This is a genomic window from Kitasatospora sp. NPDC015121 (assembly GCF_055562955.1).
Genome location: NZ_JBVHEH010000014.1, coordinates 113,689 through 169,502, shown reverse-complemented (window position 1 = coordinate 169,502; position 55,814 = coordinate 113,689). Strand labels below are relative to the sequence as shown.

Annotated in this window: 54 protein-coding genes (1 of these 54 running past the window's edge); 30 read left to right on the top strand and 24 right to left on the bottom strand. The window is 72.6% G+C overall.

All coding sequences use genetic code 11. The annotated features are described in order from the left end of the window. Positions 1-7: 7 nt before the first annotated feature. The 10 genes from ACZ3J7_RS22300 to ACZ3J7_RS22255 all read left to right on the top strand — a co-directional run bounded on the left by ACZ3J7_RS22300 (position 8) and on the right by ACZ3J7_RS22255 (position 11,704). The gene (locus ACZ3J7_RS22300; RefSeq protein WP_465623817.1) at positions 8-1,645 is read left to right on the top strand and encodes a peptide ABC transporter substrate-binding protein; all 1,638 of its coding nucleotides are present in this window, start codon (positions 8-10) and stop codon (positions 1,643-1,645) included. Positions 1,646-1,785: 140 nt separating this feature from the next. Beyond that, complete coding sequence (locus ACZ3J7_RS22295; RefSeq protein ID WP_465623813.1) at positions 1,786-2,712, top strand: ABC transporter permease; 927 nt, start codon at positions 1,786-1,788, stop codon at positions 2,710-2,712. Next, positions 2,705-3,643 carry an ABC transporter permease gene (locus tag ACZ3J7_RS22290; RefSeq protein WP_465623810.1) on the top strand — a complete coding sequence of 313 codons (939 nt, stop codon included), beginning with the start codon at positions 2,705-2,707 and terminating at the stop codon, positions 3,641-3,643. Before ACZ3J7_RS22295 ends, ACZ3J7_RS22290 begins: the two co-directional genes overlap by 8 nt. 17 nt (positions 3,644-3,660) lie before the next feature. Next, positions 3,661-4,716, top strand: a complete 1,056-nt coding sequence (locus tag ACZ3J7_RS22285) for an ABC transporter ATP-binding protein (protein WP_465623807.1) — start codon at positions 3,661-3,663, stop codon at positions 4,714-4,716. Next, complete coding sequence (locus tag ACZ3J7_RS22280) at positions 4,709-5,728, top strand: ABC transporter ATP-binding protein (protein ID WP_465623803.1); 1,020 nt, start codon at positions 4,709-4,711, stop codon at positions 5,726-5,728. Before ACZ3J7_RS22285 ends, ACZ3J7_RS22280 begins: the two co-directional genes overlap by 8 nt. A gap of 188 nt (positions 5,729-5,916) precedes the next feature. Further along, complete coding sequence (locus ACZ3J7_RS22275) at positions 5,917-7,545, top strand: peptide ABC transporter substrate-binding protein (RefSeq protein ID WP_465623802.1); 1,629 nt, start codon at positions 5,917-5,919, stop codon at positions 7,543-7,545. A gap of 81 nt (positions 7,546-7,626) precedes the next feature. Further along, positions 7,627-8,553 carry an ABC transporter permease gene (locus ACZ3J7_RS22270; RefSeq protein ID WP_465623798.1) on the top strand — a complete coding sequence of 309 codons (927 nt, stop codon included), beginning with the start codon at positions 7,627-7,629 and terminating at the stop codon, positions 8,551-8,553. Further along, positions 8,546-9,559 carry an ABC transporter permease gene (locus ACZ3J7_RS22265; protein ID WP_465623795.1) on the top strand — a complete coding sequence of 338 codons (1,014 nt, stop codon included), beginning with the start codon at positions 8,546-8,548 and terminating at the stop codon, positions 9,557-9,559. Before ACZ3J7_RS22270 ends, ACZ3J7_RS22265 begins: the two co-directional genes overlap by 8 nt. A 17-nt stretch (positions 9,560-9,576) precedes the next feature. Then, on the top strand, positions 9,577-10,629 hold the full coding sequence (locus ACZ3J7_RS22260; protein ID WP_465623792.1) for an ABC transporter ATP-binding protein: 1,053 nt from the start codon (positions 9,577-9,579) through the stop codon (positions 10,627-10,629). Further along, positions 10,619-11,704: an ABC transporter ATP-binding protein gene (locus tag ACZ3J7_RS22255; RefSeq protein ID WP_465623789.1), complete on the top strand. Its 1,086-nt coding sequence runs from the start codon at positions 10,619-10,621 to the stop codon at positions 11,702-11,704. Before ACZ3J7_RS22260 ends, ACZ3J7_RS22255 begins: the two co-directional genes overlap by 11 nt. Before the next feature lie 73 nt (positions 11,705-11,777). Here ACZ3J7_RS22255 and ACZ3J7_RS22250 read toward each other — a convergent pair whose 3' ends face one another. The 10 genes from ACZ3J7_RS22250 to ACZ3J7_RS22205 all read right to left on the bottom strand — a co-directional run bounded on the left by ACZ3J7_RS22250 (position 11,778) and on the right by ACZ3J7_RS22205 (position 24,577). Next, the gene (locus tag ACZ3J7_RS22250; RefSeq protein WP_465623787.1) at positions 11,778-12,842 is read right to left on the bottom strand and encodes an ABC transporter ATP-binding protein; all 1,065 of its coding nucleotides are present in this window, start codon (positions 12,840-12,842) and stop codon (positions 11,778-11,780) included. An 11-nt stretch (positions 12,843-12,853) separates the two neighbouring features. Further along, positions 12,854-13,921: an ABC transporter ATP-binding protein gene (locus tag ACZ3J7_RS22245; protein ID WP_465623784.1), complete on the bottom strand. Its 1,068-nt coding sequence runs from the start codon at positions 13,919-13,921 to the stop codon at positions 12,854-12,856. A 61-nt stretch (positions 13,922-13,982) separates the two neighbouring features. Beyond that, the gene (locus ACZ3J7_RS22240; protein ID WP_465623781.1) at positions 13,983-14,960 is read right to left on the bottom strand and encodes an ABC transporter permease; all 978 of its coding nucleotides are present in this window, start codon (positions 14,958-14,960) and stop codon (positions 13,983-13,985) included. An 82-nt stretch (positions 14,961-15,042) separates the two neighbouring features. Beyond that, on the bottom strand, positions 15,043-16,809 hold the full coding sequence (locus tag ACZ3J7_RS22235) for an ABC transporter substrate-binding protein (RefSeq protein ID WP_465623779.1): 1,767 nt from the start codon (positions 16,807-16,809) through the stop codon (positions 15,043-15,045). Positions 16,810-16,898: 89 nt separating this feature from the next. Next, positions 16,899-17,942, bottom strand: a complete 1,044-nt coding sequence (locus tag ACZ3J7_RS22230) for an ABC transporter permease (protein ID WP_465623777.1) — start codon at positions 17,940-17,942, stop codon at positions 16,899-16,901. A 505-nt stretch (positions 17,943-18,447) separates the two neighbouring features. Then, positions 18,448-20,175, bottom strand: coding sequence for an ABC transporter family substrate-binding protein (locus ACZ3J7_RS22225; protein ID WP_465623774.1), 1,728 nt, complete (start codon positions 20,173-20,175; stop codon positions 18,448-18,450). Between the two features lie 193 nt (positions 20,176-20,368). Next, positions 20,369-22,675: a peptidoglycan binding domain-containing protein gene (locus ACZ3J7_RS22220; RefSeq protein WP_465623772.1), complete on the bottom strand. Its 2,307-nt coding sequence runs from the start codon at positions 22,673-22,675 to the stop codon at positions 20,369-20,371. A 298-nt stretch (positions 22,676-22,973) separates the two neighbouring features. Continuing rightward, the gene (locus ACZ3J7_RS22215; protein ID WP_465623770.1) at positions 22,974-23,429 is read right to left on the bottom strand and encodes a DUF6113 family protein; all 456 of its coding nucleotides are present in this window, start codon (positions 23,427-23,429) and stop codon (positions 22,974-22,976) included. Continuing rightward, entirely contained in the window at positions 23,426-24,313 is an 888-nt protein-coding gene (gene mshB / locus ACZ3J7_RS22210; RefSeq protein ID WP_465623768.1) for an N-acetyl-1-D-myo-inositol-2-amino-2-deoxy-alpha-D-glucopyranoside deacetylase, read from the bottom strand. Before mshB ends, ACZ3J7_RS22215 begins: the two co-directional genes overlap by 4 nt. 69 nt (positions 24,314-24,382) lie before the next feature. Further along, the gene (locus ACZ3J7_RS22205; RefSeq protein WP_030459917.1) at positions 24,383-24,577 is read right to left on the bottom strand and encodes a DUF2304 family protein; all 195 of its coding nucleotides are present in this window, start codon (positions 24,575-24,577) and stop codon (positions 24,383-24,385) included. A gap of 243 nt (positions 24,578-24,820) precedes the next feature. Between ACZ3J7_RS22205 and ACZ3J7_RS22200 the strand changes: the two genes are divergently transcribed. The 5 genes from ACZ3J7_RS22200 (at position 24,821) to ACZ3J7_RS22180 (ending at position 30,657) form a co-directional block, all read left to right on the top strand. Beyond that, positions 24,821-26,938, top strand: coding sequence for a S9 family peptidase (locus ACZ3J7_RS22200; protein ID WP_465623766.1), 2,118 nt, complete (start codon positions 24,821-24,823; stop codon positions 26,936-26,938). A gap of 132 nt (positions 26,939-27,070) precedes the next feature. Then, a complete protein-coding gene (locus ACZ3J7_RS22195) occupies positions 27,071-28,057 on the top strand; it encodes an ABC transporter ATP-binding protein (protein WP_465623763.1) in 987 nt (328 codons plus the stop codon). Next, positions 28,054-28,776 carry an ABC transporter permease gene (locus tag ACZ3J7_RS22190; protein WP_465623761.1) on the top strand — a complete coding sequence of 241 codons (723 nt, stop codon included), beginning with the start codon at positions 28,054-28,056 and terminating at the stop codon, positions 28,774-28,776. Before ACZ3J7_RS22195 ends, ACZ3J7_RS22190 begins: the two co-directional genes overlap by 4 nt. Before the next feature lie 8 nt (positions 28,777-28,784). Continuing rightward, positions 28,785-30,017: a sensor histidine kinase gene (locus ACZ3J7_RS22185; RefSeq protein WP_465623758.1), complete on the top strand. Its 1,233-nt coding sequence runs from the start codon at positions 28,785-28,787 to the stop codon at positions 30,015-30,017. Position 30,018: 1 nt separating this feature from the next. Then, positions 30,019-30,657 carry a response regulator gene (locus ACZ3J7_RS22180; RefSeq protein ID WP_465624110.1) on the top strand — a complete coding sequence of 213 codons (639 nt, stop codon included), beginning with the start codon at positions 30,019-30,021 and terminating at the stop codon, positions 30,655-30,657. A 66-nt stretch (positions 30,658-30,723) separates the two neighbouring features. Here the strand turns inward: ACZ3J7_RS22180 and ACZ3J7_RS22175 are convergent, their stop codons facing one another. Next, positions 30,724-31,593, bottom strand: coding sequence for a transglutaminase family protein (locus ACZ3J7_RS22175; protein ID WP_465623756.1), 870 nt, complete (start codon positions 31,591-31,593; stop codon positions 30,724-30,726). Positions 31,594-31,642: 49 nt separating this feature from the next. Next, positions 31,643-32,638 (bottom strand): GNAT family N-acetyltransferase, encoded by a 996-nt coding sequence (locus ACZ3J7_RS22170; RefSeq protein ID WP_465623753.1) that lies wholly within the window; start codon positions 32,636-32,638, stop codon positions 31,643-31,645. A gap of 127 nt (positions 32,639-32,765) precedes the next feature. On the opposite strand from ACZ3J7_RS22170, the gene fdxA reads away from it, so the two are divergent. Further along, positions 32,766-33,092, top strand: coding sequence for a ferredoxin (gene fdxA, locus ACZ3J7_RS22165; protein WP_030459925.1), 327 nt, complete (start codon positions 32,766-32,768; stop codon positions 33,090-33,092). Between the two features lie 22 nt (positions 33,093-33,114). Further along, positions 33,115-34,260 (top strand): succinyldiaminopimelate transaminase, encoded by a 1,146-nt coding sequence (dapC, locus tag ACZ3J7_RS22160; RefSeq protein ID WP_465623748.1) that lies wholly within the window; start codon positions 33,115-33,117, stop codon positions 34,258-34,260. Positions 34,261-34,475: 215 nt separating this feature from the next. Here dapC and ACZ3J7_RS22155 read toward each other — a convergent pair whose 3' ends face one another. Continuing rightward, positions 34,476-35,201 (bottom strand): hypothetical protein, encoded by a 726-nt coding sequence (locus tag ACZ3J7_RS22155; RefSeq protein WP_465623744.1) that lies wholly within the window; start codon positions 35,199-35,201, stop codon positions 34,476-34,478. Positions 35,202-35,601: 400 nt separating this feature from the next. Continuing rightward, positions 35,602-36,570 (bottom strand): VldE C-terminal domain-containing protein, encoded by a 969-nt coding sequence (locus ACZ3J7_RS22150; RefSeq protein ID WP_465623740.1) that lies wholly within the window; start codon positions 36,568-36,570, stop codon positions 35,602-35,604. 150 nt (positions 36,571-36,720) lie between these two features. Between ACZ3J7_RS22150 and dapE the strand changes: the two genes are divergently transcribed. Both dapE and ACZ3J7_RS22140 read left to right on the top strand, forming a co-directional pair. After that, a complete protein-coding gene (dapE, locus tag ACZ3J7_RS22145; protein ID WP_465623737.1) occupies positions 36,721-37,794 on the top strand; it encodes a succinyl-diaminopimelate desuccinylase in 1,074 nt (357 codons plus the stop codon). A gap of 102 nt (positions 37,795-37,896) precedes the next feature. Then, positions 37,897-38,679: an LOG family protein gene (locus ACZ3J7_RS22140; RefSeq protein ID WP_465623734.1), complete on the top strand. Its 783-nt coding sequence runs from the start codon at positions 37,897-37,899 to the stop codon at positions 38,677-38,679. Positions 38,680-38,703: 24 nt separating this feature from the next. On the opposite strand, the gene folP is transcribed toward ACZ3J7_RS22140, so the two are convergent. Beyond that, a complete protein-coding gene (gene folP, locus ACZ3J7_RS22135; RefSeq protein ID WP_465624108.1) occupies positions 38,704-39,516 on the bottom strand; it encodes a dihydropteroate synthase in 813 nt (270 codons plus the stop codon). A 211-nt stretch (positions 39,517-39,727) separates the two neighbouring features. On the opposite strand from folP, the gene ACZ3J7_RS22130 reads away from it, so the two are divergent. Together ACZ3J7_RS22130 and ACZ3J7_RS22125 are read left to right on the top strand one after the other, a co-directional pair. After that, the gene (locus tag ACZ3J7_RS22130) at positions 39,728-40,240 is read left to right on the top strand and encodes a DivIVA domain-containing protein (RefSeq protein ID WP_465623732.1); all 513 of its coding nucleotides are present in this window, start codon (positions 39,728-39,730) and stop codon (positions 40,238-40,240) included. Further along, on the top strand, positions 40,237-40,806 hold the full coding sequence (locus tag ACZ3J7_RS22125; RefSeq protein ID WP_465623729.1) for a DNA-3-methyladenine glycosylase I: 570 nt from the start codon (positions 40,237-40,239) through the stop codon (positions 40,804-40,806). Before ACZ3J7_RS22130 ends, ACZ3J7_RS22125 begins: the two co-directional genes overlap by 4 nt. Before the next feature lie 28 nt (positions 40,807-40,834). Here ACZ3J7_RS22125 and ACZ3J7_RS22120 read toward each other — a convergent pair whose 3' ends face one another. Continuing rightward, positions 40,835-41,635: an enoyl-CoA hydratase/isomerase family protein gene (locus tag ACZ3J7_RS22120; protein WP_465623727.1), complete on the bottom strand. Its 801-nt coding sequence runs from the start codon at positions 41,633-41,635 to the stop codon at positions 40,835-40,837. Between the two features lie 306 nt (positions 41,636-41,941). Here ACZ3J7_RS22120 and ACZ3J7_RS22115 point away from each other — a divergent pair, with 306 nt between their 5' ends. Beyond that, on the top strand, positions 41,942-42,109 hold the full coding sequence (locus tag ACZ3J7_RS22115) for a DUF3117 domain-containing protein (protein ID WP_014137929.1): 168 nt from the start codon (positions 41,942-41,944) through the stop codon (positions 42,107-42,109). A 118-nt stretch (positions 42,110-42,227) separates the two neighbouring features. Here ACZ3J7_RS22115 and ACZ3J7_RS22110 read toward each other — a convergent pair whose 3' ends face one another. After that, on the bottom strand, positions 42,228-42,902 hold the full coding sequence (locus tag ACZ3J7_RS22110) for an O-methyltransferase (RefSeq protein WP_465623724.1): 675 nt from the start codon (positions 42,900-42,902) through the stop codon (positions 42,228-42,230). Positions 42,903-43,149: 247 nt separating this feature from the next. Between ACZ3J7_RS22110 and sigE the strand changes: the two genes are divergently transcribed. From sigE to ACZ3J7_RS22080, 6 genes are all read left to right on the top strand, one after another. Next, positions 43,150-43,857, top strand: a complete 708-nt coding sequence (gene sigE, locus ACZ3J7_RS22105; protein WP_078914669.1) for an RNA polymerase sigma factor SigE — start codon at positions 43,150-43,152, stop codon at positions 43,855-43,857. Then, a complete protein-coding gene (locus ACZ3J7_RS22100; protein ID WP_465623721.1) occupies positions 43,854-44,744 on the top strand; it encodes an anti-sigma factor family protein in 891 nt (296 codons plus the stop codon). The genes sigE and ACZ3J7_RS22100 overlap by 4 nt, the downstream gene beginning before the upstream one ends. 133 nt (positions 44,745-44,877) lie before the next feature. Then, on the top strand, positions 44,878-45,297 hold the full coding sequence (locus ACZ3J7_RS22095; RefSeq protein WP_465623717.1) for a sec-independent translocase: 420 nt from the start codon (positions 44,878-44,880) through the stop codon (positions 45,295-45,297). 217 nt (positions 45,298-45,514) lie between these two features. After that, on the top strand, positions 45,515-46,165 hold the full coding sequence (locus ACZ3J7_RS22090; RefSeq protein WP_465623715.1) for a hypothetical protein: 651 nt from the start codon (positions 45,515-45,517) through the stop codon (positions 46,163-46,165). Between the two features lie 16 nt (positions 46,166-46,181). Next, on the top strand, positions 46,182-46,994 hold the full coding sequence (locus tag ACZ3J7_RS22085) for a protein phosphatase 2C domain-containing protein (RefSeq protein WP_465623711.1): 813 nt from the start codon (positions 46,182-46,184) through the stop codon (positions 46,992-46,994). 55 nt (positions 46,995-47,049) lie between these two features. Continuing rightward, the gene (locus ACZ3J7_RS22080; RefSeq protein ID WP_465623709.1) at positions 47,050-47,517 is read left to right on the top strand and encodes a hypothetical protein; all 468 of its coding nucleotides are present in this window, start codon (positions 47,050-47,052) and stop codon (positions 47,515-47,517) included. 118 nt (positions 47,518-47,635) lie between these two features. On the opposite strand, the gene ACZ3J7_RS22075 is transcribed toward ACZ3J7_RS22080, so the two are convergent. From ACZ3J7_RS22075 to ACZ3J7_RS22060, 4 genes are all read right to left on the bottom strand, one after another. Continuing rightward, positions 47,636-48,796: an Mrp/NBP35 family ATP-binding protein gene (locus ACZ3J7_RS22075; protein ID WP_465623707.1), complete on the bottom strand. Its 1,161-nt coding sequence runs from the start codon at positions 48,794-48,796 to the stop codon at positions 47,636-47,638. Positions 48,797-48,852: 56 nt separating this feature from the next. Further along, on the bottom strand, positions 48,853-49,422 hold the full coding sequence (locus ACZ3J7_RS22070; RefSeq protein ID WP_465624105.1) for a DUF1003 domain-containing protein: 570 nt from the start codon (positions 49,420-49,422) through the stop codon (positions 48,853-48,855). 46 nt (positions 49,423-49,468) lie between these two features. Then, complete coding sequence (locus ACZ3J7_RS22065; RefSeq protein ID WP_465623706.1) at positions 49,469-50,755, bottom strand: magnesium transporter MgtE N-terminal domain-containing protein; 1,287 nt, start codon at positions 50,753-50,755, stop codon at positions 49,469-49,471. Positions 50,756-50,870: 115 nt separating this feature from the next. Beyond that, positions 50,871-51,404, bottom strand: a complete 534-nt coding sequence (locus tag ACZ3J7_RS22060; RefSeq protein WP_465623704.1) for a pyridoxamine 5'-phosphate oxidase family protein — start codon at positions 51,402-51,404, stop codon at positions 50,871-50,873. A gap of 184 nt (positions 51,405-51,588) precedes the next feature. Here ACZ3J7_RS22060 and ACZ3J7_RS22055 point away from each other — a divergent pair, with 184 nt between their 5' ends. Continuing rightward, positions 51,589-52,509 carry a DMT family transporter gene (locus ACZ3J7_RS22055; RefSeq protein ID WP_465623701.1) on the top strand — a complete coding sequence of 307 codons (921 nt, stop codon included), beginning with the start codon at positions 51,589-51,591 and terminating at the stop codon, positions 52,507-52,509. Positions 52,510-52,543: 34 nt separating this feature from the next. Here the strand turns inward: ACZ3J7_RS22055 and corA are convergent, their stop codons facing one another. Beyond that, entirely contained in the window at positions 52,544-53,659 is a 1,116-nt protein-coding gene (gene corA, locus ACZ3J7_RS22050; RefSeq protein WP_465623698.1) for a magnesium/cobalt transporter CorA, read from the bottom strand. A gap of 438 nt (positions 53,660-54,097) precedes the next feature. Between corA and ACZ3J7_RS22045 the strand changes: the two genes are divergently transcribed. After that, entirely contained in the window at positions 54,098-54,742 is a 645-nt protein-coding gene (locus tag ACZ3J7_RS22045; protein ID WP_465623694.1) for a suppressor of fused domain protein, read from the top strand. Between the two features lie 39 nt (positions 54,743-54,781). Here the strand turns inward: ACZ3J7_RS22045 and ACZ3J7_RS22040 are convergent, their stop codons facing one another. Continuing rightward, complete coding sequence (locus tag ACZ3J7_RS22040) at positions 54,782-55,630, bottom strand: PHP domain-containing protein (protein WP_465623691.1); 849 nt, start codon at positions 55,628-55,630, stop codon at positions 54,782-54,784. A 38-nt stretch (positions 55,631-55,668) separates the two neighbouring features. Continuing rightward, positions 55,669-55,814, bottom strand: partial view of a DUF6758 family protein gene (locus ACZ3J7_RS22035; protein ID WP_014137947.1) — the final stretch only. 493 nt of this gene lie beyond the right edge of the window; the window shows 146 of its 639 coding nt (coding positions 494-639); its start codon lies beyond the right edge, outside the window; it ends in the stop codon at positions 55,669-55,671.

Here is a 55,814-nt window from a genome sequence, read left to right as displayed (position 1 = left end):
CACACCCATGCGCGGTGCCAGCCAGGCCAAGTGGGTTGTCGCGGCCGTCGCGGTCGCCCTCGCCGCTACCGCTTGCGGCAGCAACGGCGGCTCGTCCAGCGGCTCCAACGGTGGCGGGGCGGCCAACGCCCAGGGCACCTTCAGCTACCAGAGCACCGAGCCGCAGAACGCGCTCCAGCCGGCGAACGCCATGGAGGTCGGCGGCGGCCGTGTCATCAAGACCCTGTTCAAGGGCCTGGTGGACTACGACCCCAGCAACGGCCAGCTCCGCAACCAGGTCGCCGAGAAGATCGAGACCACGGACGCGCAGAACTACACCGTCACCCTGAAGTCCGGCTGGACCTTCCACGACGGCACCCCGGTGACCGCCAAGTCCTTCGTGGACGCCTGGAACTGGTCGGCCAACGTCAAGAACAAGCAGATCAACTCCGACTGGTTCTCCGACATCCAGGGCTTCGCGGACGTCCACCCGGACGAGGGCGACGCCACCGCCGAGACCATGTCCGGCCTCAAGGTCGTCGACGACACCCACTTCACCATCGCGCTGACCGGCCCGGTCTCGTACTTCGAGTACAAGCTCGGCTACACCGCCTTCTCGCCGCTGCCCGAGGTCTTCTACACCGACCCGGTGAAGTACGGCCAGGCGCCGATCGGCAACGGCCCCTACAAGTTCGTCTCGTGGGAGCACAACAAGGCGATCACCGTCGCCGCGAACGACAAGTACGCGGGCGTCGACAAGCCGAAGAACGGCGGCATCGTCTTCAAGAACTACTCGCAGGCCGACGCCGCGTACAAGGACCTGATCTCGGACAACCTGGACGTGCTGGACCAGGTCGACCCGAGCGACCTGGCCTCGTACAAGACCGACCTGGGCGACCGTGCCGTCGACCAGGCCCAGGGCGCCATCCAGTCGATCTCCTTCTCGCTGTACCAGGACGACTGGAAGCCGGAGAACCTGGCCAAGGTCCGCCAGGGCCTGTCGATGGCGATCGACCGCGACACCATCACCAAGACGGTCCTCAACGGCTCCCGCCAGCCCGCCAACTCCTGGGTCGCCCCGGGCGCGATGGGCTACAAGGACAACACCTGCGGCGAGGCCTGCACCTACAACCCGGAGAAGGCCAAGCAGCTGGTCACCGAGGGTGGCGGCGTTCCCGGCAACAAGATCACCGTCCTGTACAACGCCGACGGCGGCCACAAGGAGTGGGTGGACGCGGTCTGCAACTCCATCCGCCAGGCCACCGGCGTCGAGTGCGTCGGCGACGCCAAGCCGGACTTCAAGACCGCGCGTGACCTGATCAAGAACAAGAAGGTCAACGGTCTGATGCGCACCGGCTGGGTGCAGGACTACCCGCTGAACGCCAACTTCCTGCGCGACGTGTACGGCACCGGTGCCGCGGCCAACGACGGCGGCTACTCCAGCGCCGAGTTCGACCGCCTGGCCGGCGAGGCGGACAAGGCCACCTCGGTGGAGAAGACCGCCGAGCTGTACCAGCAGGCCGAGGCCCAGCTGGCCAAGGACATGCCGGCCATCCCGCTCTGGTACTACAAGACCACCGCCGGTTACTCGAAGAACGTGCAGAACGTGAAGTACGACTCCTTCGGTGACCCGGTCTTCACCCAGGTCGAGGTCAAGCAGAAGTAACCGGGCCGGCACCGCGCGGCTCGCAGAGACACGGCCGGTGCCGTGAACCGCCCCACCGGGCGGCCCGGCACCGGCCGTTGTCACGTCCAGAACTCTGACATCGGGATCACGGCCCGTCAGAGCAGTGAATTGGAGGCACGATGGGGCGCTACGTCGCGAGGCGACTGCTCCAGATGATCCCGGTGTTCCTGGGCACGGTCACGATCATCTTCTTCATGACCCGCTTGCTGCCCGGTGACCCCGCGGCGGCGATGTGGGGCGACAAGGCGGCCGACCCGGCCCAGCTCGCCGCGTTCAAGCACGACATGGGACTCGACGTCTCCAAGTGGCAGCAGTACCTCAACTACATGGGGGACCTGCTCACCGGTGACTTCGGCAGGACCATGAACGGCCGCCAGGTCATCGACGTCATCGGCGAGGCCCTCCCGGTCACCGTCCGCCTGGCGCTGCTGGCCTTCGTGTTCGAGCTGGTGCTCGGCGTCGCGATCGGCCTGTTCGCCGGCCTGCGCCGCGGCAAGGCCTTCGACAAGTCCTCCCTGGTGCTGACGCTGCTGCTGATCTCCATCCCGGTGCCGGTGCTCGGCTTCGTGTTCCAGAACGTCTTCGCGATCCAGCTCGGTTGGATCACCCCGACCGTCCAGGACTCGATGAACCTGGGCCAGCTGATCCTGCCCGCCGTGGTGCTCGGCTCGATCTCGCTCGCCTACGTGGCCCGCCTGACCCGGACCTCCATCGCGGAGAACCTGAAGGCCGACTACATGCGCACCGCGGTCGCCAAGGGCCTGCCCAGGCGCAAGGTCATCGGCACCCACCTGATGCGCAACTCGATGATCCCGGTGGTGACCTTCCTGGGCACCGACCTCGGCGCCCTGATGGGCGGCGCGATCGTCACCGAGGGCATCTTCAACGTCAAGGGCGTCGGCAACGCGCTGTACCACGCCATCAACCTCAACGAGGGCGCGACCGTCTCCGGTTTCGTCGTCGTGCTGGTGCTGGTCTACCTGGTCGCCAGCCTGCTCGTCGACCTGCTCTACGCGGTCCTGGACCCGAGGATCCGGTATGCCTGACCTGATCGAGAAGAACGCAGACATCCCCGCGCAGCGGGGGACCGCTCCGGCCGGGGCGAAGGCCGAGAAGCCGCGCAGCCTGGGCCTGGACGCCTGGCACGACCTGCGCAAGCGCCCGGTCTTCCTCATCTCCGCGGTGCTGATCCTGCTGCTGGTGATGTTCGCGATCGCCCCGAGCCTGTTCACCTCGGTGGACCCGCGCGCCGGCGACCTGCGCAACCACTACCTGACCAAGCCCAACTACCTCCACCTCTTCCAGGCGGACTGGTTCGGCTACGACGGCCAGGGCCGGTCGATCTACGCCCGGATGATCTACGGCGCCCGCGCCTCGGTGGTCGTCGGCATCTGCGTCACCGCCGGCGTCACCCTCCTCGGCGGCCTGCTCGGCATGGTGGCCGGCTACTACGGCGGCTGGGTCGACACGATCGTCTCCCGCTTCACCGACATGGTCTTCGGCATCCCGCTGCTGCTCGGCGCCCTGGTCATGCTGAACGCCTTCCAGGTCCGCACGGTCTGGTCGGTGGTCTTCGCCCTGGTGGTCCTCGGCTGGACCCAGATGACCCGCGTGATGCGCGGCTCGGTGATCACCGTCAAGCAGTCCGACTACGTGACGGCCGCGAAGGCGCTCGGCGCCGGCACCGGCCGGATCATGTTCAAGCACATCCTGCCGAACGCGATCGCCCCGGTGATCGTGGTCGCCACCATCGCGCTCGGCGGCTACATCGCCACCGAGGCCACGCTGAGCTTCCTCGGCATCGGCCTGCAGGACCCGACCATCTCCTGGGGCATCGACATCAACTCGGCCCAGAAGGTGATCCGGCAGGCGCCGTTCGCCCTGTTCTTCCCGGCAGGCATGCTCAGCGTCACCGTGCTGGCCTTCATCATGCTCGGCGACGCGGTGCGCGACGCCCTCGACCCGAAGCTGCGCTGAGAGAGGCGGCCCGCATCATGACCACCGCAGTCGAAAAGACCAACGCCACCGCCAAGGACCGTCTGGTCCCCGGCACCCCGCTGCTCGAAGTCCGCGACCTGCACGTCGAGTTCAAGACCCGGGACGGCGTCGCCAAGGCCGTCAACGGCGTCAACTACTCGGTCGCGGCCGGCGAGACGCTGGCCGTCCTGGGCGAGTCCGGTTCCGGCAAGTCCGTCACCGCGCAGACCATCATGGGCATCCTCGACATGCCCCCCGGCCGGATCACCTCCGGCGAGATCATGTTCCGCGGCCAGGACATGCTCAAGATGTCCAACGAGGAGCGGCGGCGGATCCGCGGCCGCAAGATCGCGATGATCTTCCAGGACGCGCTCTCCTCGCTCAACCCGGTGCTCACCGTCGGCTACCAGCTCGGCGAGATGTTCCGGGTGCACCAGGGCGCCTCCAAGAAGGAGGCGAAGGCCAGGGCGATCGAGCTGATGGACCGGGTGCGGATCCCGGCCGCGAAGGAGCGGGTGGGGGACTACCCGCACCAGTTCTCCGGCGGCATGCGCCAGCGCATCATGATCGCGATGGCGCTGGCCCTGGAGCCGGACCTGATCATCGCGGACGAGCCGACCACCGCGCTGGACGTGACCGTCCAGGCGCAGGTGATGGACCTGCTCGCCGAGCTGCAGGCCGAGTACCACATGGGCCTGATCCTGATCACCCACGACCTGGGCGTGGTCGCCGACGTCGCCGACAAGATCGCGGTCATGTACGCGGGCCGGATCGTCGAGACCGCCCCCGTGCACGAGCTGTACGCCCGCCCCGCCCACCCGTACACCGAGGGCCTGCTCCGGTCGATCCCGCGACTGGACCAGAAGGGCGAGGAGCTCTACGCGATCAAGGGCCTGCCGCCCAACCTCTACAAGGTCCCGGCCGGCTGCGCGTTCAACCCGCGCTGCGACGTCGCCACCGACCTGTGCCGCACCGAGGTCCCCGCCCTGCACCAGGTCACCGACCGGGACGGCGCGGAGCTCGCCGGGCGCAAGAGCGCCTGCCACCACTGGAAGGAGACCCTCCATGGCTGAGCAGCCCATCCTGGAGGTCCGCGACCTGGTCAAGCACTACCCGCTGACCCAGGGCATCCTGTTCAAGAAGCAGGTCGGCGCGGTCAAGGCCGTCGACGGCGTCTCCTTCACCCTGAACAAGGGCGAGACGCTCGGCATCGTCGGCGAGTCCGGCTGCGGCAAGTCGACCCTCGCCAAGGTCCTGATGAACCTGGAGCGGGCGACCGCCGGCCAGGTCCTCTACAAGGGCGAGGACATCTCCCGGCTGTCCGGCGCCGCGCTCAAGGCCGTCCGCCGCAACATCCAGATGGTGTTCCAGGACCCGTACACCTCGCTGAACCCGCGGATGACGGTCGGCGACATCATCGGCGAGCCGTACGAGATCCACCCCGAGGTCGCGCCGAAGGGCGACCGCCGCAAGGCGGTGCAGGACCTGCTGGACGTCGTGGGCCTCAACCCGGAGTACATCAACCGGTACCCGCACCAGTTCTCCGGCGGCCAGCGCCAGCGCATCGGCATCGCCCGCGGCCTCGCGCTCAAGCCCGAGGTCATCATCTGCGACGAGCCGGTCTCCGCGCTGGACGTGTCGGTGCAGGCGCAGGTGATCAACCTGCTGGAGCAGCTGCAGCAGGACTTCGAGCTCTCCTACATGTTCATCGCGCACGACCTGTCGATCGTCCGGCACATCTCGGACCGGGTCGGCGTGATGTACCTCGGCAAGCTGGTCGAGATCGGCACCGACCTGGAGATCTACGACCACGCCACCCACCCGTACACCCAGGCGCTGCTGTCCGCGGTGCCGGTGCCGGACCCGGCCGACCGGGAGAAGCGCGAGCGGATCATCCTCTCCGGCGACATCCCCTCGCCGGCCAACCCGCCGTCCGGCTGCCGGTTCCGCACCCGCTGCTGGAAGGCGGAGGAGCGCTGCTCCACCGAGCCGCCGCTGCTGGCCGTCCCCGAGCTGCTCGCCGGCGGCGCCCGGCACGACTCGGCCTGCCACTTCGCGGCGGAGCGGGAGACCGCGGCGGCGTAGCACCCCCGGCACGGGCTGATTCCGCGGCAGGACCGCGACGAGGGCGACGACCTGACGCCCCGTCGCGGTCCTGCCGCGTTCCCGCGCCGGGCGGCCCTCCCCCGTCCGGCCCTACTGCGGTCGCGCCGCGACAGCCCGCCCCTTCTCATGAGGTGAGATGCGTCATACACCCCTGAGGAGGAAGCTCCATGCCTGCAGGCATCCGCGTGCGCTGGGCTGTAGTCAGTGCGACGTCCGTGGCCCTGGTGGCCACGGGTTGTGGCAGTAGCGGGGACGGCGGCTCCGGTGGTGGCTCGTCCGACACCAGCAAGACCTTCACCTACCAGAGCAGCGAGCCGCAGAACCCGCTGCAACCGGCCAACGCCAACGAGGTCGGCGGTGGACGCATCGTGCAGAACCTGTTCAAGGGACTGGCCGACTACGACCCGTCCAACGGCAAGCTCCGGATGCAGGTCGCGGACAAGATCGACACCAGTGACGCGCAGAACTACACCGTCACGCTGAAGTCGGGCTGGACCTTCCACGACGGCACGCCGGTGACCGCGAAGAGCTTCGTGGACGCCTGGAACTGGGCGGCGAACACCAACAACAACCAGATCAACAGCTCCTGGTTCGCCGACATCGAGGGCTACAAGGACATCCACCCGGAGAGCGGCTCGCCGACCACCGACAAGATGTCCGGCCTGGCCGTCCAGGACGACACGCACTTCACCATCAAGCTGTACAACAAGGTCTCGTACTTCCCGTTCAAGCTGGGGTACGTGGCCTTCTCGCCGCTCCCGGAGGGGTTCTACAAGGACCCGGCGGGCTACGGGCAGAAGCCGGTCGGCAACGGGCCCTACGAGTTCGTCAGCTGGGACCACAACTCGCAGGTGGTCACCAAGACCTTCGCCAACTACCAGGGCGTGGACAAGCCGAAGAACGGCGGCGTCGTCTTCAAGATGTACACCACCTCCGAGGCCGCCTACGCGGACCTGCAGTCGAACAACCTGGACGTGATGGACCAGGTGCCGCCGTCGGCGCTGGCGAACTACAAGAACGACCTGGGCGACCGGGCGATCGACGCCCCGCAGGGCGCGATCCAGAACATCGGCTTCACCCTCTACCAGGCCGACTGGCAGGGCCAGGACAAGAACAAGGTCCGGCAGGGCCTGTCGATGGCGATCGACCGCGACACCATCACCAAGACGGTGCTGCAGAACTCGCGCAAGCCCGCCACCGCCTGGGTCGCCGAGGGTGTCGACGGCTACAAGGCCGGCACCTGCGGCGACTCCTGCACGTACAACGCCGACAAGGCGAAGCAGCTGATCCAGGAGGGCGGCGGCGTCCCCGGCAACGCCATCAAGATCACGTACAACGCGGACGGCGGCCACAAGGAGTGGGTGGACGCGGTCTGCAACTCGATCCGGCAGGCCACCGGGGTGAACTGCTCCGGTGACCCGAAGACCGACTTCAAGACCGCCCGCGCGGCGATCACCGGCCACCAGATCAACGGCCTGTTCCGCACCGGCTGGGTGCAGGACTACCCGCTGAACGCCAACTTCCTCGCCGACGTCTACCGCACCGGCGCGGCCTCGAACGACACCGGCTACTCCAGCCCCGAGTTCGACAAGCTCGCCAACGAGGCCGACCAGGCCGCGTCCGTGGAGGACACCGCGACCGGCTACCAGAAGGCCGAGGAGCAGCTGGCGATCGACATGCCGGCCATCCCGCTCTGGTACTACCGGACCAACTCCGGCTTCTCCACCAACGTGCAGAACGTCGAGTTCGACTCCTTCGGCAACCCCGCCTGGACCCAGGTCGAGGTCAAGGGCTGACCTGCCCGGAACCGGCCCCGTCCTCCCCGCACGGAGGGCGGGGCTCCGGTACTACGTCACCCCTTCGGAGGGAGGGCTCCCATGGGCCACTACGTGCTACGCCGCGTGCTCCAGATGATCCCGGTGTTCTTCGGGGCCACGCTGCTGATCTTCCTGATGGTGTACAGCCTGCCGGGCGACCCGATCGCCGCGATGTTCGGCGACAAGGCGGCCGACCCGGCGACCGTGGCCAACCTGCGGCACCAGTACTACCTCGACCAGCCGCTGTGGAAGCAGTACCTGCACTACATGAACAACATCTTCCACCTGGACTTCGGCACCAGCTTCACCGGCCGCCCGGTCTCCGAGATCATGGCGGACGCCTTCCCGGTCACCATCAGGCTCGCCCTGGTCGCCTTCTTCTTCGAGATCGTGATCGGCCTGCCGCTCGGCCTGATCGCCGGCCTCTACCGGGGCAGCGTCGCGGACACCCTGGTGCTGGTGCTGACCCTGATCGTCATCTCGATCCCGGTGTTCGTGCTCGGCTACATCGCCCAGACGATCTTCGCGATCAACCTGGGCTGGGTCACCCCGACCGTCCAGGACTCCAAGGACATCACCCAGCTGATCCTGCCGGGCCTGGTGCTCGCCTCGCTGTCGCTGGCCTACGTGGCCCGGCTCACCCGCACCTCGATCGGCGAGAACATGCGCGCCGACTACATGCGCACCGCGGTGGCCAAGGGCCTGCCGCGGCACACCATCATCGGGCGGCACCTGCTGCGCAACTCGCTGATCCCGGTGGTGACCTTCCTGGGCACCGACCTGGGCGCGCTGATGGGCGGCGCGATCGTCACCGAGGGCATCTTCAACATCGCCGGCGTCGGCAACGTCCTCTACCGGGCGATCAACCAGAAGGAAGGCCCGACGGTGGTCGGCATCGTCACCGTGCTGGTGCTGGTGTACCTGGTCGCCAGCCTGGTCGTCGACCTGCTGTACGCCGTCCTGGACCCGAGGATCCGCTATGCCTGACCGGAACGGGGACATCCCCGACGACCACGACCCGCTGCGGAACATCCAGCCGACCGACAGCGACCACCTGGACTACGTCGGCCAGCAGGGGCTGGCGGTCGAGCAGCAGACGCTGATCGAACCGGACCCGGCCAAGCGGGAGCAGGCCCGCAGCCTGTGGGGCGACGCCTGGCGGGACCTGCGCAAGCGGCCGACCTTCCTCATCTCGGCGGTGCTGATCGTCCTGCTGGTGGTCATCGCGATCTGGCCGGGCCTGTTCACCGACACCGACCCGCGCGCCGCCGACCTGACCAAGGACTACCTGCGCAAGCCCGACTACACCGACTTCTTCGGGGCCGGCTGGTTCGGCTACGACGGCCAGGGCCGGTCGATCTACGCCCGGGTGCTGTACGGGGCCCGGGCCTCGATCACGGTCGGCATCTGCGTCACCCTGGCGGTCACCCTGCTGGGCGGGCTGGCCGGGATGACGGCCGGCTTCTTCGGCGGCTGGATCGACGCGGTGATCTCCCGGGTCACCGACATCTTCTTCGGCATCCCGCTGCTGCTCGGCGCCCTGGTGCTGCTGAACGCCTTCGCCACCCGCAACGTGTGGTCCGTGGTGATCGCGCTAGCCTTCCTCGGCTGGACCCAGCTGGCCCGCGTGATGCGCGGCTCGGTGATCACCGTCAAGCAGTCCGACTACGTGATCGCCGGGCGGGCGCTGGGCGCCGGCACCGGTCGGCTGATGTTCCGGCACATCCTGCCGAACGCGATCGCCCCGGTGATCGTGGTCGCCACCATCGCGCTCGGCGGCTACATCACCGCGGAGGCCACGCTGAGCTTCCTCGGCATCGGCCTGCAGGACCCGACGATCTCCTGGGGCGTGGACATCTCCTCCGCCCAGAAGGTGATCCGGCAGGCCCCGTTCGCCCTGTTCTTCCCGGCCGCCGCGCTCTCCGTCACCGTGCTGGCCTTCATCATGCTGGGCGACGCGGTGCGCGACGCCCTCGATCCGAAGCTGCGCTGAGCGAGGGGAAAGGCACCATGACCACCGCCGCCGACCAGGCCCGCACGGCCCGCGAGGAACCCTTCACCGGGCCGCTGCTGGACGTGCGGGACCTGCACGTCGAGTTCAAGACCCGGGACGGCGTCGCCAAGGCCGTCAACGGCGTCAACTACACCGTCAGCGCCGGCGAGACGCTGGCCGTCCTGGGCGAGTCCGGGTCCGGCAAGTCCGTCACCGCGCAGGCCATCATGGGCATCCTGGACATGCCGCCGGCCAGCATCCCCAAGGGCGAGATCCTGTACCGCGGCCGGGACATGCTCACGATGCCGAAGGAGGAGCGGCGGAGGATCCGCGGGCAGAAGATCGCGATGATCTTCCAGGACGCGCTCTCCTCGCTCAACCCGGTGCTCACCGTCGGCCACCAGCTCGGCGAGATGTACCGCAAGCACCGCGGCGACAACCGCAAGGACGCCAGGGCCAAGGCGATCGAGCTGATGGACCGGGTGCGGATCCCGGCCGCCAAGGAGCGGGTGGGGGACTACCCGCACCAGTTCTCCGGCGGCATGCGCCAGCGCATCATGATCGCGATGGCGCTGGCCCTGGAGCCGGACCTGATCATCGCGGACGAGCCGACCACCGCGCTGGACGTGACCGTCCAGGCGCAGGTGATGGACCTGCTCGCCGAGCTGCAGGCCGAGTACCACATGGGCCTGATCCTGATCACCCACGACCTCGGCGTGGTCGCCGACGTCGCCGACAAGATCGCGGTCATGTACGCGGGCCGGATCGTCGAGACCGCCCCCGTGCACGAGCTGTACGCCCGCCCCGCCCACCCGTACACCCGCGGGCTGCTGGACTCCATCCCGCGGCTCGACCAGAAGGGCCAGGAGCTCTACGCGATCAAGGGCCTGCCGCCCAACCTGCTGCGGATCCCGCCCGGCTGCGCGTTCAACCCGCGCTGCTCCCGGGCCCAGGCGGTCTGCCGGCAGGAGGTGCCGCCGCTGGCGCAGGTGACCGAGGACGACGGGACGCCGCTGGCCGGACGGCGCAGCGCGTGCTTCTTCTGGAAGGAGACCCTCCGTGACGGTTAACGGTGCCACCCCGCTCGGGGCGACCACCCCCGAGGAGGCCGCGTTCGCCCAGGACGTGCCGCGCGGCGAACCCATCCTGGAGGTCCGCGACCTGGTCAAGCACTTCCCGCTGACCAAGGGCATCCTGTTCAAGAAGCAGGTCGGCGCGGTCAAGGCCGTCGACGGCGTCTCCTTCGACCTGATGCAGGGCGAGACGCTCGGCATCGTCGGCGAGTCCGGCTGCGGCAAGTCGACCCTCGCCAAGGTGCTGATGAACCTGGAGCCCGCCACCGCCGGGTCGGTGAAGTACAAGGGCGAGGAGATCTCGCACCTGTCCGGCGCCGCGCTCAAGGCCGTCCGCCGCAACATCCAGATGGTGTTCCAGGACCCGTACACCTCGCTGAACCCGCGGATGACGGTCGGCGACATCATCGGCGAGCCGTACGAGATCCACCCCGAGGTCGCTCCGAAGGGCGACCGCCGCAGGGCGGTGCAGGACCTGCTGGACGTCGTGGGCCTCAACCCGGAGTACATCAACCGGTACCCGCACCAGTTCTCCGGCGGCCAGCGCCAGCGCATCGGCATCGCCCGCGGCCTCGCGCTCAAGCCCGAGATCATCATCTGCGACGAGCCGGTCTCGGCGCTGGACGTGTCGGTGCAGGCGCAGGTGATCAACCTGCTGGAGCAGCTCCAGAGCGAGTTCAACCTGTCGTACATGTTCATCGCGCACGACCTGTCGATCGTCCGGCACATCTCGGACCGGGTCGGCGTGATGTACCTCGGACGGATGGTCGAGATCGGCACCGACCTGGAGATCTACGACCACGCCACCCACCCGTACACCCAGGCGCTGCTGTCCGCCGTGCCGGTGCCCGACCCGGCGGCGCGCGAGCACCGGGACCGGATCGTGCTGACCGGCGACGTGCCCTCGCCGGCCAACCCGCCGTCCGGCTGCCGGTTCCGCACCCGCTGCTGGAAGGCGCAGGAGAAGTGCGCCGAGGAGGACCCGGCGCTGACGGTGCGGGACTGGCTGGAGGGACGGGCCCGGCACGACTCGGCCTGCCACTTCGCCGGGGAGCGGGAGAACCTGATCTGAGGCGGGCGGCACGGACGGCGAAGGGCCCCACCGGGAACCGGTGGGGCCCTTCGCGCTGGACGCGACCGGGGGCTCAGACCTCGGCGCGCTGCGCGGGGACGGCGGCGGCCGCCTCCTCCGGGAAGTGGCAGGCCGTCAGGTGGCCGCCCGCGTTGCCGGAGAGCTGGATCAGCGGCGGCTCCTCCACCGCGCACTTCTCCTGCGCCTTCCAGCAGCGGGTCCGGAACCGGCAGCCCGACGGCGGGTTGACGGGGGAGGGGACGTCGCCGGTCAGGCGGATGCGCTCGCGGTCGTCGTCCGGGTCGGCCTCCGGGACGGCGGACAGCAGCGCGTGGGTGTACGGGTGCCGGGGCGACTCGTACAGCGACTTGCGGTCGGCGATCTCGACGATCTTGCCGAGGTACATCACCGCGACGCGCTGCGAGAAGTGCCGCACCACGGACAGGTCGTGGGCGATGAACAGGAAGGCGATGCCCAGCTCGCGCTGCAGCTCCTGGAGCAGGTTGACCACCTGCGCCTGGATCGACACGTCCAGCGCCGAGACCGGCTCGTCCGCGACGATCAGCTTCGGGTTCAGCGACAGCGCGCGGGCCACGCCGATGCGCTGGCGCTGGCCGCCGGAGAACTCGTGCGGGAAGCGGTTGTAGTGCTCCGGGTTGAGGCCGACCGTCTCCAGCAGCTCCTGGACCCGGCGCTGCACGCCGCCCTTCGGGTTGATCCCGTTGATCTCCATCGGCGCGCCGATGATCGAGCCGACGGTGTGCCGCGGGTTCAGCGAGGAGTACGGGTCCTGGAAGATCATCTGGATCTCGGACCGGATCGGCGCGAGCGCCTTGCGGCCGGCGTGCGTGATGTCCTGGCCGGCGTAGGTGATCTTGCCGCCGGTCGGCTCCAGCAGGCGGGTCACCAGGCGGCCGGTGGTCGACTTGCCGCAGCCGGACTCGCCGACCAGGCCCACCGACTCGCCCGGGAAGACGTCCAGGTCCAGGCCGTCGACCGCGTGCACCGCGCCGACCTGGCGCTTGAACAGGAAGCCGTCCATCACCGGGAAGTGCTTCTTCAGACCGGTGATCGACAGCAGCGGGTCACCGGAGCCGACGGCCGGGACGACCGGCTTGAGGGTCAGTTCGTTGCTCATGGGAGTCCCTCTCAGCCGAGCCGCGGCTTGATCTGGTCGATGAAGATGTCCTGCCGCTGAGCCTGGTTCAGGTGGCAGGCGGCGGCGTGCCCGGTGGCCGGGGACAGCGGCGGGCGCTCGGAGGTGCAGCCACCGCCGATGACCTGCTCGCGGAAGTCGCAGCGCGGGTTGAACGGGCAGCCGGACGGCAGGTTGATCAGGCTCGGCGGGGTGCCGCGGACCGGCCGCAGCGGGATGTCCACGTCGCCGGTCAGGCTCGGCATCGAGGAGAGCAGGCCCCAGGTGTACGGGTGCTGCGGGTTCTTCAGCACCTCGCGGACGGTGCCGCGCTCCACGGCCCGGCCCGCGTACATCACCATGATGTCCTGCGCGGTCCGGGCGACCACGCCCAGGTCGTGGGTGATCAGGATGATCGCGGTGCCCATCTCCTGCTGGAGGTCCTTCAGCAGGTCCAGGATCTGGGCCTGCACGGTGACGTCCAGCGCGGTGGTCGGCTCGTCCGCGATGACCAGCTTGGGGTCGCAGACCAGCGACATGGCGATCATCGCGCGCTGGCGCATGCCGCCGGAGAACTGGTGCGGGTAGTCGTCGACCCGCAGGGTCGGCTGCGGGATGCCGACCCGGGTCAGCATCTCGATCGCCCGGTCCCGGGCCTCCTTCTTGGAGGCGCCGGTGTGCTTGCGGTAGGTCTCGCCGATCTGCACGCCGATGGTGTGGAACGGCGACAGCGCGGTCAGCGGGTCCTGGAAGATCATCGACATCTTCCGGCCGCGGAGCTTCTCCAGCTCCCTGTTCGACGCGCCGACCAGCTCCTGGCCGTCCAGCTTGATCGAACCGGAGATCTCGGTCCGCTCCGGGTTGTGCAGGCCCAGCACGGCCAGGTTGGTCACCGACTTGCCGGAACCGGACTCGCCGACGATGCCGAGCGTGGAGCCCGGGGCGACGTCGAAGGAGAGGTTGTCCACGGCCCGGACCACGCCGTCCTCGGTGCTGAAGCGGACCGAGAGGTCGCGGACGGAGAGGAACGGCGTGCCGCCGCTGCCGGCGGACACCTCCTCGGGCTTGGCCTGGGTGGTCATGGACTGGGCTCCTCGGTGCGGTACGTGAGGTCGGGACTGCTGGTCGGCCGGGGTGTGGCCGTCAGGCCAGGCGGATGCGCGGGTCGATCAGGGCGTAGGCGGCGTCGACGATGATGTTGAAGAAGACGATCAGGGTGGCGGCCACCACGGTGACGCCGACCAGCAGCGAGAGGTCGGAGTCGTAGAACGACTGGATCGCCAGCTGGCCCAGGCCGTGCAGGCTGAAGGTCGTCTCGGTGATGATGGCGCCGCCGAGCAGCACGCCCAGGTCGATGCCGAAGACGGTGACGATGGTGCCCATCGCGCCGCGCCAGGCGTAGCGCATGAACACCGAGCTGCCGGACATGCCCTTGGCCCGGGCGGTCCGCACGTAGTCCTCGGAGAGCTGCTCGACCATCGAGGAGCGGGTCATGCGGGTGTAGTTGGCGGTCCAGATCAGCGACAGCACGATCCACGGCACCAGCAGGCCGCTGGCCCAGCCGAGCGGGTCCTTGGTGATCGGGACGTACTTGGGCAGCTCCAGCAGGTTGGTGCTGTAGCAGAGCGCCCAGAGGGCGAGCGGGCCGGCCACGTAGATCTGCATCGAGGAGGCCAGCAGCGACAGCGAGCTGGAGATCTTGTCGGCCGCCTTGCCCTGCTTGTGGGCGGCCAGCATGCCGGTGCCGATGCCGAAGACCAGGAAGATCACGGCCGAGCCGACGGTCAGCGACAGGGTGGTCGGGAAGCGGTCCGCGAGCAGGCCGCCGACCAGCTCCCTCTTGTCGAAGGAGTACCCGAAGCACGGGGCGGAGCAGTGCGTTCCGTTGAAGGTGCCACCGGTGAAGATGGTGCTCAGCCAGTCCCAGAACTGGACCGGCCACGACTTGTCGAAGCCCATCTCGTGCCTGATCAGGGCGAGCGTCTCGGGCGAGCAGGTCTTGCCGCAGTAGAGCCGCGCCGGGTCCGCCGGGATCGCGAAGAACAGCGCGTACGTGACCATCGAGACGATCAGCAGGATGACGAGAGCGCCGAGGGTTCGGCGGACGAGGAATCGGAGCATCGGGACGGGCTCTCCTGATCGGGGCGGGACACCGGCAGATCGTGCCGGTGCCCCGCCGTGAGCTACTGCTCGGTGGCGACTACTACTTGACGTAGATGTTGAGCGGGGACTGCAGGCCGGCCAGGGTGTCGAACTCGACGCCGCCCAGGCCCGAGCCGTAGAGGCTCAGCGAGCGCTGGTAGACGTCCGGGATCGAGACGGCCTTGTCCTGCAGCTTCTTGTCGATCGCGGCCCACGCCTTGCCCTGCTCGACCGGGTCGGCGATCTTCTGCGCGGCGTCGATCGCCGAGTTGATCTCCGGGTCGTTCAGGTGGGCGTAGTTGGACGCGCCGTCGGCGATGGCGCGGCCGTCCCAGACCGGCTGCAGCGAGGTGTAACCGGTCGGCCAGTCGGCGCCCCAGCCGCCCCAGTACAGGTCGTACTCGTTGTTGATCTGGCCGATCGCGTCGTAGTAGGTCTTCGCGTCCAGCGGCTTCGGGACGAACTTGAAGCCGGCCTTCTCCAGCGCGTCGCGGATGGCCTCGGTGACCTTCTGCTGCAGCGGGGTGTTGTTGTACGCGTAGACGATGGTGGTGCCCACCGCGTTGGCGTCGGTCAGCAGCTTCTTGGCGGCGTCCGGGTCGCCCTGCGGCTTCTTCAGGATGCCGTACGGGTCGTAGGACTCGTAGCCCAGGACGGTCGGGCTCATGTACGCGGTGGCGTAGTCACCGTAGGAGGTGCCGCCCTGCAGCTGGCGGGTCTGCTGGTGCGGGAAGGCCTTGATCAGGGCCTCGCGGACCTTCTGGTCCTTCACCCGGGTGTTGTTGATGTAGTAGTAGTCGACGTACGGGGTCAGGCCCTCGAGGGTGCGGGGCTTGAGCTTCTCGTCGGCCTTGACCTGGTCGATGTAGGTCGGGTGGACCTGGTTGTGGAACGAGAAGGTGTTCTTGTCGTCGCCGTTGTCCGCCATGAAGCGCTCGGTGGACTGCTGCGCCTGGACACCGAAGGTCATGTGCCACTTGTCCGGGTAGGCGTTCCGGATCGGGTCGGTGGCCGGGTCCCAGTTGGGGTTGCGCTCCAGGTCCAGCGAGCGGTCGGTGACGTGCTCGGTGATCTGGTACGGGCCCGAGGAGAACGGCTTCTTGTCGTACTCCTCCTTGGTGTCGTGCGCCTGCGGCACGATGCCGTAACCGGTCATCGCCAGGGTGAAGTTGGCGTCGGTGTGGGCCTCGGGGAAGGTGATGACGACGGTCTTCTCGTCCGGCGTCTGGATCGCGTCCAGGTGCTTGCCGCCGTACGGGCCCTCGTACGCGGTGCGGTAGTCGGCACCGGAGATCCAGCCCTGGATGTAGGTCGGGCCGGACTTGATGAACGAGGCGTAGGTGCGCTCGATCGAGTACTTGACGTCGGCCGAGGTGATCGGCGAGCCGTCCTGCCACTTCACGCCGTCCTTCAGCGTGAACTTCCAGGTCTTGCCGCCGTCGGTGGTGGTGCCGGTGTCGGTGGCGAGGTCGCCGACCAGCTTCTGCGAGCCGTCCTCGGCGGTCTTGTAACCGGTCAGCTGGCGGGTGAAGAGCAGCGAGACCTCGGCGTTGTAGTTCATGTAGATCTGGGCCGGGTCGAGGTGCGAGAAGTCGTCGCGGTCGATCATGTTGACCGTGCCGCCCTTCTTCGCACCCGGCTCGGCGGCGGCCGGGCCCTTCGAGTCCGCGGCGGTGCCGACGGAGATCGAGGTGGCCTTGACCGGGGCCTTGCTGGCGCCGGCCTTGCTGCCGTCGCTGTTGCTGTGGCCGCTGGAGCACGCCGTGGTGACGGTCAGGGCCCCGGCCACGAGAATGGCGGCCGCGAGCCGCGTCTTGCGAGAGCTCATCTTCATCCTGCCTGGGATAGTTGTGCGGAAATCTTCGTGGGTGTGCCCGGGGCCTGGCTTTTCCGTCCCCCCGGAGTCTTGAGGGCCCGTCAGCGGTTGGTCTTCGGGTCGAACGCGTCCCGGACCGAGTCGCCGAGCAGGTTGAAGGCCAGAACGAACACCACCATGGCGAGGCCCGGGAAGAGCAGGAAGGTGACGTCGGTCCGGAGGTAGTTCGCGGCGTCCGCGATCATGCGGCCCCAGTCCGGGGTCGGCTCGGACACGCCGACGCCCAGGTAGGAGAGGCCCGCCTCGGCGGTGACGAAGGCCGGCAGCGCGAGGGTGGACTGCACCAGGATCGGGGTCCACAGGTTGGGCAGGATCTCCTTGAAGATGATCCGCGCCGGGGAGGCGCCGGTGACCTTGGCGGCCTCGATGAACTCGCGCTCGCGCAGCGACAGCGACACGCCGCGCAGGATGCGGGCCAGGCCCATCCAGCCGAGCAGCGACAGCACCAGGGTGACCGCGACGAACGGCAGCCAGTCCGGGTTCTTCTCGTTCGGGCTCACCAGCAGGCTGGTGACCACCGGCATGCAGGCGATCAGGAAGATCTGCGACGGGAACGACATCAGGACGTCGATCACCCGGCCGATGAAGTAGTCGACCTTGCCGCCGAGGTAGCCGGCCGCGATGCCCAGCGCGACACCGATCACGGTGGTCAGCAGCGAGGTGGCGACGGCGATGATCAGCGAGGTGCGGATGCCGTAGATCAGCAGGGTGAAGACGTCACGGCCGAGGCCGGGCTCCAGGCCGAACCAGAAGTCGCCGCTCATGCCGCCGTTGGGGCCGGTCGGCAGGCCCGAGTCGGTCAGCAGGGAGACGTCGTCCTGGCCGTAGTGGGTCTCCGGGTCCTTGCCGTAGAGCATGGAGATGAGCGGGGCGAGGAGCGCCACCGCGACGAAGAACAGGACCACGCACGCGCTCACCACGCCGGTGCGGTCACGGAGGAAGCGGCGCCACATCAGCTTCCCGGGCGAGAGGCCGCGGAAGCCCGGATCGGCGGGCGTGTCGGACTTGGCGTGGTCCGCGAGGTCCGACGTCGACCCGGGACGGGAGGTGTTCCCGTCCGTCGTGGCCCCAGTAGGCGTCGTCATGGTGCTAAAGCTCCCGACCGTGGTCCGTGCAGAAGCAAGGAGTAAGAACTTGGATGAATGGACTCTTGCAAGTCGTTTATCGAACGTCAAGAGTTCCCCAGTTGTCGACGGCGCATTTCCTCCTTCGTGCTGGAATGTCAACCACTTCGTAGTTCTCGGACTCTTGACACCGACTGACCGAGACGGTCAAAACCGGACAAACTCGATCAAGCCGCGTTCACCTGTCCGTAACGATGCACGGTCGGCTCCGGTATCAGGACGCCGGGTTCGGGACCCCGCCCGGGTGACGCGCGTAGAGCTGATGTCCGTTTTGATGGCATTCACCGCAATTGGCGGATGCAATTGAGTGTCCGATAATCGGACGTCGCTGTTTTCGGGCGTGCGGGGGCGAATTCACGGGTAGGGGTGACCCAATTCGGGTGGCGCGGGGGGCGCCGCCCGACTGGCATTTTCCCGCCATTGGCGAGACCTCGCCGCGGCGTTACCGCCGCGGTTGTTCAATCCGTTACTTCAGCAGGCCGATGTTCTCGTAGACCACGTCGCCGAGGCCGGCGGCGCCGAGGTTGGCCAGTTCCTTGCGCACCCCGTAGATGGCCGGCCGCTGGTACAGCGGGACCAGCCCGGCGACCTGCCAGGCCTCGGTGTCGGCCCGGTTGAGCGCCGCCGTCTCCTCGTCCACGGTCTCGGCCTTGGCCGCGTCCGCCATCGCCTTGTCGAGCGCCTTGCTGCCCACCTGGGCCCAGTTGGAGCCGGAGTTCTGCTGGAAGGTGCTGATCGAGTTGGAGACCGGGAAGGGCGTGCCGAGCAGCGAGAACGAGGTCAGGTCGAAGTCGTGCTTGTAGATGTAGCCGTCGAAGAACTCGCCGGCCGGGACGGTCTGGACCTGGACGGTCACCCCGACCGCGGCGAGCATCCGGGTGACCTCCTCGCTCTCGTTGGTCGCCAGGTTGTTAGCGGCCGGCGCCACGTAGCGCAGCACCAGCTCCTTGCCGTCCTTGGCGCGGACGCCGTTCGGGCCCGGCTTCCAGCCCAGCGCGTCGAGGGCGGTCCGCGCGGCCTCCGGGTCGAAGCGGCTCAGGCCGTTCGAGTTGTCCTGGTAGCCGTGCTGGGAGGGCACCAGGAAGTGGTTGTTCATCGGCACGTACGGCCAGTCCAGGCCGGCCAGGTCGGTGCGGGTGATCTCGGCCCGGTCGATCGCCTGGATCAGCGCCTGGCGCAGCTTCGGTTCGGTCAGCAGCGGGCTCTGGCCGTTGAGCACCAGGTGCCGCAGGTTGGGGCCGCCGGCCTTGCGGACCTCGCCGCCCGCGGTCGCCTGGATCAGCCGGTAGCCCTCGGTGTTGGGGCCGTTGTTGTAGAAGTCGATCTCGCCCTTGGCGAAGGCCTGCGGCATCGCGCCGGTGTCGTACGCCCTGAAGACGATCTTGTCGAGCAGCGGCTTGTCCCCCCACCAGTCCGGGTCGGCGACCGCCGTGACGGTGCGCGTCTTCGGGTCCAGCGAGCCGACCTTGAACGGGCCGCCGGTGACCGGGATCCGGTTCTTGAAGGAGGTGTTGAACAGCTCGGGGGTGGAGACGTACCGCCCGGGCAGCAGCGGGGCGTTGCCGGCGTTGTTGAACATCGCCTGCCACTCCGAGTACGGCTCCTTGAAGGTCATCACGGCCTGGAAGTCGTCCTGGCCGCGGACCACGCTCTCCACCTGGTCGAAGCCGTTGGTGGTGGCGGTCTTGAAGCCGGTGTCCAGGTTGCCCAGCGCCTGCCAGTTGGCCTGCAGGTCGCGCCAGGTGATCGGGGTGCCGTCGGACCAGTGGGCCTTCGGGTTGAGCGTCCACACCACGACCTGCTTGCCCTGCCGCAGCTCGCTCCTCACGTCGGTCAGGTAGGCCGGGTTGGGGGTCTGCACGCCGCCCGCGTCGGAGCGCCAGAAGGTCGGCAGGAACGCCTTGACCACGTCGTTGGTGGAGGCCTCCGAGCCGTCCGCCTGGACCGGGTTCCACTGGCTGGAGTACTGGTCGATCGCCCAGGTCAGGGTGCCGCCCTCGCGCAGGGCGGAACGCGGCTGGGCGTTCATCTCCTGCTGGGTCATCCGCGGCGCGTCACCGCCGGCCGCCGCGGCCCCCGCCCCCGCTGGGCCGCGACCGGCGGAACCCGAGGTGGAGCTGCACGAGCACAGCGCGATGGACAGCGCCGCCACCGTGGCGGTCAGGGCGGGCGGGAGGAAGCGGGGTCTCGGCACGCGGCACATCTTGCGTACCGGTGAACGGACTTGTCGACCTGCGGCGGATCAAGTCTTGGTAACGCGACGTGGCCGCCCGGTTGCGGCGTCCGTTTGATCCCGTTCCGTGACGCCACTGGCGAGTATTCGCCAGACGGCCCGGCCGGGGCGCCCAGGTGGGAGCCCCGGCCGGGCCGTCGGGACGGACGGGCCGTCAGGCCGGGATCTTGACCGTGCGGTCCTTGCCGGTCTTGGTGACGCCCTGGGCGATGGCGTCCGCCACGTCCTGCGCGCTGATCGCCACCTTCTGGCCGTTGCGGGTGGTCTTCTGCTTGCTGAAGGTGCTGCCGACGGCCTGCCCCAGCTTGTCCAGGTCCCACTTGAGGACCACGGTGCCGGACGCGTCCGGCGCCAGCACCAGCGCACCGGCGGCGGTGTTGCGGCCGAAGGCGAACTGCGCGGGGCCCGAGGTGACCGTGACGTTGCCGTTCAGCACCTGCTTGCCGAGACCGTCGGCGGCGGCCTGCAGCACGTCCTGGCCGACCTTCGGCTGGGCGTCGGTGACCGGCAGCGCCACCTCGGCGTCCGGCTTGCCGGCCGCCCGGGACCGGAAGGCCTGCTCGACCAGGTCGGCGGCGGCCGCCGAGTCCAGCGCCTTGCCGCCGCTGCCCGGGACCACCTCGGCGGTGCCCGCCTCGGTGAAGCGGACGTAGCCCTCCTGCAGGCTCTGCCCGGACTTGGCGCCCAGGTCGTCCAGCGCGGCCTTCAGCTTCGCCCGGTCGACCCGCACCTGCGGCTCGACGGCCTTGGCGCCGCCGGTCAGCGAACCCAGCACGTCGACCGGGTTGTAGCTGTGCTTGGTCAGCGAGTCCACCGTCGCGGTGGTGTCGAAGCTCAGGCCCGCGCTGGCCGGGTCCAGGGTGAGCGACTGCTCGCCGACCTTCACCCGCACCGGCTGCTGCCCGACCTTGGCGACCGAGTCGTCCAGCGCCTTCACCGCCTGGTCGCGGGAGTCGCCGCCGATGTCGGTGCCCAGCACCGTGGTGCCCTTGGGGATGTCCGACTGGTTCATCATCAGGCCCGCGCCGTACGCGGCCGCGCCGATGAACACCACGGCGACCAGCGCGGTCACCAGCAGCTTCCGGCCGCCGCCGCCCTTCTTCTTGGCACCGCCGGAGCCGCCCGCGCCGTCGGCGCCTTTGGCGGCGGGCGCGGCCGCCTCGGCGGGCGGCTCGGCGGCCTGCGCGGCCTGCGCGGCCTGCGCGGGCTTGGGCTGGGCGGCGCGCGGGCCGCCCGGGAAGGGCTGCGCGGCGGGCAGGTCGGCGAACCGGCCGCCGCCGTCGGCGCCCTGGCGGGGCCGGGGGTCCTCGGCGAAGGGGTCGCCGCCGTTCGGGGACTTCAGGAACAGCTGGGTGGTCGGCGGGTCCGATATCGCGGCGCCCGGCGCCGGCTCGTCACCGGTGATCGGGTCGAAACCGCCGATCTGGGTGTCCTCCGGCTCGCCGGCGGCCTGCGGCGGCTCCGGCCGCTGCCCGCCGCGCAGACCCGGGCGGGTGGTGGCGAACGGGTCCTCCGGCGCCTGCGGCGCCTGCGGCGCCTGCGGGGCCTGCGGGCGCCGCCGCTGCTCCGGCTGCTGGGGCTGCTGGGGCTGCTGGTTCTGCTGCGGCTCGGGGCGCTGCCGGGACGGCTGCTGCTGCGCGGGCTGCTGCTGGGCCGCGAACGGGTCCTGGGCGGCGGCGGCCTGGAACGGGTCCTGGAACGGGTCCTGGAGCTGCTCCCGGGCCGCGAACGGGTCCTGCGGGGCGCCGCCGCCCGCGAACGGGTCCTGGGCCACGGCCCCGAACGGGTCCTGCGGGGCCGCGTACGGGTCCTCCTGGCGGGGCAGCGGGTGGCCGCCGGTGCGGGAGGCCGCCGGGTCGGCCGGGGCGAACGGCGAGGCGGGCGCGCCGGACGGGCGCGGCGCGGGCCGCTCGGCTCCGGGCGCGGGGCGCGCGGCCTCGGCGGACCGCTCGGGCCCGGCCGGGCCGGCGGCGGCCGGAGCGGGCTCCGGGCGGCCCTTCTGGCGCGGCTTGAACCACTCGCCGGTCGGGTCCCCCTCGGGACCGCCGCCCTTCGCCGCCCTGGGCGCGGCCGGCTCCTGCCACTCCGGCGGCAGGGTCGGCGGGGTGCCGGTGCGGGCCCCGGCGTCCATCACGCCGAGCACCGGGTCGCCGGCGCCGCCGCGGTGGCGCGGCCCGCTCGGCTCCGCGGGCTTCTCGTCCTTGACCTTGCTCTGCACCACGACCGGCGGGATCGGCCGCGACCCGGGGATGTTGATCCGCACCCGGGTGGTCAGCGTGGTCTCCGTGCTCTTCGGCGCCTCGGGCTCCCCGGCGCGCGGCGCCTGGGCCCGGCCGGCGGCCTGGTCCGCGCCGAGCCCGCCGGGCAGGCCGGTGCCGTACGGCGGGGTGCCCGACGGGTACGCGTCGGGGCCGCCGCGGCGGGGCTGCGGCTGGGCGTTGTCAGATTCGCGGCTGCTCAATGCTGCTCTGCTCCGGGTTGGCGGCCGGGCCGGCCGGGCCGTCCGCTGCGTATCGGGGTGAACGGCTGCCGGACGACGGCGTGCGGCGTGCGGCGGGCCGACCGGCCCCGGGGACATCAGCTCTTCACGTGTCGGTTGCGGCCGGCGCCCCCCGCCACGCGAGTAGGTGCCGAAGCTACCGTCCGGCCCGCTCGGGCCGGACAGCGGGGTGGCCCGCCGGGGCACCACCTTACCGACAAGGGATCCGGGCCGTCCGGCGACCGGGGTATCCCGTTGGTCCGGATCGCCCCGGTATGGACTAGCGCCCGCCGTCCTTGACGGCTCGTCGGGGCTCCGGCGCCGGTACGCCGAACAGGAAGCCGGAACGGGTCGGCAGGGTCGCGCAGACCACCCCGAGCACCGCGCCGCCGAACAGGTACAGGTAGGCGGACGGCGTCGCGGAGAGCACCAGGTCACCCTCCGGCCGGGGCGCCAGCAGCACCGCCAGCACCAGGAACCAGCCGCCCAGCGCGCAGCCCGCGCCGAGCTTGGTGCCGGTCGCCCGCAGGCCCCCGTAGAACAGCCCGGCGCAGCCGGCCAGCGCCAGGACGACGCCGGAGCCGCCCCACAGGGTCTGCACGAAAGCTCCGCACACCGACACCGCGGCGCCGAGCAGGAACAGCACGACGTAGACGGCGATCCGGACGCCGCGCGGCGGCATCGGCTCGCCCAGGCGCTGCGCGCGGGTGCCCAGCAGGGCGTGGGTGAACCTCACCGCTGCACCCCCGCGAACAGGTCGGTCTCCGGGCCGCCCGGACCGAGCGGGCCGCGGACCAGCTCGTAGTACTCGGTGGCCAGCAGCGGCTGCCCGAGGCCGTTGCTGAGCGCGAAGTGGCGCCCGGCCACGGTGACCTGGGTGGCGTGCGCCCGCATCGCGGCGGCCTTCGCCCCGGCGTGCGCCGCGTTGTCCAGCACCGTGGTGACCACCCGGTCGTCCACCACGCCCGGGATCTGGTCGACCGGCGCGGTGCCCCCGAACGGCGCCTCGGCGGCGGTGGCGGCCAGCGCGGCCTCGATCACCGAGCGGGGCATCCGGTTGTAGTAGACCTTGGCGATCCGCCAGGGCTCGCCCAGCTCCGGGCCGAAGGCCGGGTCGGCGGCCAGCTCGTAGCCGCGCAGCGCCACCCGGTGCGCCTGGATGTGGTCGGGGTGGCCGTAGCCGCCGTTCTCGTCGTACGTCACCAGCACCAGCGGCCGGACCTCGCGGATCACCCCGGCCAGCAGGCCGGCCGCCTCGTCCAGGTCGGCCCGCCAGAAGCAGGACGGGTCGTCGTTGTCCGCGACGCCCATCATCCCGGAGTCCCGCCAGCGGCCCGGGCCGCCCAGGAAGCGGTGGTCGGTGACACCCAACTCGCGCATCGCGGCGGCCAGTTCGCCGATCCGGTGGGCGCCGAGGGTGTTGTCGCGGTCCTGCGCCAGGTGCGCCAGCTCCGGCGGGATCACCTCGCCGCCCTCGCCCAGCGTGCAGGTCACCAGCGTGACCGGGACGCCCTCGGCCGCGTACCGGGCCATCGTGGAGCCGTTGTTGATCGACTCGTCGTCGGGATGCGCGTGCACCAGCAGCAGCCCGTGCGCGTCGGCCGGAGGTACGGAGGTCATGCCCGGCAGCTTACGGCCTGCCCCCGGCCCGCCCGGAGGGGACGCCCCGGGCGGGCCGCACGGCCCCGGCTAGAGGTTCAGCCCGTTCAGCATCCCGGCCAGGTTGGCCGTCACCTGCTGGATCGACGGCGCGATCGAGCTGGACGCCAGGTAGAAGCCGAGCAGCGCGCACACCAGCGCGTGGCTCACCTTCAGGCTCGACCGGCGGACCAGGACCACGACCACGACCAGCATCAGCACGACGGCGGAGACGGACAAAGCCATGACGGCTCACACCCTTCCTCGGGTGCGCGGCCCCGGGGCCGGGGCAGCGGGCGGAACGATGGTCAACTGATACCCGATCAGTGACACCCGAACGACGCTCCGTGAGCCCGCCCGGGGTGTCGCGGCGCCCGACCCGCCCGCTGCGTGCCCGGTCAGCGGCCCTCCGAACGGCCGTACGCCGCCGTCCGGGTGAGCTGCGCCGAACGGGTGGCCGGAGGCGGCCGGAGTCGTAGGGTCACCCCCATGACGACCGAGAAGCCGCACGACACCTTCCCCCGGCAGTACGCCCGCACCGGGCGCTTCACCGCGGGCGCGCCCCGCTCGTTCAGCGTCTCCCCGGACGGCACCCGGGTGCTGTTCCTGCGCTCCCGGGGCGGGGGCGCCCCGGCCAACCTGCTGTGGCGCCTCGACGTCGCCTCCGGCACCGAGAGCGTGCTCGCCGACCCCGAGGTGCTGCTCGGCGGCGGCGCCGAGGAGCTGTCCGCCGCCGAGCGGGCCCGCCGCGAGCGCAGCCGGGAGACCTCCGCCGGCATCGTCGGCTACGCCCTGGACGCGGCCGGGCGCACCGCCGCCTTCGCGCTGTCCGGCCGGCTGTTCGCGGTCGACACCGTCACCGGCGCGGCCCGCGAACTGCCCGCCGCCACCCCGCTGCTGGACCCGCGGCCGAGCCCCGACGGCACCCACGTCGCGTACGCCACCCCGGCCGGCGAGCTGCGGGTGAGCGCCGTCGACGGCGGCGGTGACCGGCTGCTGGCCGGACCCGAGGCGGACGGGGTCAGCTGGGGGCAGGCCGAGTTCATCGCGCAGGAGGAGATGAGCCGCGACCGGGGCCACTGGTGGGCCCCCGACGGCGGCGCGCTGCTGGCCGCCCGGGTCGACGACACCCCCGTGCGCCGCTGGTGGATCGCCGACCCGGCCCACCCCGACCGCCCGCCGGTCGAGGTCGCCTACCCGGCGGCCGGCACCCCCAACGCCGAGGTCGGGCTCTGGCTGCTCGGCCTGGACGGCCGCCGCACCGAGATCCGCTGGGACCGCGCCGCGTACCCGTACCTGGCCCGGGTGCACTGGTCGGCCGGCGGGCCGCCGCTGCTCCAGGTGCAGGCCCGCGACCAGCGCGAGCAGCTGGTGCTGGAGGCCGACCCCGCGACCGGCGCGACCACGGTGCTGGTCACCGAGCGGGACCCGGACTGGCTGGAGCTGTTCGGCGGCGTGCCGCTGCGGCTGGCCGACGGGCGGCTGGTGCGGATCACCGACCGGGACGGCGCCCGGGTCCTGACCGTCGGCGAGAAGGCGCTCACCGACGCCGAACTGCACGTCCGCGCGGTGCTCGGCACGGACGGCGACACCGTGCTGTTCACCGCCTCCGCCGGGGCCGCCGAGTTCGAGCGCCGCCCGCCCGGCTGGCTGGGCGTCTTCGAGGCCGGCCCCGACGGCGTCCGGGAGGTCGGCGACGGCGCGCTCGGCGCGGTCCGCGGCGCGGGCACCACCGTGCTCACCACCGCCGACCCGCTGCGCCCCGGCACCACCGTCACCGTGCACCGCGAGGGCGCCGAACCGCTGGTCGTCGCCTCGCACGCGGCCACCCCGCTGATCACCGCCCGCCCGGTGTTCCGGTTCGCCGGCGAGCGCCGGATCCCCTGCGCGGTGCTGCTGCCCACCGGCTACGACCCGGACGTCGACGGGCGGCTGCCCGTCCTGATGGACCCGTACGGCGGCCCGCACGGCCAGCGGGTGGTGCGGGCGCACAACCCGCACCTGGTCTCGCAGTGGTTCGCCGACCAGGGCTTCGCGGTGCTCGTCGCCGACGGGCGCGGCACCCCCGGGCACAGCCCCGGCTGGGAGAAGTCGATCAACCGGCGGACCGCCGAGGTCTCCGTCCAGGACCAGGTCGACGCGCTGCACGCGCTCGCCGAGGAGTTCCCGCTCGACCTGGGCAAGGTCGCCGTCCGCGGCTGGTCGTACGGCGGCTACCTGGCCGCCGCCGCGGTGCTCCGCGAACCGGACGTCTTCCACGCCGCGGTGGCCGGCGCGCCCGTCACCGAGCACGACCTGTACGACACCCACTACACCGAGCGCTACTACGGCGACCCGGCCGTCGAACCCGAGGTGTACCGGGCCAACTCGCTGGTGGAGATGGCCCCTTCGCTGCGCCGGCCGCTGATGATCGTGCACGGCCTGGCCGACGACAACGTGGTGGTCGCGCACAGCCTGCGGCTGTCCACCGCCCTGCTCGCGGCCGGCCGCCCGCACACCGTGCTGCCGCTGTCCGGGGTGACCCACATGACCCCGCAGGAGCAGGTCGCGGAGAACCTGCTGCTGCTCCAGGTCCGGTTCCTGAAGGAGTCGCTCGGCCTGGCGTAGGCGCCCGGTCACGTCCCGCCCGTGACATCCGTCATGCGGAGGTCACGACGGCGGGCACTGCCGCGGCCACCCCCCTCCCGGGGAACCTGGAGGAGTCGGAAGCAGGGACGACTTCGAAGGGACTTGGTCCAGATGGCGACGGGAACGGGGGAGGTCGCGGCCTTCCGGAACGTCAGCAAGAGCTACGGCCGGGTGAAGGCGGTGGACGGCCTCGACCTGGTGCTGCGACCCGGCGAGACGGTCGCGCTGCTCGGCCCGAACGGCGCGGGCAAGTCCAGCAGCCTCGACCTGCTGCTGGGCCTGCGCGAACCCGACAGCGGCACCGTCCGGCTGTTCGGCGGCACCCCGCGGGCCGCGATCACGGCCGGCCGGGTCGGCGCGATGCTGCAGAGCGGCGGCCTGATGAGCGACGTCAAGGTCCGCGAGATCGTCGAACTCGCCTGCCGGGTGCACCCGCGCGGCCACCGGGTCGACGAGGTGCTGGGGACCGCCGGGATCACCGAGCTCGCCGACCGCCGGGTCGACAAGCTCTCCGGCGGCCAGGAGCAGCGCGTCCGGTTCGCCCTCGCGGTGGCCGGCGCCAACGACCTGATCGTCCTGGACGAGCCCACCACCGGCATGGACGTCACCGTCCGCCGCCGCTTCTGGGAGGCGATGCGGGCGCAGGCCGACGCCGGACGCACCGTGCTGTTCGCCACCCACTACCTGGAGGAGGCCGACTCGATCGCCGACCGGGTCCTCGTCCTGCACAGGGGCCGGCTGATCGCCGACGGCACCTCCGCCGAGATCAAGGCCCGGGCCGGCGCCCGCCGGATCGGCTTCGAACTGCACCCCGCCGACGGCGGCCCCGAGGTCGACGAGGCGGTGCTGCGCGGCCTGCCCGGCACCGTCGGACTGGACGTCAGCACCCGCGCCGACGGCGTGCGCACCGTCCGGATCCGCTCCGCCGACGCCGACGCGGGCGTCGCCGCGCTGTACGCGGCGGGCCTGTACCCGCGCGGCCTGGAGGTCACCAGCCTCGGCCTGGAGCAGGCGTTCCTGACCATCACCGGCGAGCAGGACCGCGCCGGGGACACCGAGTCGACCGACCGCACCGAGGAAGAGGCGAACGTCCGATGACCACCCTGGTCCGGCTGGAGATCCTGCGCACCCTGCGCAACAAGCGGTACCTGATGTTCACCGTGCTCTACCCCGCGCTGCTGTACGTCTTCTTCATCAGCGCCTACGGCGACGGCGGCACGGTGGCCGGCGGCATCCCGGTCGCGTCGTACTTCATGGTCTCGATGGCCACCTTCGGCGCGGTCGGCGCCGTCCTGACCGGCTCGGCGCAGCGCATCTCGCTGGAGCGCAAGAGCGGCTGGACCCGGCAGCTGCGGCTCACCGCGCTGCCCGGACGGGCCTACACGCTCGGCAAGATCGCCGCCTGCGCGGTCACCACGCTGCCCGCGATCCTGGTGGTCTTCACGATCGGCGCGATCGAGGGCGTCGACCTGCCCGCCCTCCAGTGGCTCGGCCTGGCCGCCGCGCTCTGGCTCGGCAGCTTCGTCTTCGCCGCGCTCGGCGTCGCCCTCGGCTACGCCGCCGAACCGGACGCCGTGCAGCCCGTCGTGATGATCGTCTACATGCTGATGGCGCTGTTCGGCGGCACCTGGTTCCCGATCTCCGAGTCGCTGAAGGCCTACGCCCGGTTCAACCCCGTCTACGACTACAACCAGCTGGCCTCGTTCATCCACGGCCAGGGCGTCCCCACCCTGCCGATCGCCGTGCTCGCCGCCTTCCTGGCGCTCTTCACCACCGCCGCGGCCGTCCTGTACCGCAAGGACGCGCGACGGGCATGATGGCCCGCATGCAGAACACCGCACCGGCCCACCACCCCGACCAGGACGGGGAGGTCGGGCCGGACGGCCGTTGGACCACCTACCCCGGCGTGCCGGTGGACACCCGGCGACAGCTGCTGGCCAAGCTCGCCTGGACGTCCATCTGGGCGCTCTACCTGGCGTACCCCGTCCAGGACCTGACCACCGGACAGCACACCACGGCCGCGAGCGCCGCCGGAGCCGTCGCGCTCGCCGTCTTCCTGGCCTGCTACCTGTCGCTGATCGTGATGCGCAACCACCCGGGCCTCCGGGAGGCCCGCCGGTACCTGCCGCTCGTCCTGATGGCCGCGATCGCCGTCACCACCTCGTACACCCTCGGCGAGGCCTGGCTGACCCTGTTCACCTACACCTCGGTGTGCGCCTCGGTGATCCTGCCCGGCCGGTACGGGCTGGCCGGCGTCCTCGCCACCACCGGCGTCCTCGCCGTCGTCGGACTCACCAGCCACGCCGACGCCGAGACCCTGGTCAGCATCGGCCTGCCCTGCCTGATGGCCGGACTCGCCATGCTCGCCATGCAGCGCCTCGTCGCCACCATGCGCGAACTGCGCGAGGCCCGGGCCGCCGTCGCCCACCTCGCCGCCTCCGAGGAACGGCTGCGCCTGGCCCGCGACCTGCACGACCTGCTCGGCCACTCGCTCTCGCTGATCGCCATCAAGGGCGAACTCACCGGACGCCTGATGGACGCCGGCAAGACCGACGCCGCCCGCGCCCAGGTCGCCGACATCGAGCAGGTCGCCCGGCAGTCCCTCGCCGACGTCCGCAGCGCGGTCAGCGGCTTCCGCCGCCCCACCCTGCCGGTCGAACTCGCCGCCGCCCGCATCGCGCTCACCGCCGGCCGGATCGCCCTCGACGCCGACCCGCGGCTCGCCGAGGAGCGACCCGGCCTCGGCACCGAGGAGTCCGGGGTGCTCGCCTGGGCGCTGCGCGAAGCCGTCACCAACGTCGTCCGGCACGGCGCCGGCGCCACCCGGTGCGCCGTCCACCTCGACGAGACCTGGGAGGAGGACGGCCGCTACGCCGTCCTGGAGGTCGTCGACAACGGCCCCGGACCCGGCAAGTCCGCCGCCGGCAACGGGCTCTCCGGCCTCGGCGAACGGCTGGCCCAGGTCGGCGGGCGCCTGGAGACCGGCCCCGCCGACCGGGGCCGGGGCTTCCGGCTGCGCGCCCTCGTCCCGCTGCGACCCGGCCCCAGCGGGCAATAGGCTGCCCGACGTGACGGACGGAACGGGTGGACGAACGGTGCGGGTGCTGCTCGCCGAGGACCAGGGCATGGTGCGCGAGGCGCTCGCCGCGCTGCTCTCGCTGGAGGACGACCTGGAGGTGGTCGCCCAGGTCTCGCGCGGCGACCAGGCCGCGGCGGCGGTGGCCGAACACGAGGTCGACGTCGCCGTCCTGGACATCGAGATGCCCGGCATGACCGGCATCGACGCCTGCGCGGAGATCCGGCGCACCCGGCCGCGGACCAAGGTCGTCATCGCCACCACCTTCGGCCGGCCCGGCTACCTGCGCCGGGCGATGGAGGCCGGCGCCGACGCCTTCCTGGTCAAGGACGCCCCCGCCGCCGAACTCGCCGAGGCGATCCGGCGGGTGCTGCGCGGCGAACGGGTCATCGACCCCACGCTGGCCGCCGCCGCCCTCGCGGAGGGGGCCAACCCGCTCACCGCCCGCGAACGCGACGTCCTCGCCGCCGCGGCGGACGGCGCCGTCAACGCGGACATCGCGGCCCGGCTGCACCTCTCCGAGGGGACGGTGCGCAACTACCTGTCGATGGCGATCCAGAAGACGGCGGCCCGCAACCGCGCCGAGGCGGTGCGGGTCGCGCGCGAGAAGGGCTGGCTGTAGGAACCGGGCTCCGGGGAGGGCCGGTCGGGGCGGCGGCCGGTCAGGCCGGGGCCAGGTGAGGCGGGGCTAGTTGAGGCGGTGGCGGGCCGACCTCGCCGCCAGCCGGACCTTCTTCGCGCTGTCCGGGTCGAAGGCGTCCAGGATCGTCGCGTAGGCCTCCATCTCGGCGGCGCCGGTCAGGAAGTCGCCGGTCTTGACCAGGAGTTCGGCGCGCTCCAGGCGGAGCTGGGCCGGGTGGCGGGGGAGCAGCAGGGCGAGCTCGGTGGCCCAGAGCTGGGTGCGGGCGTGCTCGGGGCGGTCGGCGGCCCAGCGGCGGATGTTGCCCAGGACGCGCAGCACGGTGTCCAACGGCTGCGCCGGGGTCAGCAGTTCGGGCGAGAACGGCTGACCGGAGGCGGCGAGCAGGCGTTCGACGTCGGGGACGTCGAGCAGCCGGCCGCCGTGGAACGGGTCGGCCAGCACGTACTCGTCGCCGCCCGCCGGGTCGCCGACCGCGACGATGAAGTGGCCCGGCAGCGCGATGCCGTGGACGGTCAGACCGGCCCGGGCGGCCACCGCCGACCAGACCAGCGCCAGCATGATCGGCAGCCCGCGGCGGCGCCGCAGCACCTCCGGCAGCAGCGAGGACTCCAGCCGGAGGTAGTCGGACTGGCGGCCGTGGAAGCGCTCGCGGCCGCCGAGCACCGCCGCGAGCAGCGCGGCGGTCTCCTCCGGGCCGCTCGGGCGGCGCTCGGCGACGGCCTGCCGGATCGCCGCGGCGTGCCGGTCCAGCGCCGCCTGACAGGCGCTCAGGAGGGCGTCCAGGGACGGCTGTTCGGCGCTGTCGCCGGGATCGCCGAGGGTGTGCTCGGCGGCGGCGAGCAGGCACAGCAGCACCGGGTCCGGGTGTTCGCCCCGGGCTTCGGTGCGGAAGCGGGTTCTGCTCTGCTCGGTCACTGCGGCCTTCGGTTCAGCAGCGGTCGTTGCTCACTACAAGTGGTGCACGCTACCGCTGGGGAAGGCGGGCGTAGTGGTAAGTGTGACTGGTCGTGAAGCCCAGTCCGTCGTAGAGCGCGATCGCACCGTCGTTGTCCGCCTCGACCTGCAGGCAGGCGCCGGTGGCACCCTCCTCGGCGGCGCGGGCGGCCAGGGCGGCCACCACCGCGGTGGCCAGGCCGCGGCGGCGGGCGGCCGGAGCGGTCTCGACCGCGCCGAAACAGGCCCACGGGCCGTCGACGGCGAGCCGGCCGACGGCCAGCGGGGCGCCGTCCGGGCCCGCCACCCGAGCGAACCAGACCGAGGGGCCGCCGTGCAGCACCCGCAGGGCGGTCTCCCGCGCCGGGTCGTCCTCGGCCAGGCCGTACAGCGACAGCCACTCGGGGCCGGCGGTCCGGGACAGCCGCACGTCGGCCGGGCGGCCGGCCCGGGCCAGGGCGCCGACCGGCGCGGTGCGCACCAGGGTCGGGGCGATCGCCGGGCCGAGCAGCGCGTCCAGCCCGTCCGGCGAGCCGGGGACGGTCACCTCGACGTGCGCGGGCAGCCCGCGGGCCGCGTACCACGCGTCCACCCGGGCCAGCGCCTCGTCCAGCGGCAGGCCCGGATCGCCCAGCGCCTGCACCGAGTTGGCGCGCTTGGTGAACCCGGCGGCGGCCCGCAGCGTCCACCCGCCCAGCTGCTCCCGCTCGACGGCCGGCCAGCCCCGGGCGGCGGTCCGCTGCAGGTCGACCGGGTCGGCGGCGGGCGCGGCCGACCGGCGGGCCGGGAACGCCGGGACGGGCTTGCCGGCCACCAGCAGTCCGCCGGCGAAGCGGACCGGTCCGCCGGTGCGCGGTTCGACCGTCAACCCCGTGTCGTCCCACGAGGTGAGCACGCCGATCACATCGCGGAACACCGGACGCCCGTCCGCCACGCCGTCGACACGCCGGACCGACACCCGTCGTCCCACATCAGACCGGTCTATCCGGACCTCCGGACGGGCCTCCTCCGGTACTCGATCGAGCATCAAGCACACCTCCTGTGCATTTGCGTCCCCAGACCCGCGATACTAGGGGCGGGCATCGACGACGCCGCGCGCACCGCGCGACCGAGTAAACAGTAGGGCGGCAGCCCTTCCGAGGAGGAACGACAGCGTGACCTACGTCATCGCGCAGCCTTGTGTCGACGTCAAGGACAAGGCGTGCATCGAAGAGTGCCCCGTGGACTGCATCTACGAGGGCGAGCGCTCCCTCTACATCCACCCGGACGAGTGCGTGGACTGTGGCGCCTGCGAGCCGGTCTGTCCGGTCGAGGCGATCTTCTACGAGGACGACACCCCGGAGGAGTGGAAGGACTACTACAAGGCGAACGTCGAGTTCTTCGACGACCTGGGCTCGCCCGGCGGCGCCTCCAAGCTCGGCCTGATCGAGCGCGACCACCCGTTCATCGCCGCGCTGCCGCCGCAGAACGCCGAGCACTGAGCCGATCGGTGGCATCCACGCTGTGAGCACCAACAACAGCACGCACGCGCCGCTCCCGGGCCACCCGGGGGCGGCGCGCCGCGTCTCCGACCGTCTGCCGGTCTTCCCCTGGGACAAGCTCGAACCGTACAAGCGCACCGCCCAGGCGCACCCCGACGGCCTCTGCGACTTCTCCGTCGGCACCCCGGTGGACCCCGTCCCCGAGCTGATCCAGCGGGCGCTGGCCGCGCACACCGACACCCCCGGCTACCCCACCGTGTGGGGCCCGCTGTCGCTGCGCGACGCGATCGCCGGCTGGCTGGGCCGCCGCTGCGGCGCCGAGATCGGCCCGGAGGCCGTGCTGCCCACCGTCGGCTCCAAGGAGCTGGTGGCCTGGCTGCCCGGCCAACTCGGCCTCGGCCCCGGCGACCAGGTCGCCTACCCCAGGCTCGCGTACCCCACCTACGAGGTCGGCGCGCTGCTCTGCGGCGCCGAGCCGGTCGCGTACGAGGACGTCACCGAACTGGACGGCTCGAAGGTCCGGCTGCTCTGGCTGAACTCGCCGTCCAACCCCACCGGACGGGTGCTGGACGCGGCCGAGCTGCGCCGCGCCGTCGAGTGGGCCCGGGAGCACCGGGTGCTGCTGGTCAGCGACGAGTGCTACCTCGAACTCGGCTGGGAGGCCGAGCCGGTGTCGGTGCTCCACCCGTCGGTCTGCGGCGGCTCGCACGAGGGCCTGCTGGCCGTGCACTCGCTCTCCAAGCGCTCCAACCTGGCCGGCTACCGGGCCTCCTTCGTGGCCGGCGACCCGGTGGTGGTCGCCGAACTGCTGGAGATCCGCAAGCACGGCGGCATGATCGTGCCCGCGCCGGTGCAGGCGGCCACCTCGGCCGCGCTCGCCGACGACGCGCACGTCGCCGAGCAGCGGGCCCGGTACGCGCAGCGGCGCAGCGCGCTGCGGGCCGCGCTGGAGGCGTACGGCTTCCGGATCGAGCACTCCGAGGCGAGCCTGTACCTGTGGGCGACCCAGGACAAGCCGTGCTGGGAGACCGTGGCCGAACTCGCCGAGCTGGGCATCCTGGTGGCCCCCGGCGACTTCTACGGCCCGGCGGGCGACCGGTTCGTCCGGGTGGCGTTCACCGCCACCGACGAGCGGGTGGCGGCGGCCGTGGAGCGGCTCAAGCGGTAGGCGCCGGGCCGCGCACGGCGGACATGACGGCGGGGGCGGGCCTGGTGGCCCGCCCCCGCCGTCATGCGTGTTGCGTCATGCGTGTTGCGTCATGCGTGTTGCGTCATGCGTGTTGCGTCATGCGTGTTGCGTCATGCGTGTTGCGTCATGCGTGTCGCGACACGGGTGTCACGGCACGGGTGTGGGGTCATCGGTGTCGCGACACGGGTGACGTGTCAGCCGATCGGCAGGCCGCCGCCCTGGATGCCGCCGAGCAGGCCGCCGACCGGGCCGAGGGCGCCGGTCAGGCCGCCGAGCGGGCTGTCGCCGCCGAGCCCGGGCATGCCGCCAAGGCGGTTGGCGGACTCGTGCTCGGTCAGGCCCTCCACGGCGCCGGCGACCGGCAGCGAGTGGAGGGCGCCGGTGACCGGGCCGAGCTTGTCGGCGGCCGGCAGGCTCTGGGTGAGCTTGTCGGTGGGCAGGCCGCGGGCGACGGTGGCCAGCGGGGTGGCGGTGGCCCGGTCGGTGGCCGGGAGGACCTTCTCGGTGACCGCCGGGGCGACCTTGTCCTCGATCGCCGGGCCGGCCTTGTCGGTGAGCGTCTGCAGCGAGCCGGTCAGCTGGCCGGCCTTGCCGACCGGACCGAGCTTGCCGAGGGCGTCGTCGGTGGACGGCAGGTTGTGCGCGACGGTGTTGCCGGCCGCGTCGGCGGCCGCCGGGCCGCCCGCCGCCAGGGTCGCGGAACCGGTGGTGCCGACCACGTGGCCCAGCTCGTGGGTGGCCCCCTGCACCGCGTCGCCCGAGTTGGGGAGGTCGGCCAGCTTGGTCACGCCGGCGCCCAGGTCGGTCTGCGGCACCACCTCGGTGGCGGAGGCGGCGCCCGCCGCGGCCGCGAGCGGCGCCGCGGTGGCGGCGACGAGCAGCGCGGCCTGGGCGATCCGGCGCGTGAGGGGGAGGGACATGGTGCTCCTAAGAGGTGAGGTCAACGGTCCGCCGGACGGGCGGCGCGGGGAGCGCCCCGCCCGGCGGGCGACGTGTATGACCGAAAGAGCACCGGGAAGGTTTCGGCCGGTCAAGGTCAAGGGTTGGCAAAGATCGGACGATCCTTTTTCGGGCATTGCGGAAGTATCGGCCGGGCGGCGGAGCCCGCAGAACCGTCACTCCCCTTGCAGGCGGCGCCTTCGACGCCTTCGCGGTGCACCGGCCCGACGACGCCCGCCGACGGCCCGGACGTCAAAGGGAGTTGACGCGAATCACCCGGTGGACGGTCACCCGCGCACCAGTGCGTCAACGCACCGTCGAGCCCGTCACCGCGCCCGACCGCGACCGACCGCCACCGCGGCCCACCGCCGTCCGCCCCGGCTACTTCGCGGCCGGCTCGCCCATCGTCACCAGCACCCGGTCGGCGGGCGCGCCCGCCAGCGGCTTCCAGCCGTCGCGGGGCCTGTCCACCCGCCAGACCTTGCCGTCGTACGCGACCTGGCCGACGCCCAGCGCCGCGGCGTGCGCCACCGACCAGTGCGCCAGCGCCCAGCCGGTCTGGCCCGCGCCGCCGGCGCCCGCCGTGCTGGCGGTGGGCTGCGGGGTGAGCGCCAGCACCTCGCGCGGGTCCTTGGCGGGCTTCTCGGCGCCCGCCACCGTCACCGCCTTGCCGAACTCCCGGCGCACCCGCTCGGTGAGGTTCGCCGCGGTCGGGGCCGGCCGGGCCGGGTCGGTCGGGTCCGGCGCGGGCAGGGTGTGCACCACGCAGTCCAGCGAGCCGGGTTCGCGGCCGGTCAGCACCGTGGCGAGCAGCGTCGCGTTGTTCTCGTGCTTGGCGTACGCCTGCGGGTAGCCGCTGCGCTGCACCTGCTGGGCGGCGTCGGTCAGCGGCAGCTGCGCGTACCCGTTGACCTTCACCAGCGCGTCCAGGAACTTGTTGGTCGAGTAGACCGGGTCCATGATCTGGTCGACCGAGCCCCAGCCCTGCGAGGGGCGCTGCTGGAACAGGCCGACCGAGTCCCGGTCGCCGCCCTCCAGGTTGTACAGCTTGGACTCCTGGATGGCGGTGGCCAGCGAGATGGTCACCGCCCGCTCCGGCAGGCCGCGCGACATCGCCACCGCGGTGATGGTCGAGGCGTTCGCCGCCTGGGCGAGCTCCAGGGTGCCGGTGCCGGCCGCGGTGGTGACCGTGCAGCCCTCGTCCGGGGGCGCGATCTTGTCCCGGTTCAGCCAGACCACCAGACCGCCGACCACCGACAGGGCCAGCACCCCGACCAGTACCCGCCGCCACGGCCGCCGGCGGCGCGGTCCGTCGCCGTCCAGCGCGTCGTACTCGGCGTCCTCGGTCACGGGTGGCCCCTCTCTGTGGTGATCGCGTCGCGGCGGTCCCGGCCCGGCGCGCGCCGTTCGCGGACACCGTAACCGCTCGGACGGCCGTACGGGTCCGCGCGGTTGCGCGGCCACCGGCGGAGGGGGTCGGCGGCTCGGTAGGGTGGCGCCATGAGCAGCCCGAACGAGCCCCTCGACCTCTTCCTCGACGGCGGGACGCTGACCGCCCGCCTCGTCGACTTCCCGTCCGTCAGCGGCGAGGAGGCGGCCCTCGCGGACGCCGTCGAGACCGCGCTCCGGGCCCTCCCGCACCTCACCGTCGACCGGTACGGCAACAACGTGGTCGCCCGCACCCACTTCGGCCGGGCCGAGCGGGTCGTCCTCGCCGGGCACCTGGACACCGTGCCGATCGCCGACAACGTGCCCTCGCACGTCGAGGGCGACCTGCTGTACGGCTGCGGCACCTCCGACATGAAGTCCGGTGTCGCGGTGCAGCTGCGGCTCGCCGCCACCCTCACCGAGGCCAACCGGGACGTCACCTACGTCTTCTACGACTGCGAGGAGGTGGAGGCCACCCGCAACGGCCTCGGCCACCTGTTCGCGGTCCACCCCGACTGGCTGGTGGGCGACTTCGCCGTCCTGATGGAGCCCAGCGGCGCCGTGGTCGAGGGCGGTTGCCAGGGCAGCCTGCGGGCCGACGTCACGCTCACCGGCGTCCGCGCCCACGCGGCCCGCTCCTGGCTCGGCGACAACGCCATCCACCAGGCCGCGGAGGTGCTGCGCCGGCTCGCCGAGTACCAGCCGCGCCGGGTCGAGATCGACGGCCTGGAGTACCGCGAGGGCCTGAACGCGACCCGGATCGACGGCGGCGTCGCCGGGAACGTGATCCCCGACGAGTGCAGGATCCACGTCGCCTTCCGGTTCGCCCCCGACCGTAGCCTGGAGCAGGCCGAGGCGCACCTGCGCGAGGTCTTCGCCGGCTACCAGCTGGACGTGGTGGACGCCTCGCCCGCCGCCCTGCCCGGCCTCGGCCTGCCCGCCGCGCGGGCCTTCCTGGAGGCGGTCGGCGGCGAGCCCCGGGCCAAGTTCGGCTGGACGGACGTGGCCCGGTTCTCCGCGCACGGCGTCCCCGCCGTCAACTACGGCCCCGGCGACCCGAACCTGGCGCACAAGCGCGACGAGCACTGCTCGCTCGCCGCGATCGCCGACGTCGAGGAGCGGCTGCGGAACTGGCTCGCCCGGTAGCCCGCGAACGGCGGTCGCGCAGCCGGGGGTTCGTCCGACTCCCGTCTGTGCGACGGCCGTTATTTACCCCGGATCGTGCCTCGTCAGGCGTAGGGTTTCGTCATGACAGCCAATGGAGATGACCCCGTCCGCCGACCGAAGAAGCCGTGGCCCGAGAAGCGCAAGGGCCCCGTCCTGCTGCGGCGCGACCAGGTCGAGACGAGTACGACCGACCAACGGCTGCTGGACACCACCGGCCCGAGCGACTGGTTGCACACCGACCCGTGGCGCGTGCTGCGGATCACCTCGGAGTTCGTCGAGGGCTTCGGCGCGCTCGCCGAACTCCCCACCGCCATCAGCGTGTTCGGCTCCGCCCGGACGCCGGTCGGCTCGCCCGAGTACGAGGCCGGGGTGGAGATCGGCCGGGCCCTCGCCGAGGCCGGCTACGCGGTGATCACCGGCGGCGGCCCGGGCGCGATGGAGGCCGCCAACAAGGGCGCCACCGAGGCCGGCGGGCTGAGCGTCGGCCTGGGCATCGAGCTGCCCTTCGAGCAGGGCCTGAACGAGTACGTCGACCTGGGCCTGAACTTCCGCTACTTCTTCGTCCGCAAGACGATGTTCGTGAAGTACGCCCAGGGCTTCGTGGTCCTGCCCGGCGGCCTCGGCACGCTGGACGAGCTGTTCGAGGCGCTCACCCTGGTGCAGACGAAGAAGGTCACCCGGTTCCCGGTGGTCCTGTTCGGCAGCGCCTACTGGGGCGGCCTGGTGGAGTGGCTCAAGTCGACGCTGGTCGCCCAGGGCAAGGCCAACCCCGCCGACCTCGAACTGTTCCACGTCACCGACGACGTGTCGGAGGTCCTGAAGGTGCTGGACGCCGCGCGGGGGCCGAAGGGCACCCCCGCGTAGCGCCGCGGCCGGAGCCCGCGGGGCTCAGGCCAGCCCCCGGCGGGCCACCGCCGGGGGACGGGTGCCGCGGATCGAGGCCACCATGTCCAGCACCTGCCGGGTCTCGGCGACCTGGTGCACCCGGTAGACCCGCGCGCCCAGCCAGGCCGAGACCGCCGTGGTGGCCAGGGTGCCGAGCAGTCGCTCGTCCACCGGCCTGTCCAGGGTCTCGCCGACGAAGTCCTTGTTGGAGAGCGAGACCAGCACCGGGAACCCGGTCGCGGCCATCTCCGGCAGCCGGCGGGTGGCCTCCAGCGAGTGCCGGGTGTTCTTCCCGAAGTCGTGCCCCGGGTCGATGATCAACCCGTCGCGGCGCACGCCCAGTTCGAGCGCCCGCTCGGCCAGGCCGACGGTCACCGCCAGGATGTCCGCCATCACGTCCTCGTACCCCACCCGGTGCGGGCGGGTGCGCGGCTCGGCGCCGCCCGCGTGCGTGCACACCAGGCCCGCGCCGTACCGGGCCGCGACCTCGGCGAGCTTCGGGTCGAAGCCGCCCCAGGCGTCGTTCAGCAGGTCGGCGCCGACCTCGCAGACCGCCTCGCCGACCTCGTGCCGCCAGGTGTCGACGCTGATCACCGCGTCCGGGTGGCGCTTGCGCAACTCGGCGACGAACGGCACCGTGCGGCGCAACTCCTCCTCCACGGTCACCTCCTCGCCCGGACCGGCCTTCACCCCGCCGATGTCCAGGATCGCCGCGCCCTCGGCCACCGCCCGGTCCGCGGCCGCGAACGCGGCCTCGTCGGCGAAGGTCGCCCCGCGGTCGAAGAACGAGTCCGGAGTGCGGTTGACGATGGCCATGATGACCAGCTCGTCCGGGCCGAACTCCCGCGTGCCGAGGCGTAGTGCCACCGGTGTCTCCTCCTCAGCGCTCCCGGGTGCAATGATGGGCCCCGGCCTGTACGGGACCATGATCCCACCGTAGCCCTCGCGGGCGGGCCGAAGCCGACCGGCACCTGCCGGGAAAAAGCCGGGAAGCCGGGAACTGCCGGGAACTGACGGAGGACAGCTCGTGTTCTGGGTGATCGTGGCCGCGATGGTCTTGGTGGTGGGCGGCGCCGCCGTGGTGGCGCTGGGTGGCGGCGGGACGCTGCCGGAGGCCGAGCACGACCGGCTCTCCGTGCGCCTCCCGCAGGACCGCGCGCTCAGCCGGGTCGACGTCGACGAACTGCGCCTGCCGATGGCGCTGCGCGGCTACCGGATGGACGAGGTCGACGACGTGCTCGACCGGCTCGGCGCGGAACTCTCGCTCCGCGACGCCCGGATCGCCGAACTGGAGGCCGTCGGCGCGGTGCGCGGCGCGGTCACGGCGACCGAGGGCGCGGCCGGGGCGGCCGGCGAACCGCTGCCGGGGCTGGAGTCGTTCACGGCCGTCCTGGAGAAGGAGCCGGCGACCGCGGAGCCGACCGCCGGCGAGCCGGCCACCGAGCCGGCCGCCGGGACGGTCGCCGAGACGTCCGCCGCGACGGTCTCCGAGACGCTCTCGGACGAGGACACCGTCGAGTCCAAGGGCGACCGCGCGTGACGGGTGCGGTCCTCGGGGCCGACGGGCTGCGGCGGTGCGGCTGGGGCGACTCGGCCGAGGACTACCGGGCCTACCACGACACCGAGTGGGGGCGACCGGTCCACGGCGACCAGGCCCTGTTCGAGCGGATCTCGCTGGAGGCGTTCCAGTCGGGCCTGTCCTGGATCACCATCCTGCGCCGCCGGGAGGGCTTCCGGGCGGCGTTCCGCGGCTTCGACCCCGCTGCCGTCGCCGCGTTCGACGACACCGACGTCGAACGGCTGCTGAACGACACCGGCATCATCCGCAACCGCGCCAAGGTCCTGGCCACCATCGCCAACGCGAAGGCGGCCCGGGCCCTGGACGAGGGCGAACTCGACGCGCTGGTCTGGAGCCACGCCGGCGACCCGTCCCGCCCGGCACCGCCGACCCTGGCAGACGTCCCGGCGGTGACGCCGGAGTCGACGGCGCTCGCCAAGGCGCTCAAGCGCGCCGGCTTCCGGTTCGTCGGGCCGACGACCGCGTACGCGCTGATGCAGGCGTGCGGGCTGGTGAACGACCACCTCGCGGACTGCCACGCGCGCTAGCCCGGAGCGCCCCGCCGCCGGTGGGGCCTCAGCGCCCGGTGTAGGCGGGCTTCTCCTTGCTGAGGAAGGCGTCGACCGCGATGCGGTGGTCCTCGCTGTTGCCGGCGAGGGTCTGGAGTTCGTCCTCCTTGTCGAGGAGTTCGTCCAGGGAGTGCGAGGCGGCGTAGGCCAGGGACTCCTTGATCGCGCCGTAGGCGACCGTCGGGCCGTTGGCCAGGGTGAGGGCGAACTCGTGGGCGGTGGCGGCGAGTTCGGCGGCGGGGACGACGCGGGTGGCGAGGCCGAGGGTGAGCGCCTCGGCGGCGCGGACGGTGCGGGGGAGCATCAGGAGTTCGGTGGCGCGGGCGTGGCCGACCAGGCGGGGGAGGGTCCAGGAGGCGCCGGAGTCGGCGGTGAGGGCGACGCCCGCGAAGGAGGTGTTGAAGCCCGCGGTGTCGGCGAGGATCCGGAAGTCGCAGGCGAAGGCGAGCGAGGCCCCGGCGCCGGCCGCGACGCCGTTGACGGCGGCGATGGTGGGCTTGCGCATCCCGGCGAGGGCGCGGACCAGCGGGTTGTAGTGCTCGGCGACGGTGCGCAGCGCGCCCTCGCCGGTCTCGCGCTGGTGCTGGAGCAGGCCGACGTGCTCCTTGAGGTCCTGGCCGACGCAGAAGGCCTTGTCGCCGGCGCCGGCGAGCAGCACGGCCCGGACGCCGGGGTCGGCCGCGGCGGCGGTGACGGCGTCCCGGAGGGCGACCTTGGTGGGGACGTCGAGGGCGTTCATCGCGGCGGCGCGGTCGATGGTGAGGACGGCGAGGGCGCCGTCGCGCTCGTAGCGCACGGTGTCGGACATGGTGAGGGCTCCCCGGGTCGCGGTGGCTGCCACTGGTGGCGGTTCAGGGGTCAGCATGCCGGAGCGGGCCCGGGCACGGGGAGTGTGAGGTGTCACACCCTCGGTAGGCGTGTCGGAGTGCGGCGAGATGCGGCTTTGGCCCGGGAATGAGGGCTTTGCGGCAGGTTGGGGGCGCTTGGCGCAGAGAGTGATGTTGGTCATCCAGCCGTTGCATGCGGGATAATGGCTTCCGATCAATGCGTTCGATACCGGCGGTGGACGGACTGTCCGGTGCGTACCTGAACGGTTGCAGGAAGGGGAACGAGCATGGCGGCCATGAAGCCGCGGACGGGTGACGGCCCGCTGGAGGTCACCAAAGAGGGGCGGGGCATCATCATGCGAGTTCCGCTCGAAGGAGGCGGGCGCCTGGTGGTGGAGCTGACGCCGGACGAGGCGGACGCTCTGGGCGAGGCCCTCAAGAAGGCCTGCGGCTGACCTGCAGGCAGGTGACCCCGCATCTCCCCGGCGATCGGCGAGGTGCTCGACGGGCCCGGTTCCCCGCTACGGGGGGCCGGGCCCGTTCCGCGTGCCGCGCCGGGTGCCGGGCGGCGGGTCAGCGCTTGACGGCGCAGAGCAGCCCGTCCGAGACCGGCAGCAGCGCGGGCAGCAGGACGTCGCTCTCCCGAATGTCGGCGACCAGGTCGCGCACCGCGCGGGTCTGCGGGTCGTCCAGCTCGGGTTCGGCGAGCCGGCCCTCCTGGAAGACGCCCTCGAAGCAGACCACCCCGCCCGGCCGGAGCAGCCGCAGCGCCTCGGTGAGGTGGAAGGGCGAGTCGGCCGGGTCGCCGTCGCAGAACACCAGGTCGTACTGGCCGTCGGCGAGCCGGGGCAGCACGTCGCGGGCGCGGCCGGGGATGCAGCGGACCCGGTTGCCGGTGAAGCCGGCCGCCCGGTAGGCCTCGCGGGCGTACTGCTGGCGGACCGGTTCGGCGTCGACGGTGGTGAGCACCCCGTCCGCGCGCATGCCGCGCAGCAGGTAGACGCCGGAGACGCCGGTGCCGGTGCCGACCTCGACCACCGCCTTGGCGTCGAGGGCGGCGGCGAGCAGCCGCAGGGCGGCGCCGCCGCTGGGGCCGATCGCGGGTATGCCGGTGCGGGCCGACTGGGCCCGGGCGTAGGTCAGCACCGCGTCCTCGCCGACGTAGGTGTCGGCGAGGGCCGCTCGCTGGGGCCCGAACTCGGTGATGGCTGCCTCTTCCGGAGCGCCGTTGCCGACCCAAGTCGACAAATTCCAGCGACAGACTACTGGCCGCCCGGGAACCGCGTTCGACGGCTGGCCGTTGGACTGCTACGGGCGGCCGGACCGTCCGGGGCGGCCGGTGTTCGACCGCTCTTATCCGGGCTTGACGGGCGAGGTGGATATGGTGGTGGCTCTGCTGGGCAGAAGAGCCGACCGAGGAGGTGTGGCCGAGGGCGACGTCCCTGTGCAGCGGCACTCCCGCGGCATCACGTCGATCCGTACGCCGAAGCCCGTGATGAACCAGTCTGTGCACTCCCCCCTGGACAAGTCGACCGCAGCCGACGACTCGGTGGCCGGGGCCGCCGGCACGCTCGCGTCCTTCGCGGAGGGTCCCGACGCGCAGAGCTGGACGCCGCCGAGCTGGGAGGAGATCGTCGAGGCGCACAGCGCCCGGGTCTACCGCCTGGCGTACCGGCTGACGGGCAACCAGCACGACGCCGAGGACCTCACGCAGGAGGTCTTCGTCCGGGTGTTCCGCTCGCTGTCCACCTACACCCCCGGCACCTTCGAGGGCTGGCTGCACCGGATCACCACCAACCTGTTCCTGGACATGGTGCGCCGTCGCCAGCGGATCCGCTTCGACGCCCTCGCCGAGGACGCGGCGGAGCGCCTGGCCAGCCGCGAGCCCAGCCCCGCCCAGCACTTCAGCGACACCCACTTCGACGCGGACGTCCAGCAGGCGCTGGACACCCTCGCGCCGGAGTTCCGGGCCGCCGTGGTGCTGTGCGACATCGAGGGCCTCTCGTACGAGGAGATCGCCGCGACGCTCGGCGTGAAGCTCGGCACCGTCCGCAGCCGGATCCACCGCGGCCGCTCGCACCTGCGCGCGGCCCTCAAGCACCGGGCGCCGAACGCCGCCGCGGGCCGTTCGCGCCGGGGCGGCTCCGCCGAGCCCGTGCCGGTCGGCGCCGAGCAGGCCGTCAGCGACCGGAGGGGGTCATGAGCGATCGCGCCCCCGAGCGCGCGGACGCGGCCGGCCGCCCGCGCTGGGCGCCGCTGCGCCGCGCCGAGCAGGCGCCGGCCGGGCCCGAACCGCGCCCGCCGGCCCTCCGCCCGGTCGAACCGGCCGCCGAGGAGCACCACCTGGGCGACCGGCTGTCCGGCTACCTGGACGGCGAGCTGGGCCACGACGCCCGCGAGCGGGTCCAGGCCCACCTGGCGACCTGTCCGGACTGCCTGGCCGAGGCCGAGCAGGCCCGGGCGGTCAAGCGCGCGCTCAGCCAGGCCGGCACGCCCGGCCCGTCGGCCGCGCTGATGGCCCGGCTGATGGCCGTCGCCGCGCTCCCCGAGGACGAGTCGGGCCCGGACGGACCGTCCGGGAACGCCGGCGTGTTCGGCGGCAGCCGGCTGAACGGCGGCTCGTTCGGCCGCGGCGCGGGCTTCGGCGGCGGCGCGCTCGGCGCGGAGGCGCCGATAGCCGGGATCGACCCGAGGGCCGGCCTGTTCGGCAGCCGCCCGTCCGGCCTCCGTCCGTCCGTCCGCCCGTCCGTCCTGCCGGGCGGCGAGCCGTCCGCGCTGCCGCGGCCGCTGGCCGCCGCGCTGGACGACCGGCTGCCCGCCGTCCGTCCGGCCGCCGCGCGCGGCCGCCGACTGGTGTTCGCGGCCGCCGGGGCGTTCTCGGTCGCGGCCGTCACGCTCGGCGGGGTCGGCGGCGTCACCGCCGGCCAGGGCACCACGCGGCAGCCCACCACGGTCACCCCGGTCGGCGGGGCGGTCGTCCCGGTCAACGCCCAGCAACCCGCCTCGGACGTGCTGGAGTACCCGCTGCGCGCCCGCTACCAGCTCAGCCCGCCCACGCCCACCGGTGACCCGCGGCAGCTGCTGCGCTAGCCTGCCTTCACCGGCACGCCGTCGACGCCGGTCACCCGGGTGGTCTTTACCACGGTTTCATCCTCCGGGGACCGGGGGAGCGGCCGCCCGCGTTTACCCTTGATTCAGCGTTGTCGGGTGCTGGGGAGTTCAGGTGTTCGGAGACATAGGCGGACTGGAGGTCGTGACGATCGTCGTCCTGGCGATCGTGATCTTCGGTCCGGACAAGCTGCCCAAACTGATCCAGGACACGATGGGCTTCATCCGCAAGGTCCGCTCCTTCGCGGACAACGCGAAGGAGGACATCCGCAGCGAACTCGGGCCGGAGTTCCAGAACTTCGACTTCGAGGACCTCAACCCGAAGACCTTCGTCCGCAAGCAGCTGCTCGGCGACGGCGAGGACCCGCTCGGCCTCAAGGACCTCAAGGACAGCGTCGACCTCAAGTCCGCGCTCGGCGACTCCACCCCGACGCCCACCGCCTCGGTCGACTTCGCCAAGGCCGCGACCACCGCGTCCGCCGGCCCGGCCCTGGCGGCCGGCGAACGGCCCCCGTTCGACCCCGACGCGACCTGAGGGCCGCGCCCCGCACCACCCGACGACGCCCCGTCCTGCTCCGGCAAGGCGGGGCATCGCCGTCCGCGCCGCTATCGTGTCCTCTACCCCTCCGGACGGCGGACCCGCGGGTTCCGTCACGACCGGCCGCCACCGGCCCGGTCTTCCGGACGGAAGGGCCCGGGTGCGCCACCATGGAGCCCGCCCGGGTAGCAGCACAGTCGAGGAGAAGCCCGCCGTGGACGCCACGCACCGCACGGGCGGCACCGCCGCCCCCCGCCGCGCCGCCGACCCGCTGGCCGGCTACCGCGCCGCCGACTTCCCCTGGTACGGCCTCGACGAGGGCTGGACCGGGCGCCGCTGGCTCGGCCAGGTCGGCACCGGCCAGCGCGCCGCCGCCGACACCGGGGCCCCCGACTACGGCACCCTCGGCCACGGCGACGAGCCCGCCCGCGGCCCCGAACCGCGTGACACCCGCCGCTTCGTCGTGGTCACCACCGTCGCCCGCCGCGACGTCCGCCGCAGCGCCGACAACACCGGCACCCTGGAGGCCACCTCCGCCTCCTCGGCCGCCTGGCTGGCCGGCTCCGGCCTGCTCGCCGCGACCTGGCCCGGCAACCTCGACCGCGCCCTCCGGCAGAACTGGCTCGACCAGCAGTCCGCCCTCGCCTGGGACCTCGCCGACGACCTCGACGGCCCCGCCTGGACGTCCCTCACCCTCCCCGTCAACGGCCTCCCGCAGCCCTTCCGCTACCGCGAGTCCGAACACGGCTGGGTGCTGGCCGGCGAGGCCCCCGGCGTCCTGATCGGCGCCCACGGCCGCTCGGTCTCCGCGTACGGCATCGGCTTCACCGCCGTCGCCGACCTGGAGACCTACGACGGCCGGTAGGCCCTCGGAACCCCGCATGCGGATATCCCTCGCCACCGCCCCCGGCCACCCCGACCGCCCCAACGAGGACCACGCGCTGGCCGGCCCGGACACCGCCCTGCTGCTCGACGGCGCCGGCCTCCCCGCGGGCACCGGCACCGGCTGCCGGCACGGCGTCCCCTGGTTCGTCCGCACCCTCGGCGCGGCCCTGCTGCGACGCGCCCCGGACGGGCGGCGGCCGCTCGCCGACTGCCTGGCCGACGCGCTCGCCGAGACCGCCCGCGGCCACGGCCCCGGCTGCGACCTCGCCGACCCGATGACGCCCACCGCCACCGTCGCCCTGCTGCGCCGCGCCGAGGACCGCGTCGAGTGGCTGGTGCTCGCCGACTCCACCGTCCTGCTCGACCTCGACGACGGCCTGCGCGCGGTCTCCGACCACCGGGTCGGCGAGCTGACCGACCGTCAACTCGTCGAGCACGCCGACCGCCTGGCCGGCCTCCCCGACCCGGCCCGCCGCGCGCTCCTCGCCACCGCCCAGCGCCAGGCCATGAACACCCCCGGCGGCTACTGGGTGGCCGGCCCCGACCCCGCCGCCGCCGCCCACGCCCTCACCGGCACCGCCCCCTGGGCCGCCCTCCGCCGCGCCGCCCTCCTCACCGACGGCGCCGCCCGCCCCGTCGACGACTTCGCCACCACCGACTGGCCCACCCTCCTCGACCTCCTCGACACCCACGGCCCGCAAGCCCTCATCGACCACACCCGGGCCCTCGAACACACCGATCCCCACCACACCCGCTGGCCCCGCCCCAAGACCCACGACGACGCCACCGCGCTCCTCGTCCGTCCGTAGCCCCCGCCCCGGCCGTTCGCGATAGCATCTGCCCTCCGACCAGGGGGAGTTCACATTGCGCGTCCAATTGCCGGTCCGTCTCGCCGTCGCGGCCCTCGCGGCCCTCGCCGCGGCCGGGTGCACCTCGCACGGTTCCGGGAAGCCCGCCGAGGCCCGGCCCGCCGAGACCACCACCACCACCACCTGCCCGGCCGCTACGGACCCCCCGTCGGCCCCCGGCGAGGAGCCCCTGCCCGCCGAAGTGCGCTGCCTCCCGGGAGTGCGCCACGGATCGATCGTCCCGGCCGAGGTCCTCGCCGCCTTCCCCGAGGGCGCGGGCCTGACCGGCCGGGCCCTCCAGGTCGGCGTCGACTCCGAAACGACGGACGCCCCGGCGGCGCTCGCCCTCTGCCAGGAACTGACCCGCCGGGGATACGGCCCCGGCGGCTCCCACCACTTCACCCAGCTCGCGGTCACCGGCGACGCCCGCATCGGCGCCTACGTCTCCTGGCCCGACCGCCCGGCCTGCACCAAGACCGACTGACCCCACAAGGACCGGCCGGATCGTCCCGCGCACACGGCGGCGAGGTGGCGCGGGCGGAACCACGACGGCCCCGGCATCCGCCGGGGCCGTCGTGGTTGCGCCCGGGTTCGGGCCCGGCCTAGAACTTGTTCTTCGGGGTCAGCCCCAGCGAGAGGCCGGAGAGGCCGCGCTGGCGGCCGGAGAGCTTGCCGGCGATGGTGCGGAGGGCGGCGCCGGCGGGGGAGTCGGGATTGGCGAGGACGACGGGGCGGCCGTCGTCGCCGCCCTCGCGGAGGCGGACGTCGATCGGGATGGAGCCGAGGACGGGGACGGTGGCGCCGACGGTCCGGGTGAGGGCGTCGGCGACGGTCTGGCCGCCGCCGGTGCCGAAGACGTCGATCATCTCGTCGCAGTGCGGGCAGGGCATGCCCGACATGTTCTCGATGACGCCGACGATCTTCTGGTGGGTCTGCAGGGCGATGGTGCCGGCCCGCTCGGCGACCTCGGCGGCGGCCATCTGCGGGGTGGTGACGATCAGGATCTCGGCGTTCGGGACGAGCTGGGCGACCGAGATGGCGATGTCGCCGGTGCCGGGCGGCAGGTCGAGCAGCAGGACGTCGAGGTCGCCCCAGTAGACGTCGGCGAGGAACTGCTGGAGGGCGCGGTGCAGCATCGGGCCGCGCCACACCACGGGGGCGTTGCCCGGGGTGAACATGCCGATCGAGATGACCTTCACGCCGTTCGCCGACGGCGGCATGATCATGTCCTGGACCTGGGTCGGCCGGCCCTCGACGCCCAGCATCCGGGGCACGCTGTGGCCGTAGATGTCGGCGTCGACCACGGCGACCTTCAGGCCGTCCGCGGCCAGCGCGGCCGCCAGGTTGACGGTCACCGAGGACTTGCCGACGCCGCCCTTGCCGGAGGCCACCGCGTACACCCGGGTCAGGGTGCCGGGCTTGGCGAACGGGATCTCCCGCTCGGGGGCGCCGCCGCGCAGCAGGGTGGAGAGTTCGCGGCGCTGCTCCTCGCTCATCACGTCGAGTTCGACGGCGACGCCGCTGACGCCGGGGACGGCGGACACCGCGTCGGTGACCCGCTGGGTGATCGTCTCGCGCATCGGACAGCCGGAGACGGTGAGGTACACCGCGACCTTCACCGCGCCGCCGTCGCCGACCTCGACGGACTTCACCATGCCGATCTCGGTGATCGGGCGGTTGATCTCCGGGTCGTGGACGCTCGCCAGGGCTTCCCGGACGGACTGCTCCGTCACCCCGGCCGCCACCTCTGTCTCGTTGGCCATGTGTTGATGGTACGGCGCCCGGCCCCGCCCCCGACTCGCCGGTAGCGTGCCGCCGGTCACAGCGTGTCGGCGGACTCCCGGCGGTCGTCCAGTTCCTTGAGCAGGGCCTGCAGTTCGGAGCGGACGAAGTCGCGGGTGGCGACCTCGCCGAGGCCCTGGCGCAGGGCCGCGACCTCCCGGGTGAGGTACTCGGTGTCGGCGATGTTCCGGTCGCTGCGGGCCCGGTCCTGCTCCATGTTGACCCGGTCGCGGTCGTCCTGGCGGTTCTGCGCGAGCAGGATCAGCGGGGCCGCGTACGAGGCCTGCAGGGAGAGCATCAGGGTGAGGAAGATGAAGGGGTAGTCGTCGAAGCGGACCGACTCGGGCAGCACGGTGTTCCACACCACCCAGGCGATGATCACCACCGTCATCCAGACGATGAACCGCCCGGTGCCCAGGAAGCGCGCGATCCGCTCGGAGAGCTTGCCGAACGCCTCCGGGTCCCAGGTCGGCAGCCGGACCAGCCCGGGCCGGCCGGTGCGCGGCTGGTCCAGCCGGGAGCGGGGGCCGGCGGGGGACGGCCGCTCCTCGCGGCGGCCGCGCTGCTCGCGGGCCCGCAGCTCGCGCAGCTGCCGCAGTTCGCGCAGCTCGCCCTGGATCCGCTGGCCGGAGGAGTCGCTGCGCTGCTTGCGGTCACCGTCCACCGCGCACCTCGCCGTCCGCCGCGTCGATGCCGTGCGCCGCGCCCTCGCGCCAGTCGTCCGGCAGCAGGTGGTCGAGCACGTCGTCCACGGTGACGGCGCCCAGCAGGTGGTCGTCCTCGTCCACCACCGGCGCCGCCACCAGGTTGTACGTGGCCAGGTAGGAGGTGATCAGCGGCAGCGGGGTGTTCGGCGGCAGCGGGTCGAGGTCGTCGTCCACCAGCGAGCCGACCAGCGTGTACGGGGGCTCCCGGAGCAGCCGCTGGAAGTGCACGGTGCCCAGGTACGTCCCGGTCGGGGTCTCGTTCGGCGGGCGGCACACGTACACCTGGGCGGCCAGCGCCGGCTTGGTGTCCGAGACCCGGACCCGGGCGAGCGCCTCGGCGACCGAGGCGTCCGGCTCCAGCACGATCGGCTCGGTGGTCATCAGGCCGCCCGCGGTGTCCTCCTCGTACGAGAGCAGGCGGCGCATCTCCTCGGCCTCGGCGGGCTCCATCAGGCGCAGCAGGCGTTCGGCGTCCGCCTCCGGGAGTTCGGAGAGCAGGTCGGCGGCGTCGTCCGGGTCCATGGTCTCCAGGATGTCGGCGGCGCGTTCCTCCTGGAGCTTGCCGATGATCTCCACCTGGTCGTCCTCGGGCAGCTCCTCCAGGACGTCGGCCAGCCGGTCGTCGTCCAGCGCCGCGGCGACCTCGGCGCGGCGCTTCGCCGACAGGTGGTGCATGACGTTCGCCAGGTCGGCCGGGCGCAGCTGCTCGAAGGTGGCCAGCAGGTTGGCCGCGCCCTGGCCCTCCTCGGTCAGCGAGAAGCCGGTCACCGCCGACCAGTCGAGCAGCAGCTGCTCGCCCTTGGCCTTGCGCAGCCGGCTGGGCCGGCCGACCTGCACGAACACCCGGTCGATCTCCCACTCGCGCAGCCGGGTCTGCACCATCGCCACGTCCAGCACGGTCACCTCGTCGGCGGTCTTGGTCCGGGTCACGGTGCGGTCCAGCAGTTCGGCCAGCACGAGGGTCTCGGACGGGCGCTGCTCGAAGCGGCGCATGTTCAGCAGGCCGGTGGAGAGCACCTGCCCGGACTCCAGGCTGGTCACCCTGGTCATCGGCAGGAAGATCCGGCGCCGCCCGACCACCTCCACCACCAGCCCCAGCACCCGGGGCGGCCGCCCGCCCAGCCGCAGCGAGACGACCACGTCCCGGACCCGGCCCACCTGGTCGCCGTTCGGGTCGAACACCGCCACCCCGGACAGGTGCGAGATGAAGACCCGGCTGCCTGGACCCGCCACACGAGACTCCCTCCGGCGGAAACGGACACAATCCCCCAAATCTAGCCGCGGAGCGGGGAGCGGGCGTGTCGGCGCGAGGGGGAAGCCGTGAAACGGGGGAGGGAGCCGCCGCGCGTCAGCGCTTGCGGCGCTTGAGGAGCAGCTTGGGCAGGCCGGCCGGGACCGGCTCGCGGGTGGTGGCCGGGGTGGGCAGCGGGGCGGCGGCGAGGGCGTCGTCGGGGAGCGCGGCGAGCGGGGCGTCGGTCGGGGTGAGGCGCAGGACGTGGCACTCGTGGGCCCAGCGGTCGCCGATGGTGTCGGTGTCGGGGGCGTTCAGCCGCTTGCCCCTGAGCTCCTCGACGGCGCCGTCCCAGGCGGGGGTGCCGGGTTCGAGGCGGGTGACGGCGGCGGTGAGGGCGACCAGGCGGCCCCACTTGTCCTTGCTGCGCAGGGTGACCGCGGCGGAGGCGCTGGCGGCGAGACCGTGCAGGGGCTGCTCGGAGCCGTCGCCGACGACCACGATCGCGCCGTCGTGCCAGGCGTGCCAGAGCGGGCGGGCGTACGGCTGCCCGGCGGGCTGGACCCAGAGCAGGCCGGACTTCTTGGCGGCTTCCTCCACCAGTGCCCGGTCGAGGAGGTCGGTCGGGCTCGGGGTCGTCGTGCGCTCCATGCCGCACAGCGTAAGGCCTGGGCGGTCACGGGCCGGTCCCATCCCCCGGACGACAGTGCCGTCATCGCCGGACAGCCCTTACCGTGTATGCCGTCCCCGGTCCGCGCGACCGCCCGGGCCCGCCGCACCCGCACCCGCCGCCCCCGCCGCCGCACCGCCCGACCTCACTGCCCGAAGGAGCGCCGTGACCGCCGCCAGCACCACCGCCCCCGCCGCACCCCCGGCCCTGGGGGAGCGGCGGGACCTGCCGCGCACCGACCTGATGCTGCTGGCGGTGTCGATCGCGGGCATCTCGCTCTCCGCGCCGCTGATCAGCGCGACGGCCGCGCCCGCGCTGGCGATCGCGTTCTGGCGCAACGCCATGTCGGTGGCGGTGCTCGGCCCGTACGCGCTGTGGCGGCACCTGGCCGAGCTGCGCGCCGTCTCCCGGCGGGCCCTGCTGCTGGCGATGGCGGCGGGCGTGCTGCTGGCGCTGCACTTCGCGCTGTGGATGCCGAGCCTGCGGATGACCTCGGTGGCCTCGGCGACGGCGCTGGTGACCACCACCCCGCTGTGGACGATCCTGCTGATGCGGGCCTTCGGGGTGCGGGCGCCGCGACTGGTCTGGCTGGGGACGGGCGTGGCGTTCGTCGGCGTGCTGGTGCTGACCGGCGTCGACCTGTCGGTCTCCGCGCACGCCCTGCTCGGCGACGGCCTGGCGCTGGCGGCGGGCGCGGCGGCGGCCGGCTACATGCTGCTGGGCGCGGAGGTGCGGCGCACCGTCTCGACCACCGCGTACACCCTGGTCTGCTACGCGACCTGCGCGGTCGCGCTGCTGGCGGCCTGCCTGCTGACGGGCGTCCGGCTGGGCGGCTGGTCGGCGGGGGTGTGGTGGCAGATCTTCCTGCTGATGGTGACGGCGCAGTTGCTCGGGCACTCGCTGAGCAACCGGGTGGTGCGCACCCTGGGCCCGTCGATCACCTCGACCGCGATCCTGCTGGAGACCCCGGGCGCGGCGCTGATCGCCGCGGTGTGGCTGGGGCAGTGGCCGCCGGCGGCGTCCTACCCGGCGGTCGGGCTGATCCTGCTGGGCCTGGTGCTGGTGGCCCGGGCGGAGCGCCGCTGACGGCGCCCCGCCGGGCCGGGCGCCCGGCGCGCCGTCACAGCCAGCCGTTGCGGCGGAAGCCCCGGTACATGCCGACGCAGATCACCACGATCGCGCCGAGCACGGCCGGGTAGCCGTACGTCGACTTCAGCTCGGGCATGTTCTCGAAGTTCATCCCGTACACGCCGGTGATCATGGTCGGGACGGCGAAGATCGCGGCCCAGGCGGTGATCTTGCGCATGTCCTCGTTCTGGGCGACCGAGACCTGCGCCAGGTTGGCCTGCAGCAGTGAGTTGAGCAGCTCGTCGAAGCCGTGCACCTGCTCGCTGACCCGGGCCAGGTGGTCGGCGACGTCCCGGAAGTACTTCTGCATCTCCGGGTCGACCAGCCGCGCGGTGGGCTCGGACAGCTGCACCATCGGCCGCAGCAGCGGGGTGACGGCGCGCTTGAACTCCAGCACCTCGCGCTTGAGCTGGTAGACCCGGCCGACGTCGGCGCCGCGGCCGCCCTTGTTGGCGAACACGTCGTACTCGATCTCGTCGACGTCGTTCTGCAGCCGCTCGGCGACCAGCAGGTAGTTGTCCACCACGTGGTCGGCGATCGCGTGCAGCACCGCGGCCGGGCCCTTGGCGAGCAGGCCGGTGCCCTCGGCGTCGGCCTCCAGGCGGTGCCGCAGAGCGCGCAGCGAGGAGTGCGCGCCGTGCCGGACGGTGATCACGAAGTCCTGGCCGGCGAAGACCATCAGCTCGCCGGTCTCGATCACCTCGCTGGTCGGGGTCAGCTGCTCGTGCTCGACGTAGCGGACGGTCTTGAACACCGCGAACAGCATGCCGTCGTACCGCTCGACCTTGGGGCGCTGGTGCGCGTGCACCGCGTCCTCCACCGCCAGCGGGTGCAGGCCGAAGCGCTGCGCGATGCCCTCGAACTCGGCCTCGGTCGGCTCGTGCAGCCCGATCCAGCTGAACGAGCCGGGGCCCATCTGGTGCGCCGCCCGCACCTGCCGGGCGGCCTCGCGCGGGCTGCACGTCTCGCCCGCCCGCTTGCCCTGCTGGTAGACCGCGCAGTCCACCACGGCGGACGGGGTGTCGCCGGGTCGCGACTCGAACGAGTCGCCGACCCGGCGGCGGGCTGGACGGACGACGGCGGCGCGCAGGTTGTTGATCATCGACATGGCGCGGGCTCCCTAAGGCCGGACCGGCACGCCCCCGGGCACGGCGGGGGAGCGCGACGGCGGAAAACACCGGTGGACACGCCGGGGCTGAGGAAGTGTCAGAAAGCCGTTCGCTGGGCGGGTTTCGTCGGATCAGCCACGGGGAAGGTGCTCTCTCGGCCGCGCGCGACGCTGCGGGGTGGACCTGGTCAGCCGCGCTGGCGGCGGGCCGGGGTGGGCCGGAGAGAGCTGCCGGTACTGCATGGTCGACTGCTGTCCACCGTGACCACCTCCTCCACGCCGGGGCCCGCGCGGGGGCCGTCGCGGCCCTGGTTCGCATTCACAAGGCCGACCGCTCACATTAACAGCTCTTCCCGGGCTCGCGCCCCGGAGTTCGCCGACCGCAGGGTAAAGGTCGCGCCAAGGTTGGGTGCGGCGCGCCCGCGCTAAGGTCGCCGCATGGCGCACGACTTCCCTCACTTCGGCGACTTCTCGAACCCGGACGGCCACCAGGGTCCCTCCCGGCAGACCGTCCTCACCCTGGTCGAGGCCAGGCTGACCGGCACCTTCGGCGAGCCCACCGGCCGGGCCGCCGTCACCTTCGTCGGCGCGGACCGGATCGAGGTGCTGCGCTTCGGCCCCGACGCCGACGGCCTGGTCCGGTACGCCACGCTCGGCATGGCCGCCGCCCCGATGGCCGACCCGACCGCCCCGGTCGCCGACCCGGTGCGCGGCCCGCGCGCCGAACTGGTGCTGACCGTCCGCGGCGGCCGCGACGAGGCGCACAGGGCGCTCGCAGTGTTCGCCGCCAGCCCGCAGGTCGAGGGCCTGGTGGTGGCGCCCGGCGGCTCCCTCGACCTCGGCTCCCCGCTGTGGACCGGCGCTCCCTTCACCTCGGTGCTGGCCGCCGAACCCGGCGGCCTGGTCGAGGACCTCGACCTCCCCGCCCCCGCCGACCCGGTTCGCTTCCTCCCGCTGCTCCCGATGACCCCCAACGAGGCCGCCTTCAAGCGCGTCCAGGGCGCCGAGGCCCTCCAGGAGCGCTGGCTCCGGCACGGCACCGACCTGCGCGACCCCGCCCGCCGGGGCGTCCCCCTGGACTGACCGGACGGGCGGGCGGGCGGCCTGGCGGACGGGCGGGCGTCAGCCGGTGACCGGCGCGGCGCCCGTCGCCTGGGCGAGCAGCCGCTCGTACGCGGCCGGGTCGGTGGTGTGCTCGCCCAGCCGGACGGTCTTGCGGGCGCCGTGGTAGTCGCTGGAGCCGGTGGTGAACAGGCCCAACTCGGCGGCCAGGCCGCGCAGTCGGACCCGCGTCTCGTCGTCGTGGTCGACGTGGTCGACCTCCAGGCCGCCCAGGCCGGCCGCCGCCAGGTCGGCGATCACCGCGTCCGGGACCGTCCGCCCGCGCTTGACCGCGCCCGGGTGCGCGAAGACCGGCACCCCGCCCGCCGCCCGGACCAGCCGGACGGCCACCGCCGGGTCGGTCTCGTGCTTGCGGACGTCCGCCCGGCCGCCGTTGGCCAGCCACTCGGGCGTGAACGCGTCCGAGACGGTCGCCACCACGCCCGCCTCCACCAGGGCCGAGGCGATGTGCGGACGCCCCACCGAGCCGTCGCCCGCGATCCGCTCCACCTGCTCCCAGCTGATCGGCGCGCCCAGCTCCCGGCAGCGCTCCACGATCGCCCGCCCGCGCCGGAACCGGTCGGTGCGCACCAGCTCCCGCTCCGCCGCGAAGGCCGGCTCCGCCGGGTCGAACAGGTACGCCAGCAGGTGCATGCTGATGCCGTCCACCCGGCAGGACAGCTCCGCGCCCGGCACCAGCACCAGCCCCGTCCCGGCCACCGCGGCGGCCGCCTCCTCGTGCCCCGACACCGTGTCGTGGTCGGTCAGGGCCACCACGTCCAGCCCGGCCGCGACCGCGTTGGCGACCAGTTCGGCGGGGGAGTCGGTGCCGTCCGAGGCGTTGCTGTGGGCGTGCAGATCGATGCGCATGCCGCCCAGGATAGGGAGCCCGCCGGGCCGGGGCGGGCTCAGCCCAGCAGACGGGGCGTGAGCGCCCCGCAGGGCAGCAGGCCGAGCTCGGCGCCCGCGTCCCGCAGGTCGGTCAGCACCAGTTCGTCGTGCATCAGCAACGCCGACTGCTCGGGCCAGGCGATCGCCCACAGCCACAGGCCGC

Excerpts from the sequence above, each read along its gene's own strand:
- ACZ3J7_RS22060 (WP_465623704.1), bottom strand. The coding sequence starts at position 51,404 with ATGGAGCGCACGACGACCCCGAGCCCGACCGACCTCCTCGACCGGGCA.
- ACZ3J7_RS22115 (WP_014137929.1), top strand. The coding sequence starts at position 41,942 with ATGGCGGCCATGAAGCCGCGGACGGGTGACGGCCCGCTGGAGGTCACC.
- ACZ3J7_RS22260 (WP_465623792.1), top strand. The coding sequence starts at position 9,577 with ATGACCACCGCCGCCGACCAGGCCCGCACGGCCCGCGAGGAACCCTTC.
- mshB (WP_465623768.1), bottom strand. The coding sequence starts at position 24,313 with ATGACCTCCGTACCTCCGGCCGACGCGCACGGGCTGCTGCTGGTGCAC.
- dapE (WP_465623737.1), top strand. The coding sequence starts at position 36,721 with ATGAGCAGCCCGAACGAGCCCCTCGACCTCTTCCTCGACGGCGGGACG.
- folP (WP_465624108.1), bottom strand. The coding sequence starts at position 39,516 with ATGGCCATCGTCAACCGCACTCCGGACTCGTTCTTCGACCGCGGGGCG.
- ACZ3J7_RS22250 (WP_465623787.1), bottom strand. The coding sequence starts at position 12,842 with ATGAGCAACGAACTGACCCTCAAGCCGGTCGTCCCGGCCGTCGGCTCC.
- ACZ3J7_RS22270 (WP_465623798.1), top strand. The coding sequence starts at position 7,627 with ATGGGCCACTACGTGCTACGCCGCGTGCTCCAGATGATCCCGGTGTTC.
- ACZ3J7_RS22285 (WP_465623807.1), top strand. The coding sequence starts at position 3,661 with ATGACCACCGCAGTCGAAAAGACCAACGCCACCGCCAAGGACCGTCTG.
- ACZ3J7_RS22295 (WP_465623813.1), top strand. The coding sequence starts at position 1,786 with ATGGGGCGCTACGTCGCGAGGCGACTGCTCCAGATGATCCCGGTGTTC.
- ACZ3J7_RS22140 (WP_465623734.1), top strand. The coding sequence starts at position 37,897 with ATGACAGCCAATGGAGATGACCCCGTCCGCCGACCGAAGAAGCCGTGG.
- ACZ3J7_RS22100 (WP_465623721.1), top strand. The coding sequence starts at position 43,854 with ATGAGCGATCGCGCCCCCGAGCGCGCGGACGCGGCCGGCCGCCCGCGC.
- corA (WP_465623698.1), bottom strand. The coding sequence starts at position 53,659 with ATGTCGATGATCAACAACCTGCGCGCCGCCGTCGTCCGTCCAGCCCGC.
- ACZ3J7_RS22280 (WP_465623803.1), top strand. The coding sequence starts at position 4,709 with ATGGCTGAGCAGCCCATCCTGGAGGTCCGCGACCTGGTCAAGCACTAC.
- ACZ3J7_RS22085 (WP_465623711.1), top strand. The coding sequence starts at position 46,182 with ATGCGGATATCCCTCGCCACCGCCCCCGGCCACCCCGACCGCCCCAAC.
- ACZ3J7_RS22275 (WP_465623802.1), top strand. The coding sequence starts at position 5,917 with ATGCCTGCAGGCATCCGCGTGCGCTGGGCTGTAGTCAGTGCGACGTCC.
- ACZ3J7_RS22040 (WP_465623691.1), bottom strand. The coding sequence starts at position 55,630 with ATGCGCATCGATCTGCACGCCCACAGCAACGCCTCGGACGGCACCGAC.
- ACZ3J7_RS22205 (WP_030459917.1), bottom strand. The coding sequence starts at position 24,577 with ATGGCTTTGTCCGTCTCCGCCGTCGTGCTGATGCTGGTCGTGGTCGTG.
- ACZ3J7_RS22200 (WP_465623766.1), top strand. The coding sequence starts at position 24,821 with ATGACGACCGAGAAGCCGCACGACACCTTCCCCCGGCAGTACGCCCGC.
- ACZ3J7_RS22240 (WP_465623781.1), bottom strand. The coding sequence starts at position 14,960 with ATGCTCCGATTCCTCGTCCGCCGAACCCTCGGCGCTCTCGTCATCCTG.
- ACZ3J7_RS22155 (WP_465623744.1), bottom strand. The coding sequence starts at position 35,201 with ATGTCCCTCCCCCTCACGCGCCGGATCGCCCAGGCCGCGCTGCTCGTC.
- ACZ3J7_RS22235 (WP_465623779.1), bottom strand. The coding sequence starts at position 16,809 with ATGAGCTCTCGCAAGACGCGGCTCGCGGCCGCCATTCTCGTGGCCGGG.
- ACZ3J7_RS22290 (WP_465623810.1), top strand. The coding sequence starts at position 2,705 with ATGCCTGACCTGATCGAGAAGAACGCAGACATCCCCGCGCAGCGGGGG.
- ACZ3J7_RS22190 (WP_465623761.1), top strand. The coding sequence starts at position 28,054 with ATGACCACCCTGGTCCGGCTGGAGATCCTGCGCACCCTGCGCAACAAG.
- ACZ3J7_RS22195 (WP_465623763.1), top strand. The coding sequence starts at position 27,071 with ATGGCGACGGGAACGGGGGAGGTCGCGGCCTTCCGGAACGTCAGCAAG.
- sigE (WP_078914669.1), top strand. The coding sequence starts at position 43,150 with ATGAACCAGTCTGTGCACTCCCCCCTGGACAAGTCGACCGCAGCCGAC.
- ACZ3J7_RS22170 (WP_465623753.1), bottom strand. The coding sequence starts at position 32,638 with ATGCTCGATCGAGTACCGGAGGAGGCCCGTCCGGAGGTCCGGATAGAC.
- ACZ3J7_RS22185 (WP_465623758.1), top strand. The coding sequence starts at position 28,785 with ATGCAGAACACCGCACCGGCCCACCACCCCGACCAGGACGGGGAGGTC.
- ACZ3J7_RS22045 (WP_465623694.1), top strand. The coding sequence starts at position 54,098 with ATGGCGCACGACTTCCCTCACTTCGGCGACTTCTCGAACCCGGACGGC.
- ACZ3J7_RS22265 (WP_465623795.1), top strand. The coding sequence starts at position 8,546 with ATGCCTGACCGGAACGGGGACATCCCCGACGACCACGACCCGCTGCGG.
- ACZ3J7_RS22245 (WP_465623784.1), bottom strand. The coding sequence starts at position 13,921 with ATGACCACCCAGGCCAAGCCCGAGGAGGTGTCCGCCGGCAGCGGCGGC.
- ACZ3J7_RS22300 (WP_465623817.1), top strand. The coding sequence starts at position 8 with ATGCGCGGTGCCAGCCAGGCCAAGTGGGTTGTCGCGGCCGTCGCGGTC.
- ACZ3J7_RS22230 (WP_465623777.1), bottom strand. The coding sequence starts at position 17,942 with ATGACGACGCCTACTGGGGCCACGACGGACGGGAACACCTCCCGTCCC.
- ACZ3J7_RS22120 (WP_465623727.1), bottom strand. The coding sequence starts at position 41,635 with ATGTCCGACACCGTGCGCTACGAGCGCGACGGCGCCCTCGCCGTCCTC.
- ACZ3J7_RS22075 (WP_465623707.1), bottom strand. The coding sequence starts at position 48,796 with ATGGCCAACGAGACAGAGGTGGCGGCCGGGGTGACGGAGCAGTCCGTC.